The organism is Azoarcus sp. Soil_N_20, from assembly GCF_057656155.1.
In genome coordinates this window covers 1-54,438 of the sequence record NZ_JBDGKX010000009.1, presented here as the reverse complement: position 1 = coordinate 54,438, position 54,438 = coordinate 1, and the positions used below count along the sequence as shown (strand labels likewise).

The 54,438-nt window shown below is 63.6% G+C and carries 66 protein-coding genes (1 of these 66 only partly in view); 6 read left to right on the top strand and 60 right to left on the bottom strand.

Annotated elements, in window-relative coordinates; genetic code table 11:
- From AC3A35_RS17885 to AC3A35_RS17800, 18 genes are all read right to left on the bottom strand, one after another.
- A protein-coding gene (locus AC3A35_RS17885) for a hypothetical protein (RefSeq protein WP_487437550.1) crosses the window boundary here: on the bottom strand, positions 1-523 show its 5' portion. It extends 509 nt beyond the left edge of the window; the window shows 523 of its 1,032 coding nt (coding positions 1-523); the start codon lies at positions 521-523; the stop codon falls past the left edge of the window.
- Positions 520-1,836 (bottom strand): nucleotide sugar dehydrogenase, encoded by a 1,317-nt coding sequence (locus AC3A35_RS17880; protein WP_487437549.1) that lies wholly within the window; start codon positions 1,834-1,836, stop codon positions 520-522. Before AC3A35_RS17880 ends, AC3A35_RS17885 begins: the two co-directional genes overlap by 4 nt.
- The gene (locus tag AC3A35_RS17875; RefSeq protein WP_487437548.1) at positions 1,833-3,044 is read right to left on the bottom strand and encodes a TIGR03087 family PEP-CTERM/XrtA system glycosyltransferase; all 1,212 of its coding nucleotides are present in this window, start codon (positions 3,042-3,044) and stop codon (positions 1,833-1,835) included. The genes AC3A35_RS17880 and AC3A35_RS17875 overlap by 4 nt, the downstream gene beginning before the upstream one ends.
- Complete coding sequence (gene asnB / locus AC3A35_RS17870) at positions 3,041-4,969, bottom strand: asparagine synthase (glutamine-hydrolyzing) (RefSeq protein WP_487437547.1); 1,929 nt, start codon at positions 4,967-4,969, stop codon at positions 3,041-3,043. The genes AC3A35_RS17875 and asnB overlap by 4 nt, the downstream gene beginning before the upstream one ends.
- A gap of 4 nt (positions 4,970-4,973) precedes the next feature.
- Entirely contained in the window at positions 4,974-6,191 is a 1,218-nt protein-coding gene (locus AC3A35_RS17865; protein ID WP_487437546.1) for a TIGR04063 family PEP-CTERM/XrtA system glycosyltransferase, read from the bottom strand.
- A 9-nt stretch (positions 6,192-6,200) separates the two neighbouring features.
- On the bottom strand, positions 6,201-6,521 hold the full coding sequence (locus AC3A35_RS17860) for a type II toxin-antitoxin system PemK/MazF family toxin (RefSeq protein ID WP_487437545.1): 321 nt from the start codon (positions 6,519-6,521) through the stop codon (positions 6,201-6,203).
- On the bottom strand, positions 6,521-6,733 hold the full coding sequence (locus AC3A35_RS17855; RefSeq protein ID WP_487437544.1) for an antitoxin MazE family protein: 213 nt from the start codon (positions 6,731-6,733) through the stop codon (positions 6,521-6,523). The genes AC3A35_RS17860 and AC3A35_RS17855 overlap by 1 nt, the downstream gene beginning before the upstream one ends.
- Positions 6,734-6,801: 68 nt before the next feature.
- On the bottom strand, positions 6,802-8,736 hold the full coding sequence (locus AC3A35_RS17850; RefSeq protein ID WP_487437543.1) for an XrtA/PEP-CTERM system amidotransferase: 1,935 nt from the start codon (positions 8,734-8,736) through the stop codon (positions 6,802-6,804).
- A gap of 15 nt (positions 8,737-8,751) precedes the next feature.
- Positions 8,752-9,897, bottom strand: a complete 1,146-nt coding sequence (locus tag AC3A35_RS17845) for a TIGR03088 family PEP-CTERM/XrtA system glycosyltransferase (RefSeq protein ID WP_487437702.1) — start codon at positions 9,895-9,897, stop codon at positions 8,752-8,754.
- A gap of 20 nt (positions 9,898-9,917) precedes the next feature.
- Positions 9,918-11,444 (bottom strand): exosortase A, encoded by a 1,527-nt coding sequence (gene xrtA, locus AC3A35_RS17840; protein WP_487437542.1) that lies wholly within the window; start codon positions 11,442-11,444, stop codon positions 9,918-9,920.
- A 30-nt stretch (positions 11,445-11,474) separates the two neighbouring features.
- A complete protein-coding gene (locus tag AC3A35_RS17835; RefSeq protein WP_487437541.1) occupies positions 11,475-12,524 on the bottom strand; it encodes a FemAB family XrtA/PEP-CTERM system-associated protein in 1,050 nt (349 codons plus the stop codon).
- A gap of 18 nt (positions 12,525-12,542) precedes the next feature.
- Positions 12,543-13,391, bottom strand: a complete 849-nt coding sequence (locus AC3A35_RS17830) for an XrtA system polysaccharide deacetylase (protein ID WP_487437540.1) — start codon at positions 13,389-13,391, stop codon at positions 12,543-12,545.
- 11 nt (positions 13,392-13,402) lie between these two features.
- The gene (gene wecB / locus AC3A35_RS17825; RefSeq protein WP_487437539.1) at positions 13,403-14,572 is read right to left on the bottom strand and encodes a non-hydrolyzing UDP-N-acetylglucosamine 2-epimerase; all 1,170 of its coding nucleotides are present in this window, start codon (positions 14,570-14,572) and stop codon (positions 13,403-13,405) included.
- Positions 14,569-15,630, bottom strand: coding sequence for an XrtA/PEP-CTERM system-associated ATPase (locus AC3A35_RS17820; protein WP_487437538.1), 1,062 nt, complete (start codon positions 15,628-15,630; stop codon positions 14,569-14,571). Before AC3A35_RS17820 ends, wecB begins: the two co-directional genes overlap by 4 nt.
- A gap of 11 nt (positions 15,631-15,641) precedes the next feature.
- On the bottom strand, positions 15,642-17,189 hold the full coding sequence (locus AC3A35_RS17815; RefSeq protein WP_487437537.1) for a TIGR03016 family PEP-CTERM system-associated outer membrane protein: 1,548 nt from the start codon (positions 17,187-17,189) through the stop codon (positions 15,642-15,644).
- Positions 17,158-18,117 carry an XrtA-associated tyrosine autokinase gene (locus AC3A35_RS17810; RefSeq protein ID WP_487437536.1) on the bottom strand — a complete coding sequence of 320 codons (960 nt, stop codon included), beginning with the start codon at positions 18,115-18,117 and terminating at the stop codon, positions 17,158-17,160. The genes AC3A35_RS17815 and AC3A35_RS17810 overlap by 32 nt, the downstream gene beginning before the upstream one ends.
- Before the next feature lie 12 nt (positions 18,118-18,129).
- A complete protein-coding gene (locus AC3A35_RS17805; RefSeq protein ID WP_487437535.1) occupies positions 18,130-19,674 on the bottom strand; it encodes an XrtA system polysaccharide chain length determinant in 1,545 nt (514 codons plus the stop codon).
- Between the two features lie 77 nt (positions 19,675-19,751).
- Positions 19,752-20,381 (bottom strand): XrtA/PEP-CTERM system exopolysaccharide export protein, encoded by a 630-nt coding sequence (locus AC3A35_RS17800; protein WP_487437534.1) that lies wholly within the window; start codon positions 20,379-20,381, stop codon positions 19,752-19,754.
- Between the two features lie 537 nt (positions 20,382-20,918).
- Between AC3A35_RS17800 and AC3A35_RS17795 the strand changes: the two genes are divergently transcribed.
- Entirely contained in the window at positions 20,919-22,334 is a 1,416-nt protein-coding gene (locus AC3A35_RS17795) for an MBL fold metallo-hydrolase (protein ID WP_487437533.1), read from the top strand.
- 33 nt (positions 22,335-22,367) lie between these two features.
- Here the strand turns inward: AC3A35_RS17795 and AC3A35_RS17790 are convergent, their stop codons facing one another.
- Positions 22,368-23,255, bottom strand: a complete 888-nt coding sequence (locus AC3A35_RS17790) for a pirin family protein (protein ID WP_487437532.1) — start codon at positions 23,253-23,255, stop codon at positions 22,368-22,370.
- 45 nt (positions 23,256-23,300) lie between these two features.
- Entirely contained in the window at positions 23,301-23,900 is a 600-nt protein-coding gene (locus tag AC3A35_RS17785) for an FMN-dependent NADH-azoreductase (RefSeq protein WP_487437531.1), read from the bottom strand.
- Between the two features lie 93 nt (positions 23,901-23,993).
- Between AC3A35_RS17785 and AC3A35_RS17780 the strand changes: the two genes are divergently transcribed.
- Positions 23,994-24,917 (top strand): LysR family transcriptional regulator, encoded by a 924-nt coding sequence (locus tag AC3A35_RS17780; protein ID WP_487437530.1) that lies wholly within the window; start codon positions 23,994-23,996, stop codon positions 24,915-24,917.
- Positions 24,918-25,014: 97 nt separating this feature from the next.
- Positions 25,015-25,512, top strand: coding sequence for a disulfide bond formation protein B (locus tag AC3A35_RS17775; protein WP_487437529.1), 498 nt, complete (start codon positions 25,015-25,017; stop codon positions 25,510-25,512).
- A 20-nt stretch (positions 25,513-25,532) separates the two neighbouring features.
- Here AC3A35_RS17775 and AC3A35_RS17770 read toward each other — a convergent pair whose 3' ends face one another.
- From AC3A35_RS17770 to AC3A35_RS17740, 7 genes are all read right to left on the bottom strand, one after another.
- Positions 25,533-25,841 (bottom strand): PilZ domain-containing protein, encoded by a 309-nt coding sequence (locus tag AC3A35_RS17770; protein ID WP_487437528.1) that lies wholly within the window; start codon positions 25,839-25,841, stop codon positions 25,533-25,535.
- A 93-nt stretch (positions 25,842-25,934) separates the two neighbouring features.
- Positions 25,935-26,150, bottom strand: coding sequence for a YgaP family membrane protein (locus AC3A35_RS17765; RefSeq protein WP_487437527.1), 216 nt, complete (start codon positions 26,148-26,150; stop codon positions 25,935-25,937).
- The gene (locus AC3A35_RS17760; RefSeq protein ID WP_487437526.1) at positions 26,147-29,392 is read right to left on the bottom strand and encodes an efflux RND transporter permease subunit; all 3,246 of its coding nucleotides are present in this window, start codon (positions 29,390-29,392) and stop codon (positions 26,147-26,149) included. Before AC3A35_RS17760 ends, AC3A35_RS17765 begins: the two co-directional genes overlap by 4 nt.
- Before the next feature lie 14 nt (positions 29,393-29,406).
- A complete protein-coding gene (locus AC3A35_RS17755) occupies positions 29,407-30,447 on the bottom strand; it encodes an efflux RND transporter periplasmic adaptor subunit (RefSeq protein ID WP_487437525.1) in 1,041 nt (346 codons plus the stop codon).
- Between the two features lie 212 nt (positions 30,448-30,659).
- Entirely contained in the window at positions 30,660-31,058 is a 399-nt protein-coding gene (locus tag AC3A35_RS17750; RefSeq protein WP_487437524.1) for a sirohydrochlorin chelatase, read from the bottom strand.
- 31 nt (positions 31,059-31,089) lie between these two features.
- Entirely contained in the window at positions 31,090-31,887 is a 798-nt protein-coding gene (locus AC3A35_RS17745) for a tRNA threonylcarbamoyladenosine dehydratase (RefSeq protein ID WP_487437523.1), read from the bottom strand.
- 106 nt (positions 31,888-31,993) lie between these two features.
- On the bottom strand, positions 31,994-32,962 hold the full coding sequence (locus tag AC3A35_RS17740) for an MBL fold metallo-hydrolase (protein WP_487437522.1): 969 nt from the start codon (positions 32,960-32,962) through the stop codon (positions 31,994-31,996).
- Between the two features lie 116 nt (positions 32,963-33,078).
- Between AC3A35_RS17740 and AC3A35_RS17735 the strand changes: the two genes are divergently transcribed.
- Positions 33,079-34,230 (top strand): MalY/PatB family protein, encoded by a 1,152-nt coding sequence (locus tag AC3A35_RS17735; RefSeq protein WP_487437521.1) that lies wholly within the window; start codon positions 33,079-33,081, stop codon positions 34,228-34,230.
- Positions 34,231-34,236: 6 nt separating this feature from the next.
- Here AC3A35_RS17735 and ssb read toward each other — a convergent pair whose 3' ends face one another.
- Entirely contained in the window at positions 34,237-34,725 is a 489-nt protein-coding gene (gene ssb, locus AC3A35_RS17730; protein ID WP_487437520.1) for a single-stranded DNA-binding protein, read from the bottom strand.
- Positions 34,726-34,747: 22 nt separating this feature from the next.
- Positions 34,748-35,956: an MFS transporter gene (locus AC3A35_RS17725; protein WP_487437519.1), complete on the bottom strand. Its 1,209-nt coding sequence runs from the start codon at positions 35,954-35,956 to the stop codon at positions 34,748-34,750.
- Positions 35,957-36,049: 93 nt separating this feature from the next.
- On the opposite strand from AC3A35_RS17725, the gene uvrA reads away from it, so the two are divergent.
- Complete coding sequence (uvrA, locus tag AC3A35_RS17720; RefSeq protein WP_487437518.1) at positions 36,050-38,872, top strand: excinuclease ABC subunit UvrA; 2,823 nt, start codon at positions 36,050-36,052, stop codon at positions 38,870-38,872.
- A gap of 109 nt (positions 38,873-38,981) precedes the next feature.
- Positions 38,982-39,281, top strand: a complete 300-nt coding sequence (locus AC3A35_RS17715) for a hypothetical protein (protein ID WP_487437517.1) — start codon at positions 38,982-38,984, stop codon at positions 39,279-39,281.
- Positions 39,282-39,296: 15 nt separating this feature from the next.
- Here the strand turns inward: AC3A35_RS17715 and galE are convergent, their stop codons facing one another.
- The 31 genes from galE to AC3A35_RS17560 all read right to left on the bottom strand — a co-directional run.
- A complete protein-coding gene (galE, locus tag AC3A35_RS17710; protein ID WP_487437701.1) occupies positions 39,297-40,319 on the bottom strand; it encodes a UDP-glucose 4-epimerase GalE in 1,023 nt (340 codons plus the stop codon).
- Positions 40,320-40,408: 89 nt separating this feature from the next.
- Positions 40,409-40,807 carry a 50S ribosomal protein L17 gene (rplQ, locus tag AC3A35_RS17705; protein WP_487437516.1) on the bottom strand — a complete coding sequence of 133 codons (399 nt, stop codon included), beginning with the start codon at positions 40,805-40,807 and terminating at the stop codon, positions 40,409-40,411.
- Positions 40,808-40,834: 27 nt separating this feature from the next.
- Positions 40,835-41,815 carry a DNA-directed RNA polymerase subunit alpha gene (locus AC3A35_RS17700; protein WP_487437515.1) on the bottom strand — a complete coding sequence of 327 codons (981 nt, stop codon included), beginning with the start codon at positions 41,813-41,815 and terminating at the stop codon, positions 40,835-40,837.
- Between the two features lie 36 nt (positions 41,816-41,851).
- Entirely contained in the window at positions 41,852-42,481 is a 630-nt protein-coding gene (rpsD, locus tag AC3A35_RS17695) for a 30S ribosomal protein S4 (protein WP_487437514.1), read from the bottom strand.
- Positions 42,482-42,495: 14 nt separating this feature from the next.
- Positions 42,496-42,885, bottom strand: a complete 390-nt coding sequence (gene rpsK, locus AC3A35_RS17690; protein WP_110522862.1) for a 30S ribosomal protein S11 — start codon at positions 42,883-42,885, stop codon at positions 42,496-42,498.
- 12 nt (positions 42,886-42,897) lie between these two features.
- On the bottom strand, positions 42,898-43,260 hold the full coding sequence (gene rpsM / locus AC3A35_RS17685; protein ID WP_487437513.1) for a 30S ribosomal protein S13: 363 nt from the start codon (positions 43,258-43,260) through the stop codon (positions 42,898-42,900).
- Positions 43,261-43,313: 53 nt separating this feature from the next.
- Positions 43,314-43,427, bottom strand: coding sequence for a 50S ribosomal protein L36 (gene rpmJ, locus AC3A35_RS17680; RefSeq protein ID WP_159683631.1), 114 nt, complete (start codon positions 43,425-43,427; stop codon positions 43,314-43,316).
- A gap of 25 nt (positions 43,428-43,452) precedes the next feature.
- On the bottom strand, positions 43,453-43,671 hold the full coding sequence (gene infA / locus AC3A35_RS17675) for a translation initiation factor IF-1 (protein ID WP_487437512.1): 219 nt from the start codon (positions 43,669-43,671) through the stop codon (positions 43,453-43,455).
- Positions 43,672-43,674: 3 nt separating this feature from the next.
- Positions 43,675-45,000, bottom strand: a complete 1,326-nt coding sequence (secY, locus tag AC3A35_RS17670) for a preprotein translocase subunit SecY (protein ID WP_487437511.1) — start codon at positions 44,998-45,000, stop codon at positions 43,675-43,677.
- A gap of 14 nt (positions 45,001-45,014) precedes the next feature.
- Positions 45,015-45,455 (bottom strand): 50S ribosomal protein L15, encoded by a 441-nt coding sequence (gene rplO, locus AC3A35_RS17665; RefSeq protein WP_487437510.1) that lies wholly within the window; start codon positions 45,453-45,455, stop codon positions 45,015-45,017.
- A gap of 1 nt (position 45,456) precedes the next feature.
- Entirely contained in the window at positions 45,457-45,639 is a 183-nt protein-coding gene (rpmD, locus tag AC3A35_RS17660) for a 50S ribosomal protein L30 (RefSeq protein ID WP_487437509.1), read from the bottom strand.
- Positions 45,640-45,642: 3 nt separating this feature from the next.
- Entirely contained in the window at positions 45,643-46,167 is a 525-nt protein-coding gene (rpsE, locus tag AC3A35_RS17655; RefSeq protein WP_487437508.1) for a 30S ribosomal protein S5, read from the bottom strand.
- Between the two features lie 12 nt (positions 46,168-46,179).
- A complete protein-coding gene (rplR, locus tag AC3A35_RS17650; RefSeq protein WP_487437507.1) occupies positions 46,180-46,533 on the bottom strand; it encodes a 50S ribosomal protein L18 in 354 nt (117 codons plus the stop codon).
- 11 nt (positions 46,534-46,544) lie between these two features.
- The gene (gene rplF, locus AC3A35_RS17645; protein ID WP_487437506.1) at positions 46,545-47,078 is read right to left on the bottom strand and encodes a 50S ribosomal protein L6; all 534 of its coding nucleotides are present in this window, start codon (positions 47,076-47,078) and stop codon (positions 46,545-46,547) included.
- A gap of 11 nt (positions 47,079-47,089) precedes the next feature.
- Entirely contained in the window at positions 47,090-47,485 is a 396-nt protein-coding gene (gene rpsH, locus AC3A35_RS17640) for a 30S ribosomal protein S8 (protein WP_487437505.1), read from the bottom strand.
- Between the two features lie 13 nt (positions 47,486-47,498).
- Positions 47,499-47,804: a 30S ribosomal protein S14 gene (gene rpsN, locus AC3A35_RS17635; RefSeq protein WP_487437504.1), complete on the bottom strand. Its 306-nt coding sequence runs from the start codon at positions 47,802-47,804 to the stop codon at positions 47,499-47,501.
- Positions 47,805-47,811: 7 nt separating this feature from the next.
- On the bottom strand, positions 47,812-48,351 hold the full coding sequence (gene rplE / locus AC3A35_RS17630) for a 50S ribosomal protein L5 (protein WP_487437503.1): 540 nt from the start codon (positions 48,349-48,351) through the stop codon (positions 47,812-47,814).
- A 9-nt stretch (positions 48,352-48,360) separates the two neighbouring features.
- Positions 48,361-48,678: a 50S ribosomal protein L24 gene (rplX, locus tag AC3A35_RS17625; protein WP_487437502.1), complete on the bottom strand. Its 318-nt coding sequence runs from the start codon at positions 48,676-48,678 to the stop codon at positions 48,361-48,363.
- A gap of 12 nt (positions 48,679-48,690) precedes the next feature.
- Positions 48,691-49,059 carry a 50S ribosomal protein L14 gene (gene rplN, locus AC3A35_RS17620; protein WP_004258229.1) on the bottom strand — a complete coding sequence of 123 codons (369 nt, stop codon included), beginning with the start codon at positions 49,057-49,059 and terminating at the stop codon, positions 48,691-48,693.
- Between the two features lie 150 nt (positions 49,060-49,209).
- The gene (gene rpsQ / locus AC3A35_RS17615; RefSeq protein ID WP_487437501.1) at positions 49,210-49,479 is read right to left on the bottom strand and encodes a 30S ribosomal protein S17; all 270 of its coding nucleotides are present in this window, start codon (positions 49,477-49,479) and stop codon (positions 49,210-49,212) included.
- Positions 49,476-49,670 carry a 50S ribosomal protein L29 gene (gene rpmC, locus AC3A35_RS17610; RefSeq protein WP_487437500.1) on the bottom strand — a complete coding sequence of 65 codons (195 nt, stop codon included), beginning with the start codon at positions 49,668-49,670 and terminating at the stop codon, positions 49,476-49,478. The genes rpsQ and rpmC overlap by 4 nt, the downstream gene beginning before the upstream one ends.
- A gap of 2 nt (positions 49,671-49,672) precedes the next feature.
- Positions 49,673-50,086: a 50S ribosomal protein L16 gene (rplP, locus tag AC3A35_RS17605; protein ID WP_487437499.1), complete on the bottom strand. Its 414-nt coding sequence runs from the start codon at positions 50,084-50,086 to the stop codon at positions 49,673-49,675.
- Positions 50,086-50,844 (bottom strand): 30S ribosomal protein S3, encoded by a 759-nt coding sequence (rpsC, locus tag AC3A35_RS17600; RefSeq protein WP_487437498.1) that lies wholly within the window; start codon positions 50,842-50,844, stop codon positions 50,086-50,088. Before rpsC ends, rplP begins: the two co-directional genes overlap by 1 nt.
- 9 nt (positions 50,845-50,853) lie before the next feature.
- Entirely contained in the window at positions 50,854-51,183 is a 330-nt protein-coding gene (gene rplV, locus AC3A35_RS17595) for a 50S ribosomal protein L22 (RefSeq protein WP_487437497.1), read from the bottom strand.
- A gap of 2 nt (positions 51,184-51,185) precedes the next feature.
- On the bottom strand, positions 51,186-51,461 hold the full coding sequence (gene rpsS, locus AC3A35_RS17590; protein ID WP_300440681.1) for a 30S ribosomal protein S19: 276 nt from the start codon (positions 51,459-51,461) through the stop codon (positions 51,186-51,188).
- Between the two features lie 10 nt (positions 51,462-51,471).
- The gene (gene rplB / locus AC3A35_RS17585; RefSeq protein WP_487437496.1) at positions 51,472-52,299 is read right to left on the bottom strand and encodes a 50S ribosomal protein L2; all 828 of its coding nucleotides are present in this window, start codon (positions 52,297-52,299) and stop codon (positions 51,472-51,474) included.
- Positions 52,300-52,305: 6 nt separating this feature from the next.
- The gene (gene rplW / locus AC3A35_RS17580) at positions 52,306-52,611 is read right to left on the bottom strand and encodes a 50S ribosomal protein L23 (protein ID WP_487437495.1); all 306 of its coding nucleotides are present in this window, start codon (positions 52,609-52,611) and stop codon (positions 52,306-52,308) included.
- Entirely contained in the window at positions 52,608-53,228 is a 621-nt protein-coding gene (gene rplD / locus AC3A35_RS17575) for a 50S ribosomal protein L4 (protein ID WP_487437494.1), read from the bottom strand. The genes rplW and rplD overlap by 4 nt, the downstream gene beginning before the upstream one ends.
- Positions 53,229-53,241: 13 nt before the next feature.
- Entirely contained in the window at positions 53,242-53,880 is a 639-nt protein-coding gene (rplC, locus tag AC3A35_RS17570) for a 50S ribosomal protein L3 (protein WP_487437700.1), read from the bottom strand.
- A gap of 116 nt (positions 53,881-53,996) precedes the next feature.
- Positions 53,997-54,308 carry a 30S ribosomal protein S10 gene (gene rpsJ, locus AC3A35_RS17565; protein ID WP_136385039.1) on the bottom strand — a complete coding sequence of 104 codons (312 nt, stop codon included), beginning with the start codon at positions 54,306-54,308 and terminating at the stop codon, positions 53,997-53,999.
- 53 nt (positions 54,309-54,361) lie between these two features.
- Positions 54,362-54,438: EF-Tu C-terminal domain-related protein (locus AC3A35_RS17560; protein ID WP_201785588.1), on the bottom strand; the 77-nt coding region annotated here is incomplete at its 5' end.

The window sequence follows — 54,438 nt, the reverse complement described above, 5'->3', positions numbered from 1 at the left end:
AGATGTGCCCGCGTCCGCCATAGCCGTCAAAGGAGAAGGCCCACGGGCGCGAGAACACCCCCGCCGCGGTGGCGAGCCCGGTAAAGCTGTCGGCGAAGTCGCCGCAATAGCCTTCGCCGCGTTCGGTGATGCGCCGATAGGTTTGCTCGAGGTCGGACTGGATGGCGCGACCGCTGCGTTGGCCCTCGACCAGCAGGTGCTGACCGATTTTCAGCGCGGTGGCCCAATCGTCCCCCTCCACCCGCAGCCCGTTGCGCGCAACGACATCGGCATAGAGCGGTGTCGGCGCACCGGTTTCCACTGCAAAGCTGGCCGGCGCGCTGGCCGGCGACCAATCGTGCGCGGCCGGTTCGGACTGCAGCAGCAGGGCATTGCGCATGCGCACAAGTTCGGCAGAGTCCTTGAAATGCGGCGCCAGCGAGCCTGCAAGGATCAGGGTCAGCAGCGCGCTGGCCCAGAACAGCCGCAGCCACAGGCGGGCAGCACCCGCCCCGGCCCCGGTCGACGCGGCACCGGATGTCACCAGCAGAGCCCTTCCACCTGCGCCCGCAACGCCCCGGCGTTGGGCAGCCTGACCAGATCGAGGATGCGCTGGTCGGGCCGCGCGTGGGTGGCGAGTGCGTCGAAGATGACCGGGTTGGCGACGCCGACGATCAGCATCTCGGCTCCATCGATCAGGGCATCGAGATCGGCGGTGAGTAGATCCCCAATATGCGGCAACTGTGTTTCGATGAAGCGGCGATTGGCGCCGAGCAGGCGCGACAGCTGCACGTCGGGGTCGTAGATGGCAAGCTGCACGCCCTTGCCGATCAGTTGCTCGGCCAGCACCACCAGCGGGCTCTCGCGCAGGTCGTCGGTACCGGTCTTGAACGACAGGCCGAGCATGCCGACCTTGCGGCAGCCGGACTCGAGCACCTTGGCGATGGCGCGGTCGATGTGCTGGCGGTTGGACTGCAGGATGCCATTGAGCATCGGCAGTTCAACATCGTGCGTTTTGGCCAGATAGCTGGTGGCGCGCAGGTCCTTGGGCAGGCAGGACCCCCCGAAGGCGAAGCCGGGCTTGAGGTAGGCCGGGGAGATGTTGAGCTGGGTGTCCTGGCACACCAGGTTCATGACCTCGAACGCATCCACCCCGAGCGCTTCGCACAGGCGGGCGGTTTCGTTAGCGAAGGTGATCTTGAGGGCGTGAAAGTTGTTGCAGCAGTACTTCATCATCTCGGCGGCGCGCACCGAGGTCTGCAGGAACCTGCACGGCAGGTGGCCGAAGAGTTCGCGCAGGCGTTCGGCCGGGTAGGCGTGAGTGGCCCCGACCACGGTGAACGGCGGCTTGTCGTAGTCGCGGATGGACGAGCCTTCGCGCAGGAACTCGGGCTGGAAGCACAGGTGGAAGCCGTCACCGTCGCGCTTGCCGGACTCGGCCTCGATGATGGGCTTGAGCACGTCTTCCACGGTACCGGGCACCAGGGTTGAGCGGAACACCAGCACATGCGGCACGGCCTTCTCGGCAATGGCCTTGCCGAGGTCTTTGGCCAGGCGCAGTACCGCGCCCTGGTCCTGACTGCCGTTGGTGGCCGATGGCGTGCCGACGCAGATCAGCGAGATGTCGCTGTCGAGCACCGCCTGATGCACGTCGGTGGTGACATGCACGCGCCCGCTGGCGGCCACGCTGGCCATGAGGTCGACCATGCCCTCTTCGACCACCGGGGTGGTCCCCGCCTTGATCAGTGCGAGCTTGGCGGCGTCGATATCGACGCCGATGACCTGATGGCCGTCGCGCGCGAGGCAGGCAAGCGACACTGCACCGACATAGCCCAGGCCGAAAATGCTGATCTTCATTGAATCGTTTCCTTGTTGCCGTGAAATTCGTTCAGACAGCGTTCGATGATGCCGTCGAGGCGCTCCATCGAACGCGGCCATGCGTGGTGCGACAGCATGCGTTCGCGCCCTGCGCGCGACAGGCGCTCGCGTTCGGCGGGGTGTTCGACCAGGCGCAGGATCGCATCAGCGTACTGCGCCGGGGTGTCGGCGACGAGGAAGTGCTCCTCGCCATCGGCATCGACGCCGCCCGCTGCGATCCTGCTGGACACCACCGGCACGCCCATCGCCATCGCCTCGAGGATCTTGTTCTGGGTGCCGCGCGCGATGTTGAGCGGGGCCACCATCGCCGCGGACCGCAGGATGTAGGGTCGCACGTCGGCCACCGAGCCGGTGACGGTGACGCCGGGCAGTTCGCCCAATTTCTGCACTGCCGGGATCGGGTCGGCACCCACGATCAGCAGCTTCATGTTCGGGCGGCGGGCGCGCAGCAGGGGCCAGGTCTGCGCGCAGAAGCGGAACATGGCCTCCTGGTTGGGGTAGTAGTCCATGCGCCCGATGAAGCTGATGGTATCGGCATCGTAGCCGTCGCCATCGGGTTTGAAGAAACTGGCATCGACGCCGTTGGGAAACCAGTCCGTTGCCACGCCGGTGGAATAGGACTCGAGCGTCTGCCATTCGGCGCGGGTGGTGGCGGTGCACAGGTCGAACAGGCGGGCGAGACGCTTCTCCTCGCGTTCCATCTTGCTGCCCTCGAGCCAGTAGCCGGCCTTGAGCGGAAAGGGCTTGTAATTGACGTATTCGAGCCACTTCTGCGAATCCATGTCGCCGAAATCGAGGATCTTGGGGATATCGCGGACCTGGCTGACATACTGCGCGACCGACGAACAATGCACGAAGATGAGGTCGAAGCGCTCGGTGGCGAGCAGCTCGTTGACCTTGGCGGCGAGCTCGGGCGAATAGAAATAGCCCATCGACGACGGCACCGTGGTCGGCAGGCGCGCCACCATGCGCAACATCTGCACCGGGTTCGATACCCGCCCCATCTCGAAACGTTCGCAGTGGGGCGCGATGCCCATGCCCTCCTCCGCCTCGGCCTCCGAGCGGGCCAGCGAGCACACCGTGACCTGATGATTCCGCGACAGGTGCCGAATCATGTTGAAGGGGCGGATCTTGCCGCCGCGTTTGGGCGGAAAGGGAAAGCGGTGGCAGACGTAGAGAATTTTCATGCGATATGGCTTTTCAGTTCTGCCGTGACATCTTCAACCGAATGGCGATCGAGGTAAAGGCGGCTCCAGATCTCGAGGTTCATCAGGGCGAGCAGCGCGTCGGTGCCATCGATGCGGGCGGATTCGTGGTCGGCGACGAGGCGCGACACCACCGCCGGGTCGAACAGGCCGCGGTCGCGCACCACATCCGTTGCCAGCAGGCGGCGCAACACCGGTGCAAGCTCGCGCTTGAGCCAGGCCCCCATCGGAGTGCCGAAGCCGCGCTTCTTGCGGTCGAGAATGTCGGGCGGCAACACGTCGGCGAGCGCCTCCTTCATCAGGTGCTTGAGCCGGCCGTCCTTGACCTTGAGCGCCTCGGGAATGGCGGCGGCAAGCTCGACCAGTTCGCGGTCGAGCAGCGGCACGCGGCATTCGAGCGACACCGCCATGCTCATCTTGTCGGTGAGCAGCAGCAGGTCGTCGGGCAGTTGCGTTTCGGCATCGACCGCAAACATGCGGTTGAGTGCATCGTCGTGGCCGGCGCCCGCGAAAGCGGCAGCCAGCGCATCGCTGCTTCCGCCCTTGCCCCCGGTCAGCTCGGCAACGGTGGCCCGATCGAGCACCTGCAGATAGTGGCGATAGCGGTCGTCGGGCGACAGCTCGGCCGAGGCCAGCAGACCACGCGCGAGACGCAGCGTGTTGAGCACCTTGGAGTGGCGATCGCTCGGCAGCATGGCGACGGTATGCGACATCAACTGGCGCGACCAGCGCGGCAGGCGCTGCAGCTTGCGCACGTAGTGGCCACCGAGGTAACGCCGATAGCCCCCGAACAGTTCGTCGCCACCCACGCCGGACAGGATCACCTTGACGTCCTGACGGGCGAACTCGGACACCAGGAAGGTCGTGATGAAGGCCGAATCGGACACCGGCTCGTCCATGTGCCACAACAGCTTGGGCAGCAGGCCGACCACGTCGGGCTTGACCACGATCTCGCGGTGCTCGGTGCCGAACAGCTTCGCCACCTGACGCGCGTAGGGCAGTTCGTTGTACAGCTGTTCGGCGTCCCCGCCTTCGAAGCCGATGGCGTAGGTGCGGATCGGGTGCGCCGAGTGCCTTGCCATGTAGGCCACCACCGCGCTGGAGTCGACACCGCCCGACAGAAAGGCGCCGATCGGCACATCGCTGACCATCTGGCGGTGGACCGCCGCCTCCATGCCGGTGCGAATCCGCTCGACCCACTCGGCTTCCGAGGTGCTGCGATCGATCCGCGTGGGCAGACGCCAGTAGCGCCATTCGCGCACCTCGCCGTTCTCCACGGCAAGCAGGGTGGCGGGCGGCAGTTTGCGGATGCCGCTGAACATCGAATGCGGTGCCGGCACATAGCCCAGGTGCAGGTAGTCGCCGAGCACGTCGCGGTTGAATTCGGTGCGCATGCCGGGCAGTTGCAGCAAGGCCTTGGCTTCGGTGGCGAAGCCGAGCATCGTCGCAGACTGGTGAACGTAGAGCGGCTTGATCCCCAGATGATCGCGCCCGATCAGCAGCCGATTGCGGCGTGCGTCCCACAACGCGAAGTTGAACATGCCGTCGAGCCGGTGGACGAAGTCATCACCCAGTTCGTCGTACAGATGCAGCAACACCTCGCTGTCCGAGCCGGTCTTGAAGCGATAGCCCCTATCCTGCAGCTCCGCACGCAGTTCGCGGAAGTTGTAGATCTCGCCGTTGCACACCACCCACAGGGTGTCGTCGGCGTTGGAAATCGGCTGATGGCCACCGGCCAGGTCGATGATGGACAGCCGGCGCATGGCAATGCCGCAGCGGCCATTGCGGTCGATGTGCTGGCCTTCGTCGTCGGGCCCGCGATGACGGGTGACGTCGCCCATCGCGGTAAGCTGGGCCGGATCGACGCGCTCGCCATTGAAACGGTAGAGACCGTGAATGCCGCACATGGATTTATCTCGCCCCGACCAGCGCGGCTTCACGGCCGCGGGTTGCCAGCGCCCGGCGATAGACGTCGCGGTAGCGCGCCACGCTGTTCTTCCAGGTGCGCTCGCGCTCGACGAAAGTGCGCGCCCGCTGCCTGACCGCCGGCCACAGCTCGCGGTGATCGAGCAGGTGCGCGATCGAATCGGCCAGCGCCTCGACACTGCCGGCCTCGAACAGGAAACCGGTTTCGCCATGGCTGATCAGCTCGCGATGGCCGCCGACGTCGGATGCGACGAACATCCGGCCCTGCGCCATGGCTTCCAGCGGCTTGAGCGGGGTGACGAGTTCGGTCAGGCGGATGGGCAGGCGCGGATAGGCCAGCACATCGATGAGTTCATAGTATTTCTGCACCCGGCCGTGCGCCACCCGGCCGGTGAAAATGACCCGATCGGCGACCCCTTCGGCCGCCGCCTGGCGACGCAGCGCATCCTCCTGCACGCCGCCGCCCACCAGCAGCAGGCGGATGTCGGGGTAGCGCGCCGCCAGCCGGGCGAGCGCCGACACCAGCAGATCGAGCCCCTCGTAGCCGTAGAACGAACCGGCAAACCCGAGCACCGTCTTGCCGTCGAGGCCGAGCTCGGTACGCAACGCGGCATCGGGTTCGGCACCGAACCGGAACGCCTCGGCGTCGACCGCATTCGGAATCACAGTGATCCTTTCCGCAGGCACGCCCCGGGCGATGATGTCGCCGCGCAGGCCCTCGCAGATGGTCGTGATCTGGTCGGCGCGGTGCAGGGCGAAGCTCTCCAGCGCGCGCGACAGGCGGTAGCGCACGCTGCCTTCGGTCGTGGTGCCGTGATCGACCGCGGCGTCCTCCCACGAAGCACGCATCTCATACACGACCGGCACCCGGCGTCGCCGTCCGACCCACAGGCTGGGCAGCGCATTGAGGACCGGGGAGTGGGCGTGGAGCAGGTCGGGCTGAAGTTCGGTGACGAGCTGGTCGAGGCGCGCTGCAGTCAGACGCATCTGCGCCACCAGGCCGGCATCGTCCGGGGCACGGGTGCGATAAAAACGCAGACCGTCGGCCTCTTCCTCAGGAACGCCAAACTTCCCTTGCTTCGGCGTAGTAAGGTGAAGTGTCTCCCAGCCCAGTACCCGCTGCTCGCGCAGGATTGCTGCCGTGCGAAAGGTATAGCCGCTGTGCAAAGGCAGGGAGTGGTCGAGAATGTGGAGGATGCGCATCGAATGGCCTCAGGCGAGCCCAAGGAACAACATCAGCGATCGATTGACCACAAGCTGCTGGTCTTCCGTGAGTTTGCCGAGTATGGCGCCTACTTTGGCGCGCGGGATGGTATGGATCTTGTCGATCATGATCTGGGAACGCTGATGCAAGCCGTTCTCTGCGGACGGCTCGATTGCCACACGAAAAAGCGGGGCGTCGAGCAGCTTGCTCGTGAGCGGCAGGATGGTGCACGAGGGGTGCTCGTCGAAAAAGTCCGACTGGACGACGACCGCCGGCCGCGATTTGCCGTAGTCGCCCTGAAGCGTGACGGTGACCAGATTGCCGCGCATTACACCCAACCGTCCGTATCTGCGGCATGCTCGATCCAGTCGAGAATTTCCTGCTCCTGCGGATCGCCCTTGAGCAGTCGCGATTGCCTGCGACATTCGTCGGCAAACCCCGCCCTGCGCGTGTCAGGCACCCAGATCTGAACGGGCCTCAGGCCCGCCTGGCGCAGGCTGGTGCGATAACGCTCGACTCTTTCGGAAACACTGGCAGCCATTGAGGAATTCTCCGGTCTCATCGTTACATGCTACGCAGCATAGGCGTCAAACCCGTTACATGCAACACTCACACAGCAACCGGAACAGCCCGTTCACCGGACCGGATCGGCGCCCCGCCCTGGTTACGCAGGAAAGCTTCGAACATCATCAAGGTCCATAAGGGCGAACTGTAATCCCGGGCACCGGACTGATGGGCGTCGACCAGGTGCTGCAGGTAGGCATGGTTGAAGATACCCGTTGCAGCGAGGTTCTCGCCGAGTACGGCGTCACGCATGCGCTGTTTCAGCGGCCCGCGGAACCAGCGCGCGAGCGGCACCGCAAAGCCCTTCTTGGGACGGTACAGCACTTCGTGGGGCAGCAGCGGCTCCATCACCTTCTTGAACAGGTACTTCCCTTCCTGACCCTTGATCTTGAGGTCCGACGGCAAGGTGGCCAACCATTCGACCAGCTCGTGATCCATCAGCGGTTCGCGCACCTCGAGCGAGTGGGCCATGCTGGCACGGTCGACTTTGGTATTGATATCGCCCACGAGGTAGGTCTTGAGATCGACATACTGAATGAGCGCAAGGGGATCGTCGGTCTGGGCATTTTCCGCATGGCGGCGGAAGATCTCGACCGCGTTGTACCCCCCCAATTGTTTCAGGAAGCCCGGCGAAAACAGGCGATGGCGCATTTCGCCGCGCAGGATCGACACCGAGTGGAAGTACGCCTCCACCGAATCGCGGGCCAGGGCCTGGAACGTGGTCTTGGCGCGAAACCGGCGCGGCGCCCAGTCGGCCTTGGGAAAGACCCGGCCGAGCAGGCCGAACACCGGCCGCCTCACGCCATAGGGCATGCGCTCGCGCCAGCGCTCTTCCATCAGATGCGAGCGATAGCGCCGATAGCCGGCGAAACTTTCGTCGCCGCCATCACCCGACAGCGCCACCGTCACCTGCTTGCGTGCGAGCTGGCACACCCGATAGGTGGGAATGGCCGAACTGTCGGCGTAGGGTTCATCGTACAGGGCGGCGAGGGTATCGATCAGATCGAAATCGTCCGACTGCACCGTTTCGACGAAATGCCTGGTCTGGTAGCGATCGGCGACGATGCGCGCGAACTCGGTCTCGTTGAAGGCGGGATCGTCGAAACCGATCGAGCACGTATTGACCGGCTCGTCGGACAGACCGGCCATGGTCGCGACGACCGCGCTCGAATCCACCCCGCCGGACAGAAAGGCGCCGAGCGGCACCTCGGCGATCATGCGCAAGCGCACCGACTCGCGCAGCCGCTCGGTCAGCTCCGCGCAGGCGTCCGCCAACGACAGTCTGTTGTCGAGGGTGAATCGGACATCCCAGTACTGTTTCGGCTGCGGCACCGGCTGACCACGGCGGATGCAGAGCATTTCGCCGGGGCCGAGCTTGCGGGCGCCGAGAAAAATGGTGCGCGGCTCCGCCACGTAGCCAAGCGCGAAGTATTCCTCCACCGCGAGCGGATCGATACGCCGATCGAGTCCGGCGTGCTGCATCAGCACCTTCAGTTCGGAACCGAAGGCAAGCGTGCCATCGTCGAGCAGCGCATAGAACATCGGCTTGACGGCAAGCCGGTCGCGGGCCATGAACAGCGTTTCACGGTTGCGATCGAACAGGGCGAAGGCGAACATGCCGCGAAAACGCCGAACACACTCTTCGCCCCAGGCTTCCCACGCGTGCACGATGACTTCGGTGTCGCTGCGGGTATGAAAGACGTGCCCGAGCGCTTCGAGCTCCGGCACGAGTTCCTGGAAATTGTAGATCTCGCCGTTGAACACCACGGCGACCGAACCGTCCTCGTTGAACAGGGGCTGCTGACCGGTGGCGAGGTCGATGATGGACAAACGACGGTGGGCAAGCGCCACCCCCGGCTCGAAATGATAGCCACCTTCGTCCGGCCCGCGATGGAGCTGGACATCGTTCATTCGGCGCATGAGCGCGCGGTCGAAATCGCGCTTGCCGCGAATATCGAAAAGGCCGGCGATGCCACACATATTGAAGATCCTATGTCAGGCGGTGAGGCGCGAAGGCGCGGTCGCGCCGAGCAGGTCACGGTATACCGAAGCGTAACGGTCAACCATGCCGTCGAGGCTGAAACCGGCTTCCACCCGATGCCGACCTGCCCTGCCATGCGCTTTGCGCATTGCAACATTTTCGGCATAAATGCGCAACGCATCGGCGAGTGCCGCGGGACTCCCGGCCGGTACCAGCGTGCCGGTTTGCCCCGCCACGACCAGTTCCGAATTGCCGCCCACATCGGTCACGAGCGCAGGCAGGCCGCTGGCCATCGCTTCGAGGATGGTGTTGGAGATACCTTCCGCCTTCGACGGCAGCACGAAGATGTCCAGCGCCTGCATCACCTCGGGCACGTCGTGGCGCTCACCGGCGAGCCAGACGAACTCGCCGATGCCGGCCTCGCGGATCTCGGCTTCGAGCGCCCCGCGCAGCGGGCCCTCACCGGCAATCACCAGACGCAGCGCGGCAGTGGCCGGACCGCCCTGCTGCCGCGCCAGCGCAAATGCGCGGACCAGATTGAGCTGGTCCTTCACCGCCTGCAGGCGTCCGACAGTTCCGGCAAGCACGAACCCGCAGGCATTGAAGGGCGATCCGGCCAGCATTGCCCGCCCATCGGCCGCAGCCTGGAAACGCACGGTATCGACACCATTGCAAATCCGTTCGATGCGCGCCGGCGCGATGCCGACCCGGTCGACCAGATAGGACTCGATATGCTCCGAGAGCGCCACGTACTTGCTGACGAAAGGGCTGTAGATGCGGCGCATCAACTGGAACTTGCGCCTGGAGCCAGTCGGGTCCGATACATCCCAGCCATGCTCGCCATGGATGCATACCGGCACGCCCGCGGCGCGGGCAGGCACGACCGCCTCGAGCGCCGCCAGGTTGCGGGTGTGGACGACGGCCGGGCGATGCTCGCGAAACAGGCGATAGAGTTGCGGATAGACCTTGAGGCCATGACCGGGGGTCTTGTACAGCGAAATGAAATCGACGTCGGCACGCGTTACCCGGCGCAGGAAACCCGGCCTGCATTCGGTGAGAGCAACGACCGCGTGGCGGAATCGGTCCGCCGGCATGCGGTTGATCAGATTCACCACGCCGTTTTCCAGCCCGCCGACACTGAAGCTGTAGACGACATGCATCACGAGCGGGCGGCTGGAGCTCACGGTGCGGCCTCGGCGGTCTGCAGCATCGCGCTGATGGCGGCCCCGTAGTCACGGACAAAGCCCTCGGCAACGGCCTCGCCGGACAGCTCCAGCTCGCGCGTCGGCACCACGATGACGATCACTGCCGAATCGTCCGCGCGGCCCATGATCCGGTCCATGGCAAGCAGCCCCTTGGCAATGAAATCGCTGTTCACGACACGGCCGTTGATCCAGTACCAGCTCCACAGCTCCATGCGCTGTTCGCCTCGACGCAGGGCGGCATTGCGCACGGGACCGACCGGCAGGTGGTCCTCCCGGGTGCCGGTGCGCGCCCAGCCCGACCCTTCCCGGCCATCCAGACTGTTGCCGTGCATGACCAGTTCGGCCCCCTTGCGCTGCTCGGCGTAGTACGCAACGTAAAGGCCAACAGTGGCGCCGTCGTCCCGTCGATAGGTCTGGAATACCTCGCCGCGATGGCCCTTGAAGGCCGGGCGGTAGGTGTTCGCCTCGTCGCCTTGAAGCGTCCACCCGGGTTGCGCCGGCGGCGCCTCGAGTGCAACCGTAAAGGGAACGACCGGGCCTTGAAGCTGGGCAAGCATCAGCGGGAAGAACGCAACCGCGACGCCGACGGCGGCCAGCGCCAGCCATCCAGCCGGCTTGGCAGGAGCGGGATGCTCCCCTGCCGTCGTCCTTGCCGGGACCGCCTCATGCCAGCGGCTGCCGATCCAGAACATCAGCAGAATGACGACCCCGAAGAAGACCCAGCCGTAAACGATGTGGATGAAGCCTTCGACGAATTCCGACCCGAAGTGATAGCCGACCCGGACCGTAATGTAGGCACGGATCCAGTTGGCGACGATGGGAACGAGCAGTGCGACCAGCATGAACAACAGCCGGCGCTTGAGACTGACATAGTTCAGATACGCGTAAAGCGAACCGATCATCAGCGACGCCACCAGGTAGCGCAGCCCGCTGCAGGCTTCGACCACCGACCAGCGTCCGTTCGGAATGACGAAGTAGAGCCCTTCCTGATATACCGGGATGCCGGTCGCACGCAACGCGATCACGGTGAAGTCCGCCGTGTAGCTCATCAGCACGGGAAGCAGGAACTCGCCGATCGGAACCCCGAAAAACAGGAAGAGCAGGGGAAATGCGAGCACCCGTGCGGCTTGTCTGCCCAGCACGGCGACGAAGCTGGCAACGAGGATCACGGCCAGCGAGAAATGTGCGGGGCCCGAAGCGCTGATCAGCTCCGAGCCGAGCCACGCCACGCCCGCAAGCACGATCGCAACCAGGACCGCCGGCGCAGCGGCCGGACGACACTGGTCCAGCGCCTCGCGCTTTTGCCACACCAGCCACGCAAAGATCGGAAAGACCACCAGGCCGTGGGCAAAAGTATCGGACTTCCACCAGATGCCGGCGATCTCTACGGCAGTCTCCCAGTACCAGCCGACCACCCAGGCGAAGACCCCGAGCAGGAGTCCGACGATCGTCCAGAAACGAGCGAGGGGGCCACCGGATCCCTTCACTTCAGCGTGCGACATCGGTTCTCCGGGCGTTGGCATGTTCCAGGCTCATCCCAGGTTGCGCACGATGTGCGGCCCGATGGCGTTGGCGACGCTTACCGGCAGACGTTGCCACAGCGCGATGAAGAGCCGGTACTTTGGATTCGTCGGATTGTTCTGCGGAATGCCGTCGCGCTTGTACAGGCGATATTCGTAAGACAGGGGTTGCGGCTCAAAACCCCAGTTTTTCTTGAAGCTCCACGGGCCGGTGCCGATCTTGCTGCGACCGTAATCGAACAGTCTGCAGCCACGTTCGCAGGCGCGGCGCATGAGCTCCCAGTACTTGAAGTCGTTGGCGGCAAAATGACGGGCAGCAACATCGTCGCCGGCGTAGTAGGGCAGGACTTCGTCGCGAAAATAGAAGCTCAGCACACTGGACAACACCTTGCCCGCGCCATCGGTGACGGTGAGGACCTCGCAGTTGTCGCCGAATGTGCTCTTGAGGCGCTGAAAAAAGCGCTTGGGCAGCGCCGGCGTCCCGTGCCGCAACACGTTGTCGGCATAGAGCGCGAAGAACCGGTCGACGTCGGCGTCGATGTGGCTGATCAACCCGTTCTTGATGCCCTTGCGCACCATGGCCCGCTGCTTGCGCGGAATGGCGAGCATGTTGTCCTCGACCTCGGGCAGGATGGCCTTGCGGAAGGTGACGTAGAGTTCCTGCCGCGGCCAGTCGGCGTGGCGGACGTGAAGATTGCGGTATTCGAGGTGCTGCACGCCGAGCCTGCGCGCGAGGGTCTCGGCTTCGGCCTCGAGCGCGGCGACGGCCTCGGCTTCCGCTTCGACGTCTGCAGCGATGCCCCCATAGACACAGAAGGGCAGCGAGGTGAGCGCATGACCGAACAAACGACTCCGCACTTCGGCCAGCGGCAATATCGCGACAATTTCACCGGCGCGCTCGGCATAGAGAAAGAAGCTGCGGTGGCGGAAAATCTGCTCGGTGATGCCCTGCCAGGCTGCGAGGTGAAAGAAGGTGGCCTGCGGGCAGGCATGCACGAACGCATCCCAGCGCGGCACATCCGGCGGGCTCAGGGTTTTGACGATCAAGGGCAGACGGTCCATGGTGTGCGGTCGGCCTGCTCAGACGGACTTGCGGAAAACGTGGTCTGCCCTGCCCCAGCTGAAGTCGGCCAGCAAGCGCTTGAGCCGGTGCTCGGTGCGACCGAGATTCACATAGTGGCGGAAGCGGGTCTTGGCGGAAGCCGCGGCCACCCGCGGCTGTCCGGGATCGATCTCCCACGGATGGAAATAGAAGATCGCGGGGCGCTGGTCGTCGCGATTGACCTTGGCGATCTGCCAGCGCGATACCACATAGGGCAGCAGACGGAAGTAGCCGCCCCCGCCTGCCGGCCAGTTGCGTCCGAGCCAGCGCATGGTGGTGACCGGGATTTCCATCAGCCCGGAGCCGAGCAGATAGGGAAAACGCGGGGCATCGGGGATGCCGTAATGGTCATGTTTGACCGGGTAGACGCTGGAACTGTAAACGTAGCCCGCCTCGGCGATGGTGTCGTGGGCCCACAGGTTACCCAGGCCGATGGAGAAGCTCGGCGCGCGATAACCGGTGACCGCATTCCCGGCGATGTCTTCGAGTACCGCCTTGGCGCGCGAAATGTCGGCAAGAAAGGCCGCCGGCGTCATCGCGCTGGCGCGCTCGTGACTGTAACCGTGGCTGGCCACTTCGTGACCGCCCTCGGCAATCCGGCGCACCAGTTGAGGGTAACGTTCGGCCACCCAGCCGAGGATGAAGAAGGTTGCCTTGGCGCCGCGTTGATCCAGCAGCCCGAGGATGAGCTCGACGTTGCGTTCGACCCGGCACGGCACCGACTCCCAATCCTTGCGCGGAAAATGCTGCGCCAGCGCCGAGACCTGGAAATAGTCTTCGACGTCGATGGTCAGGGCGTTGATGAGGGGTGTGGTCGGGGTCTTCATCTGCAACGGACTCAAGCCGACGCCGTCGACGCGGCCTCGCGGGATTCGAGCCAGCCCGACAAATGGCTGGCGATGCGTTCGGCAGTGTGGCCGTCCCAGTACTCGGGGATGCGACCGGCCTTGCCGCCATCGGCGAGGATGGCGTCGGCCGCGGCGACGAGCGCCCCGGGATCGGTTCCGACCAGGGTGTTGGTACCCTGTTCGATCGTGATCGGGCGCTCGGTGTTGTCGCGGATGGTGAGGCAGGGTACGCCGAGTGCGGTAGTTTCTTCCTGGATGCCGCCCGAGTCGGTGAGCATCATCGAGGCGCCGGACATGAGCCCGAGCATCTCGAGGTAGCCCTGCGGCGGCAGCAGGATGAAGCCCGGCGTGTCGATCCGGTCGAGCATGCCGAAGCGCTCGAGATTGTTGCGGGTACGCGGATGAAGGGCGACGATCAGCGGCAGCTTGCGGCTGATCTGGCGCAGCGCATCGACGATCGGGCCGAGGGTTACGGCCTGGTCGACGTTGGACGGCCGATGCAGGGTGACGACGCCGTAGCCGCCGGCGATCCGCACCGGGTCGACGCCGGCCGCGGCGAGCAGTTCGGCCGGCGGAACCGCCTTGGGAAGACTGGCGCGCAGGCTGTCGATCATGACGTTGCCCACGAACACGACCCGCTCCTCGGCAATGCCCTCGCGCGCCAGATTGGCGTGGGCACTGCGCTCGGTGGTGTAGAGCAGGTCGGAGATCTGGTCGGTGAGGATTCGGTTGATCTCTTCGGGCATGCGCCGGTCGTTGCTGCGCAGGCCGGATTCGACGTGAATCACCGGGATGTTGCGCTTGACCGCGACCAGGGCACAGGCCAGGGTAGAATTGACGTCGCCCACCACCAGCACGGCACGCGCCCCGTACTGGTCGATGACGGGCTCGAAGCGCTTCATCACCTCGGCGGTCTGCACCGCATGCGAGCCGGATCCGACCGCAAGATTGACGTCGGGCTCGGGCAGCTCCAGGTCGATGAACAGGCGGTCCTTCATCGCCGGGTCGTAATGCTGACCGGTGTGTACCAGCAGCGTATGCAGCGCCGGTCGATGCGCGGCAAAGGCGCGGATGATGGGCGCCACTTTCATGTAGTTGGGACGCGCGCCCACCACGCAGATGATGGGGGCGGGAGCGACAGCGGGAGCCGCGGTGCTCATGCCTGGGGATCTCCGTCTGCGGGATCTCGACGCACCGCCTGCAGCAACTGGTTGAGGATGTCGTGGGTGGCCGCGACCGATTGCTCGAGCCCGACCAGCCGGGCTTCGAGACGCTGGATATCGGTACTGGCGGTCAGGCTGGCAGCGCGGGCGACGAGCCCGTCACTGACCCGCAGGCGATCGAGCGCCAGGGTGGACATATCCAGCGCGCGGCCTCCACCCTCCGCGACGTGCTTGCGCGGGGTGGCGAACTCCTCCTTGAGTTCGTCGATCACCTCGCGCACATCCTGCTCGCCGATGGTGTGACGTTCGACCAGGAATGCCCCCAGCAGCAGGCGGTCGCACAAGGTGTTGATGCGACGCGGAATGCCGCCGGTGTAGCCGTAGATGACACCGAAGGCCGCCGGATCGAAGAGGGGGTCGTCCGCCCATCCGACATGATGCAGACGGTGCTCGATGTAGGAGCGGGTTTCTTCCGAATCGAGTGGACCGAGGTGATAGGACGCAATCACGCGCTGACGCAGTTGCTGCATCTCGGCGCTTTGCATGATGTCGCGAAACTCGGGCTGGCCGACGAGGAAGCTCTGCAGCAGGGCGTGATCTTCGAGCTGGAAATTGGACAGCATGCGCAGCTCTTCGACGGCGGCGGGGGTCAGATTCTGCGCTTCGTCGACGATCAGCAGCGCACGCTTGCCCGAGGCTGCGGTTTGCACCAGGAAGGTTTCGAGCGCGAGCAGAAGTCCGGCCTTGTCAATCGCGCGGCTCGGCAGGCCGAAAGACGTCGCCACCATGCGCAGAATGTCGCTGGCGTCGATCTGGGTGCTGACCAGATTGGCGGCCACCACTTTCTCCGGATCGAGATGCTCGAGCAGGCTGCGCACGATGGTGGTCTTGCCCGCCCCGATCTCGCCGGTGATGACGATGAAGCCCTCGCTCTGATGCAAACCGTATTCGAGATAGGCCATCGCCCGGCGGTGACCGCGACTGCCGAAGAAAAAGGCAGGATCGGGATTGAGCTGGAACGGCTTGCTACGGAGCTTGAAATAGGTTTCGTACATCAGCGCGTCGATCAGAAAGTAATGCCGAGATTGGCCATGAGTGCATTCTCGGTAAAATCGGCTGACGCACCGCCGGCATCGGAGCGCTGGTAACGATAGGTCAGGCCGGCCCTGGTTTTGGGACCGAGCGTCTTGCTGAGGCCGACCGTGGCCATGAGTCGCCGGGTGTCGAGATCGGTACCGGCATCCCCCTGGGAACGCGACCGCGTCACTGCGCTGGTGAGCGACGACGTGCCGCTGAGCTTGTGACTGAAGGACACGGTTGCCGACGTGGTCTTGATCGTGTCGGACAACGCGAAGTCATCGTCCGCCGACAGGCCAGTCAGGGAGCTCAGGCGCGAGCGATCCGACTGCTGGGCCGAGAACGACAGCGTGTTGCGCACACCGATCAGCGTGACCCCGGCACGGAAGGTTTTCGACAACAGCTGCGCGTTGGTGACAACGTTCCCCGAGCCACCGGTTGCCGGATAGCCCAGCAAGAGCCGCACGAACGCTTCGCGCTGTGCATTGTCGGGAATCAACGCAACCAGGATGGGATCATTGAAGAAAGTCAGGAACTGGGGATCCTGAAAGATACTGCCGCCGAACGCCTGTGCCGACGACGAGAAGTCCTTCACATAGGACACATCCCAGGTCGAGCGCGCCGCCCGATGCTTGAAACTGAAGTTGTAACCGGTGCCGAACATGCGCTCTTCCGCGGTTCCGGAAATGCTCGTACGCGTCGACGGATACCAGTCGAAGCCGCCGCCGTAGATGCTGCCGCTGTCACCCTGGCTGGAGGCATAGTCGTTCGACTCGTAACCACCGATCGCCCGCAGGCGAAACTGCCGGGTCACATTGATGAACAGGGTTGCGCGCCCGATTTCCTCGGCGACATTGCGGTTGGCCGAATCGTCGTACTCGGTTTCGGTGCGGCTGAGGTCGAGCCCCCAGCCAAACACCCGGGTCGCCACCGGACTGCTCACCTGCGCACCCCATCGCTCCAGGCGCTGATTGCCGACCGACGACCCACCGGAATCGAGCCAGCGCGACAAATAGCTCACCGAGCCCTGGGTAGTCGGGCCGAGGCGGAACTCCAGCCGGGGACCGATCGACCAGCTGCGGGTTTCGTTGTCCGCGTCGGTGTTCAGGTCGTCATTGGCGCTGCGCCCGGTGAAGGCGGAGAGATTGTCGCGGCTGATCCTGGCATCGAAGTCGACAAAAAACAGATTCTCGACCGCTTCGATCTCGCCCGCCCCCTGCAATGCGAGGAAGGAGGTGTTTCGGTCGGTATCGTTGGCATGGCCGATATTTCGCAGCTGTGCATTAAGCTGACCACTTACCCGGCCGCTCTTGCGTGAGACATCGATGCGCGGCGAGAGCTCGGCGATCCAGTCGGACTCCTTCTCGCTGGATGCGCCAACGTTGTCGGTCCAGGTCAACCGGGTCTCCACCGACGGCGTCACGACGACGGTTTGCGCGACGGCGCCGCCTGCTCCGATCGCGCCGACTGCAAGCGCCAGCAGGCGCAGCGCGCCCACCGGCCGTTCAGGCCGCTTCCGGTCGCGCTTCTGAGCCATAGCCGTACCCGTATCCGTATCCGTAATAGGAACCGACGCCGTGGCCCCGCGATTTGTTCAATACCATCAGCTTGACCGGACAACTTTCGATCGTAGCCAGGGCCTGCTTGATCGTGCCGTGCGTGGTGCTCTCGGCCTCGACCACGACCACGACCTGTCCCATATGGGTCGCCAGCACGCGTGCTTCGGTCGTCACCAGCAGTGGTGGAGAGTCGAACACGACGATCCGGTCGGCATAGCGGTTGGCGATCTGCTCGAGCAGCCGGTTCATCGATTCCGATGCGAGCATTTCGGTCGCGCGCGAATGTGGCATGCCGGCCGGCAGGATCGAGAGCTTTTCGATATTGGTCCGCAGCAGCACGTCGCCCAGATCGGAAACCTCGCCCGACAGGACATCCATCAGCCCACGCTCGGGAGGCAATCCCAGGCGATTGAGCACCGAGGGACGGGACACGTCGGCATCGACCAGCAGCACGGTGTAGTCGAGCTCCATCGCCATGCTGACCGCAAGGTTGATGGCGGTGAACGACTTGCCTTCGCCCGGCATCGCGCTGGTGACCATGATCAGGCTGCCGTTCGCGATTGCCGCCGGTCCGCTCGCGGTCGCGTTTTGCAGCAGCGGACGCTTGACCAGGCGGAACTCTTCGGCGATGGCCGAGCGCGGCAAATCGGGCGTCACCATGCCGAGCTGAGCCAGGCGCGGCAGATCGATATGAATACTGCGCGACACTTGCGGATTGGGCACCGGAACCGGACCGGACTCGGGAATCGAGGACGAGGTCCGCCCCAGCCCCAGCCCCGACATCGACTCGACAACGGCTTCCGGTACGGGCGACTTCACGGGCGTTGAAGCGTTGACCGCCTGCTGGTCTCCTGCGGCGTGTTTGAGCGCATCAAGACGTTGTACTGCTTTTTCGATCAGACTCATCGGGCTCTCTGCCTATCCCTGAATGAAGTTCAGAACCACGGTTGCCACTGCCATCACGCCGACGAATGCCGCCAACCCGCCGCCGAAGGCGAACAGGCCGCGCAACCGTGCCCGGCGCCGCTCCGGGGTCGCCAGCATGGAAACGACCCCCAGCACCGGCAGACCGGTCACCTCGCGCAAGGTGCGACCATCGGAGAACGACGGCTTGAGCTGGCTGATCAGGAAAGTCAGCGCGAGGCCTGCCGCCAGCCCCGCCAGCCCGGCGATCGGCATCAGCAGCAGGCGGTTGGGCGCCGACGGCTTGACCGGCAGGCTGGGCGGGTCGATCAGACGGAACTCGGCCATGCCTCCCTGGGTGTCCATCTCGACCGCGATATTGGCCGATTCGCGGCGTGCCACCAGGCTGTCGTAGTTGGTCTTGTGCACTGCGTAGTCGCGATTGAGCTGGGTCATCTCGGTCTCCAGCTGGGGCAGCATCTTGGCTGCGGCCTGGAGCTGTTCCGAACGTGACTCGTATTCGCCAACCCGCGCACGGAGCGAAGCCACGCGGGCCTCGGACTCGGCGAGCGACAGTTTCATCTGCTGGAACACGGGGTTGGAGTTGAGTTCACCGAACTGACCGGGACCCGCCTTGCGTCGAACCTCGATCTCGGCGAGCTTTTGCTTCTCGAGCTGCTCGATGACGCGACGCGCGCCGATCACGTCGGGATGCTGATCGGTATAGCGCTGCATCATGTCGTCGAGATTGCGCTTGAGGGCGTCGATGCGGCCGTCGATCTCGGGGATGGAGACGGAGGAGGCATTGGGCGTGTGCGGCAGCAGGACCGGCTCTTCACCCACCAGTTGGCGCTGCATGACATCGCGGGAGTCCTCCGCCTCGCGCAGCTCCAGCCGCGCCTGCGCGAGTTGCTGGTTGATCTGCGCAATCTGGGTGACATAGTCGCGAGCGCCGTCGCCGAGCAGGGCCATGTTCTTGAGACGGAACTCCTTGAGCCGGTTTTCGGCCTCGACCAGTTTCTGCTCGTAATTCTTGATCTGCTCTTCGATGAAGCGCCGCGCCGAGCTTGAATCCTGACTCTTGCCGCCAAGACCGGACTCGACGAACAAGGACACCAGCGACTGGACGATGCGCTGCGCGCGCTCCGGGCGTTCGTCCGAATAGGCCAGGGTAAACAGATTGTCGCGGCCGGTACCACGAATCCGAAGCCCTGTGCTCAGGGTCGCGATCAAGGCTTCGCGCTGCACCGGGTTCTTCACGCCCAGATCGAGATCGGCCATGGTGATCAGCTTCTCGACGTTCGGACGGCTGATCAGGGTGCGGCTGAGGATGGCGATCTGCTGGTTGACGTTGGGCTGAACGGCCAGACCCGACATCAGCGGGCGCAGGATCGACTGCGTATCGACATACACGCGCGCCGTTGATTCATACTTGTCGGGTATCTGGTAGATCACCACGCCGCCAAGAATGCCGACTATCCAGGCGAGGGCCAGTCCCCACCAGCGGAAGCGCCACATGCCGCGCAGGTAGCCGATGATCTGTCTTACGAGTTCTTCCATGGGTCAGTCTTGGTCACGTTCGCACCCTGCCGGCCCGACGGGGCGGCAGGCGAGGCTGGGTAAATGGAAAGGAGCGATCAGAACCAGCTCTCCGGAATGATCAGGACGTCGCCCGGACGCATTTCCACGTTGGCGGAGACGTCGCCCTCCTTGATCAGATCCTTGATGCGCACGCTGTACTGCTTGTTGCCTTCGCCGGTACGCAGGATGGTGGCGCTGTTGCCATCGGCAAACTCGGTGATGCCGCCCACTGCGATCATGACGTCAAGCAGGGTCATCTTCTGTTTGTAGGCAAGGACCTGCGGTGTTCCCGCCTCGCCGACGACCCGGATCTGCTCGCTGTAGGGGCCGACGAAGCCGGTCACGATGACGGTGACGACCGGCTCGCGAATGAACTTGGCCAGTTCCTTTTCGATATCGCGCGCCAGGGTGGTGGCATCCTTGCCCATCGCGGGGAGATCTTCCACCAGCGGGGTAGTGATCTTGCCGTCCGGACGGACAGGTACCGACATCGACAGTTCTGGGTTGCGCCAAACCACGATATTGACCGTGTCGCCAGCACCGATCACGTAACTGTACTCGGCATCGGCCGCCGCCATCGGCGCGGGCGGAAACGAAGAAGCACACCCCCCGAGCAGCCCCGCAACCAGCACCAGCGCCAGAACACGACGGATCGCTGCCGGAACGATCGAAAATTGTTTACTCATGGTCAACACACCCCTGTTTCTGAACGACGCCAATGATACGCCCCGAGAATTGCCTGCATGCTACGAAGATACGATAGACAAGCCAAAGGAACAAATACACATACGCCTGCAGCCACCGGCCACTGGGCCCGGCAGCGTTTTCTTGATTTGTACAAATGCTTTTCACGCGACCCGCATGCCCGAATCCGGACCACGGTGTCGAACTCCGCCAGAATGAGCGTCGAAAAATGACGTTGGAGATATTCTGTTCCCCGATACCTTTCCCCCTCCACGCGCGCCCTGTCATCGAGAGTAATGCGTCGGGACATCACGAGCGCGCCATCCCCCGGTCAGGCAGGACGTCAGTTTGCCATGTTCGGCAGTGGATATCACATACGCCCTAGCAAAGAGTTTCAATCCGTTGCAGTGGCAGACCGTAAACCGGACGGATTGCCTGTCGTCGCCCACGGGAGCAGATCCGGCGGGGCGGGCCATGGATTACCTCCGCCTGCCGCCACACTCTTTACGGTTGATGACATTGGCAATTAAACTGCCACCATGAACCCAAACATCATTCATCACGGCGCCTTCAATGGCGTTACCGGCTCCTGTCACCAACTGTTCATCGACGACCGGCACAGCCTGCTGATCGATTGCGGATTGTTTCAGGGCGCGGAAACGGCACCCGACGGCCAGGCGGGCGCCAATCGACTGGATATCGGGTTTGCGGTAGATAAGGTGCAGGCGCTGGTGGCCACCCATGTCCACATCGATCACGTCGGGCGCATTCCATGGTTGCTGGCGGCCGGGTTCAAGGGCCCGATACTGTGCAGCGAACCGTCGGCAAAGCTGCTGCCGGTGGTGCTGGCCGATGCCTTCGCGCTGGGCGTGAGCCGCGACCGGCAGCTGGTCGAACGCTACCTGAAGCTGCTCGAGTCACGCATCCGCCCGCTGCCGTGGCGCACCTGGCACACCGTGTTCGACGGCCCTGGCGGAAGCTGCCGCGTCCGCCTGCAGCGGGCCGGCCACATCCTCGGTTCGGCCTACGTCGAATGCGAGCTCACGACGCCCGACGGCAAACATCGTCGGGTGCTGTTTTCGGGAGATCTCGGTGCGCCGCACGCGCCGCTGCTTCCGGCGCCGCGCCCGCCATGGCAGGCCGACCTCGTGGTGCTGGAGAGCACCTACGGCGACCGCATCCACGAGAACCGCAGCACGCGGCGCAAGCGCCTGCAGGCGGTCATCGAACATGCGCTGGGAAACGGCGGCACCGTCATCATTCCCGCGTTCAGCATCGGCCGTACGCAGGAGCTGCTCTACGAGTTCGAGGACATCCTGCACCGGCAACGGCTAAAACCGGGCCCGCACGCCGCGCGCTGGGCAAAGCTGCCGATCATCCTCGATTCCCCGCTGGCCGGACGCTTCACCCAACTTTACCGCGAGCTGCAACCCTTCTGGGACGCCGAGGCGCTGGCCCGCGTGCGTGCAGGGCGCAAGCCCCTCTCCTTCGATCAGCTGCTGGCAATCGACGAACACGAGGCACATGTCGCCAATGTGCGTCGCTTGTCACGCAGTGGCGAACCGGCCGTGGTGATCGCCGCGAGCGGCATGTGCACCGGCGGACGGGTGGTGAACTATCTCAAGGCGATGCTTCACGACCCGCGCCACGACGTGCTGTTCGTTGGCTATCAGGCCCGTGGCACGCCGGGTCACGCCATTCAGACCTACGGCCCGCGCGGAGGATATGTCGACCTGGACGGCGAACGCATCGGGATCGGCGCCGCCATCCACACGCTGCCGGGCTATTCCGCCCATGCCGACCAGAACGATCTGGTGCGTTTCGTTACCCGCATGCGCCACCTCCCGGCCGAGGTACGGCTGATCCACGGCGACGATGAGGCCAGACGCGCGCTTGGCGCGCGTCTGGCCCGGGAAACGGACGGCGCGGTGCAAATACTCAACGCCGGCGACTGAATTCCGGCCATGGTGCATGTGCGCCGTCGATGCTCATGCTTCGAGCCGGCCCTCGCGGAAATCGCTCAAGGCCTGATAGATCTCCTGCTCCGAGTTCATGACGAACGGCCCGTATTGCGCGATCGGTTCGTTCAACGGACGGCCCGCAATCAGCAGCACGCGTGACGCTTCTGCCGCCTCGACCACGACCCCGTCGCTGCCCGACGCATTGCCCAGGATCGCCATGCGCTGAACCGGAACCGACTGCTCGCCGATCCTGACTTCGCCGCGATACACATAAACGAAGGCGTTGTGCCCTTCCGGCAGCGCCTGCGCAAAGCGTGCGCCGGCCGGCAGATGCAGGTCGAGATAGAGCGGCGCGGTGGCGTCACGGCTGACCGCTCCAGCCACGCCATGACTGGCACCGGCGATCACGGTGACGTCCACGCCTTCCGCGGTGGTGAAGCGCGGCAAGTCATCGGCGGCGAAGTCGCGGTACCAGGGCGCGCTCAGCTTGTCGCGGGCAGGCAGGTTCAGCCATAGCTGGAAGCCTTCCATCACCCCGTTCTCCTGCTGCGGAATCTCGGAATGAACCACGCCGCGGCCGGCCGTCATCCACTGCACGCCGCCGTTTTCGAGCAAACCCTCGTGGCCGGCGCTGTCACGGTGCAGCATGCGGCCGGCGATCATGTAGGTAATGGTTTCGAAGCCGCGGTGCGGATGATCGGGGAAGCCGGCGATGTAGTCGTCGGGATTGTCGCTGCCGAAGGCGTCGAGCATCAGAAACGGATCGAGCCTGCGCTGCAGCGGCTGGGTGAGGACCCGGGTGAGCTTCACCCCGGCACCGTCCGAAGTCGGACGGCCGGCAACCAGACGCTCCACGGTCCTCGGCTGGATGACGATCTCGGGTTGCAGTTGGCGCTCAAGTGTCGAGGTGTTCATGCCTGATCTCCTGTCGAAGGGGTGGCCCGAGGCCACCCGTAAAATTCAGCCCAATGCGACTGCGATGTCGTTGGCGGCCTCGGCCAGTGCCTGCTCGGCCGCTTCCGCACCCATCGCAAAACCCTCGGCATAGATGAAATGCACATCGGTCATGCCGAGGAAGCCGAGAACGGCTTTCAGATGGGGAACCTGCGAGTCGAGCTCGGTACCCCGATAACGACCGCCGCGGGCCAGCGCCACATAGACCTTCTTGCCCTTCACCAGCCCCTCGGGGCCGTTCGCGGTATAGCGGAAGGTTACTCCGGCACGCGCCACTGCATCGATCCACGCCTTGAGTTGCACCGGGATGCCGAAGTTGTACATCGGCACGCCGAGCACCACCACATCGGCACTCTGCAGCTCGGCGATCAGTGCGTCGTCGAGGGCGACTCGCGCGGCCTGTTCCGGGTTGCGCTGGTCTGCGGGGGTGAACAGCGCGCCGAGTGCGGCCTCGTCGAGGACCGGATGCGGGGTTTTCGCCAGATCGCGCACAATCAGGGCGGCATCCGGATTGGTGGCTTGCAGGCGGGCGACGATGGTGTTGGCGATACGGGTGGAATTGGCACCTTCGCTGCGGGCGCTGGCATTGATCTGAAGGATGTTCATGATGTGCTCCTGTGGGGTCGGTTTCGATGACCACACTCTATATCTGCACAATCATGTTGATAAGACGCTATATCGAGTAACATTATTCCAACCATGGAACAATATGACGCCAACGATCTGCTGATCTTCGCCCGGGTGGCCGAACTGGGCAGTTTCAGCCGTGCCGCGGAACGGATCGGACTGCCGAAATCCACCGTTTCGCGTCGTATCGGCGTGCTCGAGGAAGGCCTCGGCGAGCGCCTGATGATCCGCACCACACGCAGGCTGCAGCTCACCGAATTCGGCGAGGTGCTGCTCGAGCATGCGCGCCAGGTGGTGGCCGAGGTCGAGGCGGTCTCGGCGCTTGCCGAATACCGTCAGGAACGCCCGAGCGGCCGCCTGCGGGTGTCGATGCCGAGCGATTTCGCCAACCTGCTGCTGGTCGATACCCTGGCCGCCTTCGTCGCCATGCACCCGGCGATCTCGCTCGAGCTGGACCTGTCGCCGCGGCGGGTGGACCTGCTCGGCGAGAAATTCGACATCGCGATCCGAATGGGCGATCTGCCCGACGATGCGCTATTGGCGGCAAGGAAGCTCGCAGTCTTCTCCACCGGTCTCTATGCGGCCCCGGCCTATCTTGCCGAGCGCGGTTCCCCGGCGTCGCCGGACGAACTCTACCGCCACGAGGCCTTGAGATTGCTCGGACGCAACGGCGAGCCGATGAAATGGACTCTGTTGCGCGGCGAGCAGCGCCTGGAACTCGACCCGCCCGGGCGCACCGTGGCGAACTCGCCCGAACTGCTGATCCGGCTGGCGCGGGCGGGCAGCGGCATCACCGCCGTACCCGAATACTTTGCCGCGCCGTGGGTGCGCGATGGCGAGCTCAGGCGAGTGCTGCCCGACTGGTGCCTGCCGTCGAGCGCAGCGTGGGCGGTGTTTCCCGGACGCCGCCTGATGCCGGCCAAGACGCGCGCCTTTCTCGACATGCTGGCCTCGGCCGTGCCACGGCCTTCGATGGCGGACTCTCATCCGCCATGAGCGCGCGGGAACTTTGCCCCTTGCGCGCTTACGAAGCGCCGGGCGGCCTCGATCGCCTACAATCCGGCGCACACGCGCACAACACAGAATCCCGACGATGATCTCCAGACTTCCCGCCCGTCCGCTGCTGTTCGCCCTGTTCGCCATGTGTGCGGGCCTGCTCGGCTTCGGCCTCTACCTTCAACATGTGGGCGGGCTGGAACCGTGTCCGATGTGCATCATGCAGCGCTACGCGCTGGCCGCAGTCGGTATCGTGGCGCTGATTGGTGGACTGCATGCACCCACCGGTTACGGGGTCCGTGTCTACGCTGCCGTGATCGGCTTGCTCGCCCTCACGGGCGGGGGCGTTGCGGTGCGTCAGAGCTGGCTGCAACTCAATCCGCCGGACATTGCCGAGTGCGGCCCCGGGCTGGAATACCTGATGGAAAGCTTTCCGCTGACCCAGTTGCTGCCCATGCTGTTTCGCGGCGCAGGCGACTGCAGCGCGATCGACTGGACCTTCCTGGGGCTGTCGATCGCCAACTGGTCGCTGATCAATTTCACGCTGATTCTTGTATTTGCGGGCTGGCTGCTGCTGCGTCGCGGCGCGCGCTGACCGGCCGCCCGCAGCCTCGGTCATCCGATGACGCGAACGATGCTGCCGCCAATCTCGTAACGTCCATCGCCCAGTGCGTGGCAGCGGACGACCTTGAGCCGGGTCACCAGCGGCGGGCGATCGACCCGGTCGCTCGGCGAGACCACTGCGACCTCGATCACTTCCGACTCACCCGGCACGTAGGCCGCATGCAGGGTCATGCCGCTGACGCTCAGCTCGATGCACTCGGCCGCAATGGCCGTGCCATTTCGCAGCAGGATGGAGGCGGAACAGCCGAGCGGGATGCGTCGATCCAGCCGACGCTCGGGCGGAGAGGCACGATCATTCATGAACAGGTGGCCATTCGGAATGGGAACGCGCCGATTGTAGCCTCTGTCCGGACCGCGATGTGGCGCCGGTCGCCGCCGCCCGTGGCCGGAGACTCAGTACCGGTCCTGGACGCCGAGCTTGCGCAGGATGCTCTCCAGCGGACACAGGCCGGTGAAGCCGCTCTGAAACAGGTTTGCGCCGACGAACACGGTAAACCACAGGAAGTTCGCGTGTACGAACAACGGCGAGGCCTCTACGCCGAGCGCGAGCGAGATCAGGACGAAGGCGCCGGCAAAAATGCGGACGAACTGGTTGGTGGTGAGTTTCATGCGTCGGGCTCCTTGAGTTGGGCGAGACGATTGCGCATCGCCGCGAAATACAGCACCGGGATCACCACCAGGGTGAGCACGGTGGACACGAACACGCCGAAGATCAGGCTCAGCGCGAGGCCGTTGAAGATGGGGTCGTCGAGAATGAAGATCGCGCCGATCATCGCTGCCAGCCCGGTGAGGCCGATCGGCTTGGCGCGCACCGCAGCGGCACGGATCACCGCCTCGGCGAAATCGATCCCTTCGCGCACCTGCTGATTGACGAAATCGACCAGCAGTATGGAGTTGCGCACGATGATGCCGGCGAGCGCGATCATGCCGATCATGGAAGTGGCGGTGAACTGGGCGCCGAACAGCGCATGCCCGGGCATCACCCCGATGATGGTGAGCGGGATCGGCGCCATGATGATCAAGGGCACCAGATAGCTCTTGAACTGCGCCACCACCAGCAGGTAGATCAGGATCAGGCCGACGGCGTAGGCAGCGCCCATGTCGCGGAAGGTTTCGTAGGTGACCTTCCATTCGCCGTCCCATTTGATGCTGTAGCCGGTGTAGGGATCGGCCGGCGCGCGAATGAACCATTCTCCCAGCGTGCCGGCCAGGCCGGGCGCGCCCTCCAGCGTCAAGCCGGCAACCTTGTCGCGGATGTCGAACATGCCGTACAGCGGGGAATCGAGCTTGCCACCCATGTCGCCGGTGACATACACCACCGGCAGCAGGTCCTTGCGATAGATGACCTGCTCGCGCGTGGTCTCTCGCACCTCGACCAGTTCTCCCACCGAGACCAGCTGGCCGCCGCGGGCCCGCACCTTCATCGCCAGCAGGTGCGCCACATCGGACTGCCGGGTGGACGGTAACTGGATGCGCACGGGGATCTCGTACTTGTTGTCGCCGCCATGTACCGGGGTGACGTTCTCGCCGGTCAGTCCGAGGCGCACGACTTCGACGATGTCGGCCTGGGCCACGCCGAGCCGCGCCGCCTTGGCCTGGTCGACGCGCAGCAACAGCTTGGGCGCAGCCTCGTCGATGGTGTCGTCGACGCCGACGATGTCGGCCGTGCTCTCGAATTCGGCGCGCACCCGCCTGGCGACCGCGATCTGGCCGTCGTAGTCCGGGCCGTAGATCTCGGCCACGATCGGCGACAGCACTGGCGGCCCGGGGGGCACTTCCACCACCTTGGCGTTGCCGCCGTTGCGCCGGCCGATCTCCGTCACGGCCTCGCGCACCGAGATCGCGATCTCGTGGCTCTGCCGGCTGCGGTGGGCCTTGTCGACCAGGTTGACCTGGATGTCGCCCAGTTCCGGCGCGCTGCGCAGGTAGTACTGTCGCACCAGGCCATTGAAGTTGATCGGGCTGGCAGTGCCGGCGTAGGCCTGCCAGTCGGTCACCTCCTCCACCGCGGACAGGTGGACGCCAATCTCGCGCAGCACCCGGGCGGTTTCCTCCACCGGGGTGCCGACCGGCATGTCGAGCACCACCTGGAATTCGCTCTTGTTGTCGAACGGCAGCATCTTCATCACCACCAGCTGCACGACCGGCAGCGCCACCGAGACCACGATCAGCACCAGCACCAGCAGCCACAGCTTGAGCCGGGCACGGGCGCCGGTGGTGGCATCGAGCATCGGCGTCATGATCCGGCGGAACAGGCCGTCGAGCTTGCGGGTGAGCTTGTCTTCACCTTCGTGCTGATGCCCATCAGTCGACTTCATCAGCTTTTGCGCCAGCCACGGGGTGACGATGAAGGCCACCGCGAGCGAGATGAACATGCCCATCGAGGCGTTGATCGGAATCGGGCTCATGTAGGGGCCCATCAGTCCGGTGACGAAGGCCATCGGCAGCAGGGCCGCGATCACGGTGAAGGTGGCGAGGATGGTGGGCCCGCCGACTTCGTCCACGGCCTTGGGGATCAGCTGCCACAACGGGGTGTCCGGCTCGAGCGTGTGCCAGCGGTGGATGTTCTCGACCACCACGATGGCGTCGTCGACGAGGATGCCGATCGAGAAGATCAACGCGAACAGGCTGACCCGGTTCAGCGTGAAACCCCAGGCCCAGGAGGCGAACAGGGTGGCCGCTAGAGTCAGGCTGACCGCCACGCCGACGATCACCGCCTCGCGCCGGCCAAGCGCAAAGAACACCAGCGCGACCACCGCCATGGTCGCGAAGGCGAGCTTGCCGATCAGCTTCTGCGCCTTGTCATTGGCAGTTTCGCCGTAGTTGCGGGTGACCGTGACCTCGACCCCGTCGGGCACCAGCGAACCTTGCAGCGCACCGATCCGCGCGATCACCGCCGTCGCCACATCGGCGGCGTTGGCTCCGGGCTTTTTCGAGATCGACAGCGTGACCGCGGGAAACTCGCCGACCTGCGCCGTGCTGGCGGCGGCGCCGGTGCCGAACAGGACGTAGTTCGACGGCTGATCCGGCCCGTCATCGACCCGGGCGACATCGCGCAGGAAGACCGGCTTGCCGTCGATGACGCCGACCACCAGCCGGCGCACATCCTCGGCCGACTCGAGATAGGTGCCGGTCTGCACCAGCACTTCGCGGTTGTCGCTCACCAAGCTGCCGGCGGGCTGCGAGGCATTGGCCAGCTGCAGCGCGGCACGCAGGTCCTGCGCGGTGACGCCGTGGGCGCTCATGCGCTCGGCATCCATCTGCACCTGTACCACGCGTCCCGGGCCACCGATGGTGGCGACGTCGCGCGTACCGGGAATGCGCTTGAGCTCGACCTCGACCGCCCGCGCCACCTGCTGCAATTCGAAGGCCGCACGCTCGGGGTCGGCGGTCCACAAGGTCAGGCTGACGATGGGCACATCGTCGATACCCTTGGGCTTGATCAGCGGCTCGCCGACGCCAAGCTGGGGCGAGAGCCAGTCGCTGTTCGAATGCACCGTGTCGTAGAGGCGCACCAGTGCGGTCTGGTTGGGCACGCCCACTTCGAACTGCACGGTGATCACCGCCATACCCGGACGGGACACCGAATAGACGTGATCCACCCCGCTCATCCGCGACAACACCTGCTCGGCCGGTCGCGCCACCAGCGATTCGACATCGCGTGCCGAGGCGCCGGGAAAGGGCACCAGCACGTTGGCCATGGTGACGTCGATCTGCGGCTCTTCTTCCTTGGGTGTGATCAGGGTGGCGAAGATCCCGGCGAGCAACAGCACGAGCGCAATGAGCGGGGTCAGTGCATTGCGCTGGAAGGCGGCGGCAATCCGGCCGGACAGACCGAGAGGTGCGCTCATGGCGGGCTCCCGGCTCAGCGGCGGCTTGCGCCGCGGGCGACGATGCCGGCCTGAACCGGATCGAGGGCGATTGTCTCGCCGTCATGCAGCCCGGCAAGCACCTCGATCCCGCCTGCGGCATCGGCCGCTTCCCCGAGGCGCACCTGGCGCAGGCTGAAACCACCCGCGTCATCGGCGACATAAACCGCAGTGAGTTCGCCGCGCCGTACCACCGCAGCGCCCGGCACCATCAGACGCGTGCGCTCGGCCGACAGAAAATGCACGCGCGCAAAAGTGCCCGGCACCACCCCTTCGGTACCGGCGGGCAGGTCGACGCGCACTCTTACGGTGTGAGTACGCGCATCGGCGGCGGGTAGCACGGTCACTGCCGCGGCGTCGATCCAGCGTGCAGCATCCGGCAGCTCGACCCTGGCTTTCAGGGCACCGCCGCCCAGCGCGGCGATGCGTTGCTGTGACACATCGGCGACCGCGCGCAGCGCCGCTGGATCATAGATCGTCACCAGCTCCCTGCCGGGCTGGGCCATCTCGCCGGGCTCGACATGGCGTGCAGCCACGACACCCGAGAGCGGTGAAGCAATCCGGGTATAGCCCTGCACCGTGGTGGCCTGCCCACTGCCCGCCTGTGCGGCACGCAGTTGCGCGTCGGCTGCATCCATCGCGGTGCGCGCCTGGTCCAGTGCGGACTGGCTGACGAACTTGCGTTCGAACAGGCTGCGGGTGCGATCGAAGTCGGCCCGCGCCTTGATCCGGTTCGCCTCGGCCTGTGCCACCCCTGCTTGCGCCCCGGCCACGGCCTGAGCCGCTTCGGCCGCGTCGATGCGCAGCACGAGATCGCCCGCGCGCACGCGATCACCCGCATCCACGGTGATGTCGAGCACCCGCCCCGCCACCTGTGCCGCAAGCGTGACCTGCCGGACCGCCTCGATCGTGGCCTCGGCAGGCACGGAAGCGGTGAGCGCACGCGCATCGATGCGCATGGTCGGCACCTCGGCCGCAAGCAGGGACGATGCGCCGAGAAGCAATGCGAGGAGAAAGCTGATCTTGGTTTTCATCATGAATATAAGTATATACTTATACACAAGTGAGTCAAGATGTGCCTGGAAAGCAAGGACCGGCGCAGCGTCCCTGGTTCTGACGCTCGAACACGGCGACCACGACATGGTCGCTTCGCCGGCGATCGAGCGCCGCTATCGGACTCCCGCCTTCGTGCCAGCGCCGAACTGACACGCCGGAGCAGTCGTCACAAACAGTGTCCCGCCGCGTCCGCCTACCCCGGGGCCCGAACTGCGGCGCGCGCGTAGTCCGCGATCGCCGCCACCACTTCCGGCGCTTCACCGGCGGCGGGAACGAGATGGATCTCGCAGCGTGGATGACGCTGCCGTGCGGCCTCGATCAGGGCTGGCATATCGCGTTTCAGGTGCCCGCTCTGGGCGAGAAAAACCGGCACCACACCGATCCGGGTCGCGCCTTGTCCGACCAGGGTATCGACCGCCCCCTCCAGCGTCGGGCTGATGAACTCGAGAAAGGCAAGCTCGACCAGCAGGTCCGGGGCATCGCTGAGCATGCGCGCGCGCGCACGCTGCATCGGCCCCGCCCACTCGGGGTCACGAGCGCCATGGCCGAACAGCACCACCGCTTCGCGGACAGGAGGGTTCATGGGGTTCATCGCAGTTCCTGTCTGGTTCATCATCATTCCGTCATGGAGCATGCAACAGCTGTTCGAGTGCCCGTGCCGCCGCGAACAGACCGACACTGGCCGTCATCGCCATGCTCGAACCATAACCGGCACAGGCCAGTCCCTGGGGCGCCTGTCCGGTGTCGCAGGCCACCGCAGGGTAACGCAGGGGCTCGCAGGAATAGACCGCTTCGATGGCGAACTTTCTCCGCGGGTCGCGCGGAAAACCGTGCTCCTTGCGCAACAGGGAGCGGACTTTCGCCAACAGCGGATCCTGCTCGGTACGCGACAGGTCATCCACCCGGATGCAGGTCGGGTCGGTCTTGCCGCCGGCACCGCCGGCCATCACCAGCGCAATATGCTGCTCCCGACAATGCACTGCGGTGGCGACCTTGGCGCGGACGTTGTCGACCGCATCGATGACCACGTCGAAGCCCTGCAGCAGCGCGAGCGCATTATCCGGCGTGAGAAAATCCTCGATCATGGTGACACGGCACAGCGGGTTGATGCCCCGGATCCGTTCGGCCATGGCCTGGACCTTGGCCTGCCCCAGGGTGGTGTCGAGCGCATGCGCCTGACGGTTGATGTTGGATTCGGCGACATGATCGAGATCGATCAGGGTCAAGCGCCCCACGCCGCTGCGCGCCAGTGCCTCGGCCGCCCATGAACCCACGCCGCCGACGCCGACCACGCAGACATGGGCGGCGGTCAGGCGGGCAAGCGCCTGTTCACCGTAAAGCCGGCCGATCCCGCCGAAACGGCGTTCGTGGTCGACGTCCGGTGGCAGGACGGAGGACTCGGGGACTGCTGCGGACGACATGAGCTGGCTGACCTCGACGCGGAAAACCCGCTGATCTTACCGCAGCCCCGGACCAATCAGCGGCAGACCTGTGATGGGGCGCCCGCTGCCGACCATCCGTGACCGCTCAGGCGGTCTCTACCGCTTCGATACGCAGGCTGTCGAGCCAGACGCCGAGTCCCTGGGCGTTGAGTTCGAGGTCGAGGCGGAGCATGTCGAGCGCCTCTTCCTCGGACAGGGCCCAGCCCTGGCGGGCGGTTTCCTCGCGCACGATCTGCTCGAGCCCGGCAAGGATCTCGACATGGCGGGCAACGCCGTTGCCCCGGGCCGCCCTGGCCACCGCAACCTGCGTGTCGACCAGGCGATGCAGATCTGCCGCAAGGCGATCCACCTCGGTCACCCTGCCGTAGTGGGTGAGGTACATCGCTTGCGGGTGGAACGCAAGCATGCGGTCGATCGAGCGGTGCATGGCCTCGGGATCGAACTGGCTCGGAGTGGTGGTCGGGAAGACAAAGGCGCGACCCTCGACGTCGAACTCGCGATACGAGACGCCGAAGATGTCGCCGGTGAAGAACACCTGCGCGACACTGTCCCAGATTGCGATATGGTGCCGCGCGTGCCCGGGGGTATCGAGAACGCGAAGGTGGCGCCCGCCGAGCGGCAGTTCCATACCGTCCTTCGCCACAGCGATACGCGACTCCGGAATCGGCGCCAGCCGCCCGTAGAGCTGAAAAGTACGTTCGGCACCGTACACCGCCGCTGCCGCCGCCCACAGTTTGGACGGGTCGACCATGTGGCGCACACCACGCGGGTGGACCACCAGGCACGCGTTGGGCAGGGCATACATCAGGCTGCCGGCTCCCCCGGCGTGATCGAGGTGGATGTGGGTCAGTATCACCCAATCGACCGCCTCGGGCGCGATGCTGAGGCTGGCCAGTCCGCCGAGGATGCGGGGAATCGCGGCATTGGAGGCGGTGTCGATGATGGCGACACGGCCCTGGTCGATGATGAGGTGGATCGCCGCGACCTGCGGCCGATCGCCGTATCCCGAATCAACCGTGTAAATGCCATCCGGATGCGCAATGATGTTTTGCACAGTGAGTCTCCCATCTGCTCTTGATGATTTTGCGCAATTGTATCTATAGCCGCCCGCGGGTGAACCGTGTCAAATCGCACGTTACACTCCCGACTTCCCAATGCAGGGCAACAAGCATGGACTTCAATTTTGACCGACCGCCGGATCGCAGGGATGTTCCCGGCGAGAAGTGGGGACGCTACGCCGACCGCGACATCCTGCCGTTGTGGGTGGCCGACATGGATTTCGCGGCGCCGCCAGCGGTGCTTGAAGCCTTGCATCGAAGGATCGACCATGGCGTGTTCGGCTACACCGACGCCTGGCCCGCGCTGACCGAGGCCGTGACCGCCGGCATCGAACGCGACCATGGCTGGCGCGTCGAGCCCGACTGGCTGGTCTGGTTGCCGGGGGTGGTGACGGGCTTCAACCTGGCCTGTCGTGCAGTGGGTGAACCGGGCGATGGCGTGTTCACAGCCACGCCGATCTATCCCCCGTTCCTGTTCGCGCCGGAAAACAGCGAGCGCCGCCTGGTCAGCTGTGCGCTCGAAGAGCACGCCGGCCGTTGGCAGTGGAACCGTGCTGCCACCGCTGCAGCAATCGATGAGCGTACCCGGCTGTTCATGCTGTGCAATCCGCACAATCCGGTGGGACGCGCCTTCGATCGCGACGAACTGGAGTGGATCGCCGCACTTGCGCACGAGCGCGACCTGGTGATCTGCAGCGACGAGATCCACTGCGGCCTGATCCTCGACGCGGATCGCCCGCACATTCCGATCGCGACCCTCGACGAGCGCACTGCACGGCGCACGATCACGCTGATGGCGCCGTCAAAAACCTGGAACGTGCCGTCCTTGTACTGTGCATTCGCGGTCATTCCGGACGCGGCGTTGCGCAGCCGCTTCCGCCGCGTGATGCGGGGCATCGTGCCGCATGTGAACGTACTCGGCATGGTCGCCACCGAAGCGGCCTATCGCGACGGAGCGCCGTGGCGCGCGGCACTGCTCGACTACCTGCGCGGCAACCGGGCGCGGGTGCTCGAAGCCGTCGAGGCGATGCAGGGCTTGCGCACCACCTCGCCTGAGGCCACCTATCTGGCATGGATCGACTGCCGCGAAGCCGGACTCGATGATCCGGCCGGCTTCTTCGAAGCCGGCGGCGTTGGGCTCTCCGATGGCCGGGGCTTCGGTCTGCCGGGCTTCGTGCGGCTGAATTTCGGTTGCCCGCGGGACACCCTGGACCAGGCGCTCAAGCGCATGGCCTCTGCCCTCAGGCAAGCGCGCCCGCGCTAGTCCCCCTCAGAACGGAATATCGTCGTCAAAATCGCCGAAACCGCCCGGTGCCGGCTTCGCCGCCGGCGCGGGTGCCGGTGCGGGCTGGCGTGACGGGGCGGACGGGGGCGCATCATAACCGGCGCTGTCACCACCGCGCGCAGGACCCTCGCCAGCGCCCTCGCGACGGCCGAGCATCTTCATCTCGTCCCCGCGGATTTCGGTGGTATAGCGGTCCTGTCCGTCCTTGTCCTGCCACTTGCGCGTCTGCAACCGGCCTTCGACATAGACCTGCGAGCCCTTGCGGAGGTACTGCGCCGCGATCTCCGCGACCTTTCCGAAGAAAACGACCCGGTGCCATTCGGTCGCTTCGCGACGCTCGCCGGTGCCCTTGTCCTTCCAGGTTTCGGTGGTCGCCAGGGTCAGGTTGGTGATCGCGTCGCCGCTCGGGGCATAGCGGGTTTCGGGATCCTTGCCGAGGTTGCCGATCAGAATGACTTTGTTCAGGGATGCCATCCCGTTCTCCTATCAGTGGGTATCAGTTCCGGGCCGGCGCGGGAACCACGCGGACCGGCGGGGGGTTCATGCTTGTTGCCAGCATCAGCCAGAGCAGCGCAAGGATGCCGCAGGCCAGGCTTACGGCGCCACCGCCATAGCGCTGCCCGAGCCAGCCGCCAAGCAGGCCACCGAGGAACAGCCCTAGCGACTGCAAGGTGTTGTAGACCCCGAGCGCAGTGCCCTTGGCCGCCGGCGGGGCAATGCGCGAGATCCACGACGGCTGGGTGGCCTCGAGAATATTGAAGGCGACAAAGAACAGCGTCAGCCACAATGCGATCGGAACGAGTCCGTCCGCCCAGGCATAGAGCCCGAACTGGACCACCACGAGCAGCGCGACCGCGCCGTTGAAGATCTGCTTGAGGCGACCGTGGCGCTCGGCAATGATCACCGCCGGCACCATCGCGACAAAGGACAGCAGCACCGCGGGCAGATACACCTTCCAGTGCTCGATCAGCGGCAGGCCGCCTTTGGCCACCAGTGCGGCGGGCACCATCACCCACATCGTGGTCTGGATCAGATGCAGCGCGAACACGCCGAAGTTGAGCCGCATCAGCTGCCCGTCGACCAGGATATCGACAAATCTTCCGCCATTGGCACGCGGCACCGGTGGCGCCGCCGGCACGATCCAGATCACCACGCCCATGGCACCAAAGGCGAGCAAGGCGGTGAGCCAGAAGATCCCGCTCATGCCGATCGCAGCGTAGAGCAGCGGCGCAGCAACCATCGACAACGCAAAGACCAGACCGATGCTCGAGCCGATCATCGCCATCACCTTGGTCCGGTGCTGGTCGCGGGTAAGGTCCGCCGCCAGCGCCGTCACTGCCGCCGAGATCGCGCCGGCGCCCTGCAGCACCCGCCCGGCGATGATCATGTAGATGTCGTCCGCTATGGCGGCCACGCCGCTGCCGACCACGAACAGCGCCAGTCCGAAGAGGATCACCGGCTTGCGCCCAAGGCGGTCGGATGCGGCACCGAAGGCAATCTGCAGGCAGGCCTGGGTGAGGCCGTAGGCGCCGATCGCCAGGCCGACCAGGGTCAGGTTGTCGCCCCCCGGAATCGTGTGCGCATGCACCGCGAACACGGGCAGGATCAGGAACAACCCGAGCATGCGCAACGCGAAGATGGATGCCAGGCTGACGCCCGCGCGTCGTTCGGCAGGCGTCATCGAATCGCGTACGGGTAAGGACATGCGGGGTGCGCGGAAAAAAGAAAGTGATTCTAACATTGGCCCGGAGCCGCTTCTCTCTTATAGTTTTGCGTTACCTCCCGTGCAGCCAAGTCCATGGACGAAATCCGCATTCGCGGTGCCCGCACCCACAACCTCAAGAATGTCAGCCTCGATCTGCCGCGCAACCGGCTGACGGTCATCACCGGACTGTCGGGCTCGGGGAAGTCGTCACTCGCGTTCGACACGCTGTACGCGGAAGGCCAGCGTCGTTACGTGGAATCATTGTCGGCCTACGCGCGACAGTTTCTGCAGCTGATGGAGAAGCCCGACGTCGACCTGATCGAGGGCCTCTCACCCGCGATTTCGATCGAGCAGAAGGCGACCAGCCACAACCCGCGATCGACAGTGGGGACCGTCACCGAAATCCACGACTATCTGCGCCTGCTTTACGCCCGCGCCGGCACTCCGCATTGCCCCGAGCATCCGACCCATGTCCTCGAAGCACAAAGCGTGTCGCAGATGGTCGATCACGTGCTGGCGCTGCCCGCCGAAACGCGGTTGATGATCCTCGCCCCGGTCGTGAGCGGGCGCAAGGGCGAGCAGCACGACCTGTTCGCCGAACTCCGTGCGCAGGGCTTCGTCCGCGTGCGGGTGGATGGCAGGGTCCACGAGCTCGACAACGTGCCGCCGCTGGAGAAGGGGCGCAAGCACACGGTGGAGGTCGTCATCGACCGCATCAAGGTCCGTGGCGACCTGCGCGGACGCATCGCGGAATCCTTCGAAACTGCGCTGATGCATGCCGATGGCCGTGCGATTGCGGTCGAGATGGACAGCGAACGCGAACATCTTTTCTCCGCCCGCTTCGCCTGCCCGATCTGCAGCTATGCGCTGGGCGAACTGGAACCGCGGCTGTTCTCGTTCAACAATCCGGCCGGCGCCTGCCCCAAGTGCGACGGGCTGGGCCAGATCGACTTTTTCGACCCGGCGCGGGTGGTCGCCCATCCGGATCTGTCCCTCGCTTCCGGCGCGATCCGTGGCTGGGACCGGCGCAACCAGTTCTATTTCCAGATGCTCACCAGTCTCGCATCGCACTACCGATTCGACATCGAGACCCCGTTCGAGGTCCTGCCTGCACCGATCCGCGACACGGTGCTGCACGGCTCGGGGCGCGAGAAAATCGCTTTCCGCTACCTCGCAGACAGCGGGCGCATGGTCGCCAAGGAGCACCCGTTCGAGGGCATCATTCCCAACCTCGAACGCCGTTTTCGTGAAACCGACTCGGCTGCAGTGCGCGAGGAGCTCCTGAAGTACCGCACCAATCGTCCCTGCCCAGCCTGCGAAGGCACCCGTTTGCGTGCCGACGCCCGCCACGTCCTGATCGGCGGCATGGCACTGCCAGGCGTGAGCCGGCTCCCGCTCGGCGAGTGCATGGCCTTCTTTGCCCAGTTGAAACTCGAGGGCCACCGGGCGCAGATTGCCGAGAAGATCGTCAAGGAAATTGCCGATCGCCTCAGCTTCCTCACCAATGTCGGGCTCGACTACCTGTCGCTCGATCGTGCTGCAGACACGCTTTCGGGCGGCGAGGCCCAGCGCATCCGCCTCGCAAGCCAGATCGGGTCGGGCCTGACCGGGGTGATGTATGTGCTCGACGAACCCTCGATCGGCCTGCATCAGCGCGACAACGCGCGCCTGCTGGAAACCCTGCGCCACCTGCGCGACCTGGGCAATACCGTGATCGTGGTGGAGCACGACGAAGATGCCATTCGCAGTGCCGACTATCTCGTCGACATGGGCCCAGGCGCCGGTGAACACGGGGGCGAGATCGTCGCCTGCGGCCGTCCCGAGACAGTCATCGCCAACGAAGCGTCGGTCACCGGCGCCTACCTGTCCGGACGGCGGCGCATCGCCGCGCCCGCTCGGCGCATCGCGCCGGACCCGACGCGGATGGTCATGTTGCACGGTGCCCGTGGCAATAACCTGAAAGATGTCAGGCTTGAATTGCCCGTGGGGCTATTCACCTGCGTCACCGGCGTCTCGGGATCGGGCAAGTCCACCCTGATCAACGACACCCTCGCCGCGCTCGCGGCCCACCGGCTCTACGGCAGCAACCTGGACGCCGCGCCGCATGACGGGATCGAAGGACTGGAGGTCTTCGACAAGGTCATCAACGTCGATCAATCACCGATCGGCCGCACCCCGCGCTCCAACCCGGCCACCTACACCGGCCTGATGACGCCGATCCGCGAGCTCTTCGCCGGGGTGCCGGAGGCCCGCGCACGCGGCTACGGACCGGGGCGCTTTTCGTTCAACGTCAAGGGCGGGCGTTGCGAGGCCTGCCAGGGCGACGGCATGATCAAGGTCGAGATGCACTTCCTTCCGGACATGTATGTGCCATGCGATAGCTGTCACGGAAAACGCTACAACCGGGAAACACTGGAGATCCGCTACAAAGGAAAGACCATCTTCGAGGTCCTCGAAATGACCGTCGAGCACGCTCTCGATTTTTTCCGCCCGGTGCCGAGCGTCGCCCGCAAGCTCGACACCCTGACCGACGTCGGCCTCGGCTACATTCGCCTCGGCCAGAGCGCCACGACGCTATCCGGCGGTGAAGCGCAGCGGGTGAAACTGGCGCTCGAGCTCTCGAAGCGGGACACCGGGCGCACCCTGTACATCCTCGACGAACCGACCACGGGGTTGCACTTCCAGGACATCGAATTGCTCCTCAAGGTGCTCCATCGCTTGCGCGACCATGGCAACACCATTGTGGTGATCGAACACAACCTGGACGTGATCAAGACCGCGGACTGGGTGATCGATCTCGGTCCCGAAGGCGGCGCCGGCGGCGGGGCCATCATCTGTGCCGGGCCTCCGGAACACGTTGCCGCCTGCGAGGCCAGCCACACCGGCCGCTATCTGCGAAGACTGTTGCCGAATTGACCGCCCGGACCACTTGGATGCATGCTTACGCCCGGTGACGACTATCACTTGCGCAGCATTGCCACCGGCATACCGATATCGTCGTAAACATCTGCACAGGACGTGACGCATGACCGACCCGAACACCACCGCTCAAGCGCAATTCATGCAACGCGTCGAACGACGCCTCCGGTTCATGAAAACCCTGAAGGACGCCGGGCTCGGCCTATACCTTCCGGCCGAGGAACACGCGCGCAAACATGCGTTCGAACAGCTCGCACGCCTGACCGCCCGACAAAGCGAACTTCCGCTGCTCAATGCGGCGACCCTCGCCGAGGCGAGCGAACTCTTTCGCAGCCACCTCGAGTCCATGCAGGGATTGCTGCCGCACGACGTGCAATACCGGAACCGCATCCGCCGCCCCTGGTAGCCTGCGGCATTCTGCTCAGCGCGCGTTGTACCCGTCGGGATTGCGCTGCTGCCAGCGCCATGCGTCGCGGCACATCGTGTTGAGGTCGCGCTCTGCCTGCCAACCTAGTACGCGCCCCGCAAGAGCCGGATTGGCCCAGCACTCGGCAACATCGCCCGCGCGCCGCGGCACGATGCGGTAGGGAACCGGGCGCCCCGACGCCGCCTCGAAAGCGCGAACCACTTCGAGCACACTGTATCCCCGACCCGTACCGAGATTGAGCGTCGTCACCGCCGGAAGCACATCGAAGCGCTCCACCGCACTGACGTGCCCACGGGCGAGGTCGGCGACATGGATATAGTCACGCACGCCGGTCCCGTCAAGCGTCGGATAGTCGTCGCCGAACACCTGCAGTTCGGCGAGCTTGCCGACCGCCACCTGGCTCACGTAGGGCATCAGATTGTTCGGAAGCCCGTTCGGATCCTCGCCGATCTGACCGCTCTCGTCGGCACCGACCGGATTGAAGTAGCGCAACAACACTACCTTCCAGGACGGATCCGCCGCCGTCACATCGCGCAGGATCTCCTCGCTCATGAGCTTGGTCCGCCCATAGGGATTGGTTGCGGAAGTCGGGAAATGCTCCTCGATCGGAACCGAGGCAGGATCCCCGTAGACGGTAGCCGATGAACTGAACACCAGGCGTTTCACCTCGCTCGCCGCCATGACCTCGAGCAGAGCCACCAGTCCGCCCAGATTGTTGTCGTAGTAGTTCAGCGGAATCCGCACCGATTCACCCACCGCCTTCTTCGCGGCAAAATGGATGACCGCCCCCACGGGATGGGCGTGGAACACCGCCTTGAGCGCCGAGCGGTCGCGCACGTCCGCCCGGATGGCTGCCCGCAGCCGCCTTCCCGCCAACATCTGCACTCGTTCGAGGGCAAGCGGCGACGAATTCGAGAAGTCATCGACGACAACCACCTCATGCCCGCCTCGCAACAAGGCTAGACAGGTATGCGAACCGATATAGCCCGCGCCACCAGTGACCAGAATAACGCTCATTGAAGCTTCCTCGAAGGAGATCTCCGGACAAAAAAAAGGCCGGGAATCCCGACCTTTTTTATACCACACGGATCCTGCGAAGATCCGTTTCAGGCGGCAACAGCTTCCTCTTCGACGACCACATCGACGTCGGGACGATCGAGCAGCTCGACGAACGCCATCGGTGCATTGTCGCCATCACGGAAACCGCACTTCAGGATACGCAGATAGCCGCCGTTGCGGGTGCCATAACGCGGGCCCAACTCATCGAACAGCTTGACCACCATTTCGCGGTCGCGCAGGCGATCGAACGCCAGACGACGGTTGGCAAGGCTGGGCTTCTTGCCCAGGGTGATCATCGGCTCAACCACGCGGCGAAGTTCCTTCGCCTTCGGCAGCGTCGTCTTGATGACTTCGTGACGCAGCAGAGAGTTGGCCATGTTGCGGAACATCGCCTGACGATGGCTGCTCGTCCGGTTCAGCTTGCGAAGACCATTACGGTGACGCATGTTATTTCCTCACTTCACTGACACCGATCAACCGAGCTTCTCGAGCCCGGCCGGCGGCCAGTTTTCCAGTTTCATCCCCAGGGTCAGCCCACGCGTGGCCAACACTTCCTTGATCTCGTTCAGCGACTTGCGGCCGAGGTTCGGCGTCTTCAGCAATTCCGTCTCGGTGCGCTGGATGAGATCCCCGATGTAATAGATGTTCTCGGCCTTGAGACAATTGGCCGAACGCACCGTCAGTTCGAGATCATCGACCGGGCGCAGCAGAACCGGGTCGATCGTGACCGGCTTGACCGTCACTGTCTCGGCTGGGGTGCCTTGAAGGTCGGCGAAGACCTCCAGCTGATCTCGCAACACACGGGCTGCATAGCGAATCGCCTCTTCGGGATCCACCGCACCGTTGGTTTCGATATCGATCACCAGGCGGTCGAGGTCGGTACGCTGCTCGACCCGGGCACTCTCGACCAGGTAGCTGACGCGCCGAACCGGACTGAACGACGCGTCGAGTACGACCCGACCGATCGTCTTGCTTTCGCCGCTCACCGGTCGGGTGTTGCCGGGGACGTAGCCACGGCCTTCCTCGACCTTGATCTGCATGTCGAGATTGCCGCCCGGAGCGAGATGCGCAATGACATGCCCCGGATTGATGATCTCGACGTCATGTCCGGTCTCGATATCGGCCGCAGTCACCAGCCCTTCGCCCGATTTCACCAGACGAAGCGTCGTCTCGGAACGGTTGTGGAGCTTGAACACCACACCCTTCAGGTTCAGCAGCAGGTCGACGATATCTTCGCGCATGCCATCCAGCGTCGAATACTCGTGCAGCACGCCTTCGATCGTCACTTCCGTCGCCGCGTGCCCGGGCAGCGACGACAGGAGGATGCGCCGCAGCGCATTCCCCAGGGTATGGCCAAACCCGCGCTCGAACGGCTCCATCGTCACCCGCGCCTGTACCGGCGAGATACTCTGGACGTCGATGATGCGCGGTTTCAGCAGTGCATTGCTTTGCATCAACATTTCCTCGGAACTAGAAGCTCGACTCCCCGATTAGCGGGAGTACAGTTCCACAACCAGACCTTCATTGATTGTGGGCGGCAGTTCGCTGCGCTGCGGATAGGCCTTGAACACACCCTTGCCAGCCTTGGTGTCGACTTCAAGCCACTCCGGGAACCCGCGCGATTCGGCAGCTTCGAGCGCAGCCTTGACCCGCAGGTGACTGCGGACGCGCTCGACGAGCTCAACCACGTCGCCCGGACGAACCAGGTAGGACGGGATATTCACACGCTTGCCGTTGATCAGCACGCCGTTGTGCCGCACCACCTGACGAGCTTCTGCACGCGAACCACCAAAGCCCATGCGATAGGCGACGGAGTCCAGACGACCTTCGAGCAATTGCAGCAGGTTTTCACCTGTCTGCCCGCGACGACGATCGGCTTCAGAATACACCCGGCGGAACTGCTTCTCGAGCACGCCGTAAAGACGGCGGATCTTTTGCTTTTCACGCAGTTGGACACCATAGCCGGAGAGACGCTGACCGGAACGCTGACCGTGCTGACCCGGCGCGTACGCCCGGCGCTCGATCGCGCATTTATCGGTAAAGCACTTTTCGGCCTTCAGGAACAGCTTTTCACCCTCGCGACGGCACTGACGGCACTTCGGGTCGAGATTACGAGCCACGTTTCAACTCCTTGTCAGATACGGCGCTTCTTGGGCGGACGGCAGCCGTTATGCGGGATCGGCGTGATATCGGTGATGCTGGAGATCTTGATCCCCAGCGCATTCAACGCACGTACCGCGGACTCACGCCCGGGGCCAGGCCCCTTGATGCGCACTTCGAGGTTCTTGATGCCGCATTCCTGCGCCACCTTGCCGGCCGCCTCGGCTGCCACCTGGGCAGCAAACGGCGTGCTCTTGCGCGAACCCTTGAAACCGGCACCACCCGACGTCGCCCACGACAGGGCGTTGCCCTGACGATCGGTGATCGTGATGATGGTGTTATTGAAGCTTGCGTGAACGTGGACAATACCTTCCGCCACGTTCTTCTTGATCTTTTTACGGACCTTGGTTGCAGTCTTAGCCATTATTGGTTCCTATCACTTCTTGCCAGCGATCGCCTTGCGCGGACCCTTCCGGGTACGAGCATTGGTGCGCGTCCGCTGACCGCGACACGGAAGACCACGGCGGTGACGGACACCACGGTAGCAACCCAGGTCCATCAGACGCTTGATGTTCATGGTTACTTCGCGACGCAGGTCGCCTTCCACCACAAACCGAGCCACTTCATCGCGCAGCTTCTCCATGTCCGACTCGGTCAGATCTTTCATCTTGACCGAGCGGACAATACCAGCAGCATCGCAAATCTTTTGAGCACGCGAACGGCCGATCCCATAGACAGCGGTCAGCGCGATCTCGGCATGCTTGTGGTTGGGAATGTTTACCCCAGCAATACGGGCCATTCGTTTACCCCAAAACGCTAAACATTAAATATTAATACCTGGGACTGACAAGATCAACCCTGGCGCTGCTTGTGCCGCGGATCGGTGCAGATAACCCGCACTACGCCCTTACGACGGATGACCTTGCAGTTGCGGCAGATCCTCTTTACTGAAGCCTGGACTCTCATGACTTGCTCCTGTTTCTAATTTCTTTCACTTGGTCCGGAACACGATCCGACCCCTGGTCAGGTCATACGGGGTCAGCTGGACGGTAACCTTGTCGCCGGGAAGAATCCGGATGTAATGCATCCGCATCTTCCCGGAAATATGTCCGAGCACTACATGGCCGTTCTCGAGTTTCACCCTGAACGTTGCATTGGGAAGGTTCTCGGTGACCTCCCCCTGCATCTCGATTACGTCTTCCTTCGCCATCTCTCACCTGATTGGGAGACCTGCGCCTTTGAAATTCGCTTTCTTCAACAGGCTCTCGTACTGGTGCGACATCACCGATGCCTGAACCTGGGTCATGAAATCCATCGTCACGACCACGATAATCAACAGCGATGTGCCACCGAAGTAGAACGGAACGTTCCATTTCAGGATCAGGAACTCCGGCAGCAGGCAAACCAGGGTGATGTAAACCGCACCTGCAAGCGTAAGACGCATCAGGATCTTGTCGATGTAGCGCGCGGTCTGGTCGCCCGGCCGGATACCCGGCACGAACGCACCACTCTTCTTCAGGTTGTCCGCCGTTTCACGCGCATTGAAAACCAGCGCGGTGTAGAAAAAGCAGAAAAACACGATTGCCACTGCATACAGCATTACGTAAATCGGCTGGCCCGGTGACAGCGTCGATGCGATGTCGCGCAACCAGGTCATTCCTTCCGAAGCACCGAACCACTGACCCAGCGTGGCCGGGAACAGAATGATGCTCGATGCAAAAATCGGCGGAATCACACCCGACATATTCAGCTTCAGCGGCAGATGGGAGCTTTGCCCGCCAAACACCTTGTTGCCGACCTGCCGTTTTGCGTAATTGACCAGGATCTTTCGCTGCCCGCGTTCGACGAACACCACGAACCCGGTGACCACTACCACCAGCACACAGATCAGCAACGCCGTGAAAGGATGCATCGCGCCAGTGCGAACCAGCTCGAAAAGCCCCCCAATCGCGCTCGGCAAGCCCGCTACGATGCCTGAAAAGATGATCAACGAAATGCCGTTACCGATACCACGCTCGGTAATCTGCTCGCCCATCCACATCAGGAACATCGTGCCGGTGACCAGCGTCGATACGGTCACGAAGCGGAACGTCAACCCCGGATCGAGCACCAGACCGGCCTGCCCCTCGAGCGCGATCGAAATCCCGAGGCCCTGCGCGAACGCCAGCACCAGCGTGCCGTACCGGGTGTACTGCGTAATCTTGCGCCTGCCCGCCTCGCCTTCCTTCTTCAGGGCCTCGAACTGCGGGACCGCCACCGTCATCAACTGCATGATGATCGATGCCGAAATGTAAGGCATGATGCCCAGAGCAAAAATCGTGAACCGCGACAGCGCCCCACCGGAAAACAGGTTGAACACACCCAGAATTCCGCCGGCCTGCGACTGGAAAAGCTCCGCAAGGCGCTCGGGATCGATGCCGGGAACCGGTATATGGGCGCCCAGGCGATAGACGATCAACGCACCGATCAGGAACAACAATCGGCTTTTGAGATCACCAAAACGCCCGGACTTCCCAACCGTGGCAGCTGGATTGGCCACAATCGTACCCTTGCTTAATCAGCCGCCACGGAACCACCAGCAGCCTCGATGGCTGCACGGGCACCACGCGTTGCGCCGACGCCGCGGAGCACGACCTTCTTGCTGCCGAGATCGCCGGACAGCACGACCTTGGCCGAAAGCGTGTCAGCCGGAACGACACCGGCCTGCATCAACACCAGCAAATCCACTTCGTCGACCGGAAGAGCCGCGAGCTCCGACAGGCGGACTTCGGCATTGCGTGCGCGCGTCAGCGAGACGAAGCCGCGCTTCGGCAAACGACGCTGCAGCGGCATCTGACCGCCCTCGAAACCGGTCTTGTGAAAGCCGCCGGCACGGGACTTCTGCCCCTTGTGACCGCGACCGCAGGTCTTGCCCAGGCCACTACCCATCCCACGCCCGACGCGCTTGGCAGCGAACTTCGAGCCGGTGGCCGGCTTAATAGTATTCAGGCGCATTTCAAGCCTCGTACTTAACCAGATAGGACACCTTGTTGATCATGCCCCGAACTTCCGGGGTATCGATCAACTCGACGCTGTGATTCAGGCGACGAAGGCCCAGACCACGTACCGTCGCGCGGTGTGATTGTTTGGTTCCAATCACACTCTTCACGAGCGTGACCTTGATTTTCTTGTCGGACATCGCTTACCCCAGAATCTCTTCGACAGACTTGCCGCGCTTGGCTGCAATCACTGACGGGGTGTTGATCGCCATCAGCCCGTTGATCGTGGCTCGCACCACGTTGTACGGGTTGGTGGAACCGATACACTTGCAGATGATGTCGGTCACACCCATCACCTCGAACACAGCACGCATCGGGCCGCCGGCGATGATCCCGGTACCGACCGGCGCCGGCTGCATCAGCACCGACGCGGCGCCATGCTTGCCGATCACGGTGTGGTGCAGGGTACCGCTCTTGAGCGGCACCTTGGCGAGCTTGCGGCGCGCTTCGTCCATCGCCTTCTGTACCGCAACCGGCACTTCACGCGACTTGCCCTTGCCCATACCAATACCGCCGTCGCCATCACCAACCACGGTCAGCGCAGCGAAGCCGAGAATACGACCACCCTTCACGACCTTGGTCACGCGATTGATCGCGACCATTTTTTCGCGCAGTCCGTCGTCGCGCTCCTCGGAGGCTTGCGGGCGCTTGCTTTGTTGCTTAGCCATTCGAATCCTCGCTTAGAACTTAAGGCCGCCTTCGCGGGCAGCCTCAGCCAACGTCTTGACGCGGCCATGGTAGAGGAAGCCGGAGCGGTCGAATGCGACCGTCTCGATCCCGGCAGCCTTTGCGCGCTCGGCGATCAACTTGCCGACCACTTCTGCTGCCTGCTTGTTGCCGCCGTTTGCAACCTGTGCTCGCACCGCCGGCTCCACCGTCGAAGCCGACGCCAGAACGACCGAGCCGCAGCCCGAGATCACCTGGGCGTACATGTGGCAGTTGGACCGGAACACGGTGAGGCGCACCGCCTTGAGCTCCGCGAGCTTGGCGCGAGTTTTGCGCGCACGGCGAAGACGAGTTTCTTTCTTGTTCATGACGAACCGCCTTACTTCTTCTTGGTTTCCTTGAGCATAACCACTTCGTCCGAATAACGGACGCCCTTGCCCTTGTAGGGCTCGGGAGCGCGGTATGCCCGTACCTCGGCCGCGACCTGACCGACTTGCTGCTTGTCGATACCCTTGATCACGATTTCGGTCTGGGTGGGAGTTTCGGCCTTCACGCCGTCGGGCAACTGGTGCACAACGGGATGGGAGAAACCCAGCGAGAGATTCAGTTTGTCGCCCTGAGCCTGTGCGCGATACCCCACGCCTACCAGGTTCAGCTTGCGCTCGAAGCCCTTGGTGACGCCGATGACCATGTTGTTCACCAACGCACGAATGGTGCCCGACATGGCTACGCCGTTGGCCACACCCTCGCGCGCCTTGCACACGAGCATATCGCCTTCACGCTCGACGGTCACCGCCGGGCTGATCGCCTGGCGAATCGTACCGAGCGGCCCCTTGACTGCAAGTTCGGCGGCCGAAATCGTGACTTCGACACCACCGGGGATCGCGACCGGATTCTTAGCTACACGAGACATGAAATCCCCCTTTACGCGACCAGGCAGATGACTTCGCCACCAACCCGACTGGAGCGGGCGGTACGATCGGTCATCAAACCCTTGGGGGTCGACACAATGGCAACACCCAGACCATTCATCACGCGCGGCAGATCTTCGCTGCCCTTGTAGACGCGCAGCCCAGGGCGGCTGACACGCTCGATGCGCTCGATGACCGGGCGGCCGGCATAGTATTTGAGAGCCACATCGAGTTGCGGCTTGCCGTCGACATCACGGACCACGTAGCCATCGATATAGCCTTCATCCTGAAGAACCTTGGCGATCGCCACCTTCACTTTCGACGAGGGCATGCTCACGTTCGCTTTCTGGGCCTGTTGCCCATTGCGAATCCGCGTCAGCATGTCGGCGATCGGATCGGACATACTCATCTTTCTATTCTCCTTACCAGCTCGCCTTGGTCATGCCAGGCACTTCGCCGCGGAAAGCAATTTCCCGCAGCTTGTTACGGCAGAGACCAAACTTGCGGAACACACCACGCGGGCGCCCCGTCAGACTGCAACGATTGCGAGCACGAACCGGGCTCGCGTTGCGCGGCAGTTGCTGCAACGAAAGACGAGCGGACATGCGCTCCTCTTCGGACAACTTCATATCATTGATCTGCGCATTCAGCGCTGCACGCTTGGCGGCGTACTTCACCACCGTCTTGCGACGCTTCTCTTCGCGATTGATCAGAGCCAGTTTCGCCATATCACCCTCAATTCTTGAACGGAAACTTGAACGCACTCAGCAGCGCACGCGCCTCTTGGTCGCTCTTGGCAGTCGTCGTGATACTGATGTTCATCCCGCGGAGGGCATCAATCTTGTCGTATTCGATCTCGGGAAAGATGATCTGCTCTTTGACGCCGAGGTTGTAATTGCCACGACCATCAAAACCCTTCGACGCAATACCACGGAAGTCACGAACACGCGGCAGCGCAATCGTCACCAGGCGATCGAAGAACTCGTACATCTTCGGCCCGCGCAGCGTAACCATGCAGCCGATCGGATATCCATCACGGATCTTGAAGCCGGCAATTGACTTGCGAGCCTTCGTCGACACCGGCTTCTGACCCGCAATCTTGGTCATGTCGCCCATTGCGTGCTCGAGAACCTTTTTGTCGCCAACTGCTTCACCGACACCCATATTCAGGGTGATCTTGGTGATGCGCGGCACTTCCATGACGGACTTGTAGGCAAACTGCTTGAGCAGTTCCGGCACCACAGCATCCTTGTAAATCTGTTGAAAGCGAGCCATTGTCACTCCTTACGCGTCCACCAGCTCGCCGTTCGACTTGAAGAAGCGGGCCTTGCGACCATCCTCAAGCACCTTGATCCCGACGCGGTCAGCTTTCTGCGACGCGGGATTGAACAGCGCGATGTTCGAAACATGAATGGGCATCTCTTTTTCGACGATACCACCCACTTCACCCTTGAGCGGATTCGGACGGACATGCTTCTTCACCCGATTCACACCCTCCACCACCAAGCGCTCGTCATCGACGCGACGCACCACAGCGCCTCGGCGCCCGCGGTCTTTACCCGTCAGCACCACGACTTCATCACCCTTGCGGATCTTGTTCATCTCATCGACTCCTCAGAGCACTTCCGGCGCAAGCGAGACGATCTTCATGAACCGTTCCGAGCGCAGCTCACGCGTAACCGGCCCGAAGATGCGGGTACCGATCGGCTCGAGCTTGTTGTTCAAGAGCACAGCCGCATTGTTGTCGAACTTGACCAGCGATCCGTCGGGACGACGAACACCCTTGGCAGTACGAACCACAACTGCGTTGTAGACATCACCTTTCTTGACACGGCCGCGAGGCGCAGCATCCTTCACGGTGACCTTGATGATGTCACCGATACCGGCATACCGACGCTTCGATCCGCCGAGTACTTTGATGCACATCACCGAACGTGCGCCGGTGTTGTCGGCCACGTCGAGCCTGGACTGCATTTGAATCATGAATTTATCTCCAACTTATCCCGCAGCGCGGTCAGTATTGGAACCCGTCAGGGTAGGATGCCCCGACGAATCCCGGAGCAAGATTTGAAAGTATAACAGCTTGGCGAATTCACGCCAAGCTGTTCAGACAAATATTGCGAACCAACCCGATCAGATCACACTAGCCTTTTCGAGGACTTGCGTCACCCGCCAGGTCTTGGTGCGCGAAATGGGCCGGCACTCTTCGATCTCGACCAGATCACCCGCGGTAGCGGCACGATCTTCCACGTGCGCGTGATACTTGGCCGAACGGGTAATGATTTTGCCGTAAAGCGGGTGCTTGACGCGGCGCTCGACGAGCACGGTGACCGTCTTGTCCATCTTGTCGCTCACAACACGCCCGACGAGGGCGCGGCGAACCTTTTCTGCTTGCTCGCTCATTTCAGACCCGCCTTTTCGCGAAGGAGCGTACGGACACGCGCGATGTCGCGACGCACCTTGCCCATTTGGCTCGTGTTGCCGAGTTGCTGTGTTGCATGTTGCATGCGCAGGGAAAACTGCGCCTTCAGCAGCTCGAGCAACTCCTGGTTCAATTCGTCAGCGCCCTTGGCGCGGAGTTCACTCGCTTTCATGCTTACCCCATCTGACGGGTGACAAACACGGTTTCGAGCGGAAGCTTGGCGGCTGCAAGCCGGAAAGCCTCACGCGCGAGCGTCTCGTCCACGCCATCCATTTCGTAGAGCACCTTGCCCGGCTGGATCTCCGCGACCCAATACTCGGGATTGCCCTTACCGTTACCCATCCGAACTTCAGCCGGTTTACGCGAAATCGGCTTGTCCGGGAAAATGCGGATCCAGATCCGGCCGCCACGCTTGATGTGACGCGTCATTGCACGACGCGCGGATTCGATCTGGCGCGCCGTCAGGCGACCACGCCCGATAGCCTTCAGACCGAAATCCCCGAAGCTGACCTTGGCCCCACGGGTGGCAACACCCGTGTTACGGCCTTTCTGCTCCTTGCGATACTTTCTTCTCGACGGCTGCAGCATTATTCACTCCTGCTTTCTTCTGGCCGGCGCGCCGGACGACGACCCGGACGAGCGTCATCACCACGCGGTGCACCGCGACGTGCGCGGCGGCTATCGGCCTCGGGCTCGGCGGCAACCGGCTGCTCGTTGCGACCCAGCATTTCGCCCTTGTATACCCAGACCTTGATACCGATGATGCCGTAGGTAGTCTTCGCTTCCGAAACGCCGTAGTCGATGTTCGCGCGCAGGGTGTGCAGCGGCACACGACCTTCGCGATACCATTCGGTACGGGCGATCTCGGCACCGTTAAGACGTCCGGCGCTCATGATCTTGATACCCTGGGCACCGAGCCGCATGGCATTCTGCATCGCCCGCTTCATGGCGCGACGGAACATGATCCGCTTCTCGAGCTGCTGCGCGATCGAGTCGGCAATCAGCTTGGCGTCGATCTCAGGCTTGCGAACCTCTTCGATGTTCACATGGACAGGAACACCGATGATCTTCTGCAGATCACGCTTGAGCGCCTCGATATCCTCGCCCTTCTTGCCGATCACGACGCCCGGACGGGCGCTGTACAACGTGATGCGGGCATTCTTGGCCGGCCGCTCGATGACCACGCGCGCCACCGATGCATGTGCGAGACGCTTCTTCAGGTAGTCACGAACCTTCAGATCCTCTTGCAACATCTTCGGAAAATCTTTGCTCGATGCGTACCAACGGGAACTCCAGTCACGCGTTACGGCGAGGCGGAATCCAGTGGGATGTATTTTCTGACCCATATATGCTCCTTACTCGCCGACGGTCACGTAGATGTGGCAGGTGGGCTTGGAAATGCGATTTCCACGACCCTTTGCACGCGCGGTGAAACGCTTGAGCGTCGTCCCCTCTTCCACGTGAATCGTCTTGACCTTCAGTGCATCGATATCAGCGCCGTCGTTGTGCTCTGCGTTCGCGATCGCGGACTCGACCACCTTGCGGATGATCTTCGCGCCTTTCTTCGGCGAGAAGGCCAGCACGTTGAGCGCCTGACCGACCGGCCGACCACGCACCAGATCGGCAACCAGACGACCTTTCTGAGCAGAGAGACGAACACCACGGAGAATTGCTTTGGTTTCCATGATTACCTCTTCGCCTTCTTGCTAGCCGCGTGCCCTTTGAAGGTCCGCGTCAGCGCAAACTCGCCGAGCTTGTGGCCGACCATGTTCTCCGACACATAAACCGGAATGTGCTGGCGACCATTGTGGACAGCGATCGTCAGCCCGACAAAATCGGGCAGGACGGTGGAACGACGCGACCAGGTCTTGATCGGGCGCTTGTCGTTGCTACCCCGTGCGGCGTCGACCTTCTTCAGAAGGTGCGCGTCGATGAACGGGCCTTTCTTGATAGAACGTGCCATCTGTTACCCCTTAACGCTTGTGACGACGCTGCACGATCATCGTGTCGGTGCGCTTGTTGCTGCGGGTACGATAACCCTTGGCAGGCGTGCCCCACGGGCTGACCGAAACGCGACCTTCGCCAGTACGACCTTCACCACCACCGTGCGGGTGATCCACCGGGTTCATGGCAACGCCACGAACGGTCGGGCGGATACCACGCCAACGGTTTGCGCCGGCCTTGCCGATCTTGCGCAGACTGTGCTCTTCGTTGCCGACTTCACCAATCGTGGCGCGACATTCGACGTGCACCCGGCGAATCTCGCCGGAACGCAGGCGAAGCTGGGCATAGACACCCTCACGCGCCAACAGCTGGACCGAGGTGCCGGCGGCGCGCGCCATCTGCGCGCCCTTGCCCGGCATCATCTCGACGCAGTGAATCGTCGAACCGACCGGGATGTTACGGATCGGAAGCGCATTGCCCGGCTTGATCGGGGCTTCGACGCCACTCACGATCGACTGACCCACCGCCACACCGCGCGGGGCGATGATGTAACGACGCTCGCCGTCCGCATAACACAGCAGGGCGATATTCGCCGAACGGTTGGGGTCGTACTCGAGGCGCTCGACCTTGGCCACGATACCGTCCTTGTTGCGACGGAAATCGATGACGCGGTAATGCATCTTGTGACCACCGCCCTGATGACGCACGGTGATGCGACCGCTGTTGTTACGACCGGCCTTGCTGATCTTCTTCTCGATCAGACCGTCGAACGGACGCCCTTTGTGGAGGTCCGGATTGACCACCTTGACCATCGCACGACGACCGGCCGAGGTAGGCTTGAGTTTTACCAGTGCCATGATTGATTACTCCCCAGCCACAAAGTTGATTTCCTGGCCGGGCTTGAGGCAAACGAAGGCCTTCTTCCAGTCCTTGCGACGACCGGCGGTCTTGCCCGTGCGCTTGGCCTTGCCCTTGACGTTCAGGACCTGGACCGACTTCACCCCGACCTTGAACAGCAGCTCTACAGCGGCCTTCACTTCGGGCTTGGTTGCGTCGGACACGACCCTGAACACCACCTGCTCGTTCTTGTCGGCGACATAAGTCGCCTTCTCGGAAATCTGCGGTGCGAGCAGCACCTGCAGCAGACGTTCCTGGCTAATAGCGCTCATTGCCACGCCTCCTCCATCTTGGCCAGCGCACCCTTGGTGACCAGCACCTTCGGGAAACGCACCAGCGACACCGGGTCGGCTTCGTGGACGTCGAGCACCAGCACCTTGTTCAGGTTGCGCGAGGACAGGAACAGGTTCTCGTCCAGGCCATCGGTGATCACCAGCACGGAGTCCAGCCCCATTCCCTTGAGCTTCTGCACCAGCATGCGGGTCTTCGGCGCCTCGACGCTGAAGTCCTCGACAACGGCCAGGCGGTCTTCGCGAGCCAGTTGCGAGAGGATCGCCGCCACACCGGCGCGATACATCTTGCGGTTAACCTTTTGCGAGAAGTTCTCGTCGGGCGAATTCGGGAAGATCTTGCCGCCACCGCGCCACAGCGGGCTCGACGCCATACCGGCACGTGCATTGCCCGTACCCTTCTGGCGGAACGGCTTGCGGGTCGACTTCGCGATCTCCGAGCGCCCCTTCTGAGCGCGATTGCCCGAGCGCGCATTCGCCTGATAGGCGGTCACGAGCTGGTGGATCAACGCTTCATTGTACTCACGGGCAAACAGCACGTCGGACGCCTGCAGCGTCGACGAGGCTTCACCCTGATCATTCAAGAGTTTCAGTTCCATTGTCTATCGCCCCTCAAGCCTTGACCGCGGGACGAACGACAACGTCGCCACCCTTGGAGCCCGGCACCGCACCCTTGATCAGGAGCAGCTGCCGCTCGACGTCCACCCGGACGACTTCGAGACCCTGGGTCGTCACCTGGACGTTGCCGTACTGACCGGCCATCCGCTTACCAGGAAACACACGACCAGGATCCTGCGCCATACCGATGGAACCCGCCGAATTGTGCGACAGCGAGTTACCGTGCGAAGCACGGTTGGAGGCGAAGTTATGACGCTTCTGAACACCGGAGAAACCCTTGCCGATGGACACGCCGGTCACATCGACCTTCTGACCCGCTGCGAACACGTCGGCACCGACCACATCACCGGCCTTGAAGGCGGCAACCTGTTCGGCATCGATACGGAATTCGCGCAGAATGCGGCAGGGCTCGACTCCCGCCTTGGCAAGATGCCCGGCGAGCGACTTGACGACGCGACTGGCGCGACGCTTACCAACTGCGACCTGAACCGCGGCATAACCGTCGGATTCAGGCGTCTTGATCTGGGACACACGATTGTCGGACACGTCAAGCACCGTCACCGGGATGGTTCTACCATCTTCGGCAAAGATGCGAGTCATGCCGACCTTGCGCCCTACAAGGCCTAGACTCATTTTTTTCTCCTGATTCCCGGTTTCGATTGACCGGGGGTCGAACCAAAAATAAATTGCGCCAAAAGGCACAAGGGCCGGATTATACCGGCCCTATCGAAATGAATGCAAGCGCAGCCTTACTGCAACTTGATCTCGACGTCGACGCCCGCCGGAAGGTCCAGTTTCATCAGCGCATCGACCGTCTTGTCAGTCGGATCGATGATGTCCATCAGACGCTGATGGGTACGGATTTCCATCTGGTCACGCGACGCCTTGTTCACGTGCGGCGAACGCAACAGGTCGAAACGCTCGATGCGCGTCGGCAGCGGCACCGGGCCACGAACGACGGCGCCGGTACGCTTGGCGGTCTCGACAATTTCCAGCGCCGACTGGTCGATGAGACGGTAGTCGAAGGCTTTCAGACGGATGCGGATTTTCTGGCTTTGCATGATGTTGTTCCCAAAGAGCGAATGCGGAGCCAGTCGGCTCCGCGCAAGAAGTGTTACTCGATGATCTTGGCGACGACGCCGGCGCCAACGGTACGGCCGCCTTCGCGAATCGCGAAGCGCAGACCTTCTT

Bases quoted from the DNA above. Each gene is read 5' to 3' on its own strand.
- AC3A35_RS17780 (WP_487437530.1), top strand. From the start codon at position 23,994: ATGGAACAATATGACGCCAACGATCTGCTGATCTTCGCCCGGGTGGCC.
- AC3A35_RS17805 (WP_487437535.1), bottom strand. From the start codon at position 19,674: ATGGAAGAACTCGTAAGACAGATCATCGGCTACCTGCGCGGCATGTGG.
- AC3A35_RS17765 (WP_487437527.1), bottom strand. From the start codon at position 26,150: ATGAAACTCACCACCAACCAGTTCGTCCGCATTTTTGCCGGCGCCTTC.
- infA (WP_487437512.1), bottom strand. From the start codon at position 43,671: ATGGCGAAGGAAGACGTAATCGAGATGCAGGGGGAGGTCACCGAGAAC.
- rplW (WP_487437495.1), bottom strand. From the start codon at position 52,611: ATGAGCGCTATTAGCCAGGAACGTCTGCTGCAGGTGCTGCTCGCACCG.
- rpsS (WP_300440681.1), bottom strand. From the start codon at position 51,461: ATGGCACGTTCTATCAAGAAAGGCCCGTTCATCGACGCGCACCTTCTG.
- AC3A35_RS17745 (WP_487437523.1), bottom strand. From the start codon at position 31,887: ATGTCGTCCGCAGCAGTCCCCGAGTCCTCCGTCCTGCCACCGGACGTC.
- rpsC (WP_487437498.1), bottom strand. From the start codon at position 50,844: ATGGGTCAGAAAATACATCCCACTGGATTCCGCCTCGCCGTAACGCGT.
- rplR (WP_487437507.1), bottom strand. From the start codon at position 46,533: ATGAACAAGAAAGAAACTCGTCTTCGCCGTGCGCGCAAAACTCGCGCC.
- wecB (WP_487437539.1), bottom strand. From the start codon at position 14,572: ATGAGCACCGCGGCTCCCGCTGTCGCTCCCGCCCCCATCATCTGCGTG.
- rplE (WP_487437503.1), bottom strand. From the start codon at position 48,351: ATGGCTCGCTTTCAACAGATTTACAAGGATGCTGTGGTGCCGGAACTG.
- AC3A35_RS17810 (WP_487437536.1), bottom strand. From the start codon at position 18,117: ATGAGTCTGATCGAAAAAGCAGTACAACGTCTTGATGCGCTCAAACAC.
- AC3A35_RS17875 (WP_487437548.1), bottom strand. From the start codon at position 3,044: ATGAAAATTCTCTACGTCTGCCACCGCTTTCCCTTTCCGCCCAAACGC.
- AC3A35_RS17750 (WP_487437524.1), bottom strand. From the start codon at position 31,058: ATGAACCCCATGAACCCTCCTGTCCGCGAAGCGGTGGTGCTGTTCGGC.
- AC3A35_RS17785 (WP_487437531.1), bottom strand. From the start codon at position 23,900: ATGAACATCCTTCAGATCAATGCCAGCGCCCGCAGCGAAGGTGCCAAT.
- AC3A35_RS17845 (WP_487437702.1), bottom strand. From the start codon at position 9,897: ATGCATGTCGTCTACAGCTTCAGTGTCGGCGGGCTGGAAAACGGCGTG.
- AC3A35_RS17835 (WP_487437541.1), bottom strand. From the start codon at position 12,524: ATGGACCGTCTGCCCTTGATCGTCAAAACCCTGAGCCCGCCGGATGTG.
- rplF (WP_487437506.1), bottom strand. From the start codon at position 47,078: ATGTCTCGTGTAGCTAAGAATCCGGTCGCGATCCCCGGTGGTGTCGAA.
- AC3A35_RS17880 (WP_487437549.1), bottom strand. From the start codon at position 1,836: ATGAAGATCAGCATTTTCGGCCTGGGCTATGTCGGTGCAGTGTCGCTT.
- AC3A35_RS17850 (WP_487437543.1), bottom strand. From the start codon at position 8,736: ATGTGTGGCATCGCCGGCCTTTTCGATATTCGCGGCAAGCGCGATTTC.
- rpsQ (WP_487437501.1), bottom strand. From the start codon at position 49,479: ATGAGCGAGCAAGCAGAAAAGGTTCGCCGCGCCCTCGTCGGGCGTGTT.
- rpsM (WP_487437513.1), bottom strand. From the start codon at position 43,260: ATGGCCCGTATTGCTGGGGTAAACATTCCCAACCACAAGCATGCCGAG.
- rplX (WP_487437502.1), bottom strand. From the start codon at position 48,678: ATGAACAAGATCCGCAAGGGTGATGAAGTCGTGGTGCTGACGGGTAAA.
- rpsK (WP_110522862.1), bottom strand. From the start codon at position 42,885: ATGGCTAAGACTGCAACCAAGGTCCGTAAAAAGATCAAGAAGAACGTG.
- galE (WP_487437701.1), bottom strand. From the start codon at position 40,319: ATGAGCGTTATTCTGGTCACTGGTGGCGCGGGCTATATCGGTTCGCAT.
- rplD (WP_487437494.1), bottom strand. From the start codon at position 53,228: ATGGAACTGAAACTCTTGAATGATCAGGGTGAAGCCTCGTCGACGCTG.
- asnB (WP_487437547.1), bottom strand. From the start codon at position 4,969: ATGTGCGGCATTCACGGTCTCTACCGTTTCAATGGCGAGCGCGTCGAT.
- AC3A35_RS17775 (WP_487437529.1), top strand. From the start codon at position 25,015: ATGATCTCCAGACTTCCCGCCCGTCCGCTGCTGTTCGCCCTGTTCGCC.
- uvrA (WP_487437518.1), top strand. From the start codon at position 36,050: ATGGACGAAATCCGCATTCGCGGTGCCCGCACCCACAACCTCAAGAAT.
- rpmC (WP_487437500.1), bottom strand. From the start codon at position 49,670: ATGAAAGCGAGTGAACTCCGCGCCAAGGGCGCTGACGAATTGAACCAG.
- rplN (WP_004258229.1), bottom strand. From the start codon at position 49,059: ATGATTCAAATGCAGTCCAGGCTCGACGTGGCCGACAACACCGGCGCA.
- AC3A35_RS17790 (WP_487437532.1), bottom strand. From the start codon at position 23,255: ATGAACACCTCGACACTTGAGCGCCAACTGCAACCCGAGATCGTCATC.
- rpsN (WP_487437504.1), bottom strand. From the start codon at position 47,804: ATGGCGAAACTGGCTCTGATCAATCGCGAAGAGAAGCGTCGCAAGACG.
- ssb (WP_487437520.1), bottom strand. From the start codon at position 34,725: ATGGCATCCCTGAACAAAGTCATTCTGATCGGCAACCTCGGCAAGGAT.
- AC3A35_RS17795 (WP_487437533.1), top strand. From the start codon at position 20,919: ATGAACCCAAACATCATTCATCACGGCGCCTTCAATGGCGTTACCGGC.
- rplQ (WP_487437516.1), bottom strand. From the start codon at position 40,807: ATGCGTCACCGTAATGGTCTTCGCAAGCTGAACCGGACGAGCAGCCAT.
- rpsJ (WP_136385039.1), bottom strand. From the start codon at position 54,308: ATGCAAAGCCAGAAAATCCGCATCCGTCTGAAAGCCTTCGACTACCGT.
- rpmD (WP_487437509.1), bottom strand. From the start codon at position 45,639: ATGTCCGACAAGAAAATCAAGGTCACGCTCGTGAAGAGTGTGATTGGA.
- AC3A35_RS17700 (WP_487437515.1), bottom strand. From the start codon at position 41,815: ATGCAAAGCAATGCACTGCTGAAACCGCGCATCATCGACGTCCAGAGT.
- AC3A35_RS17815 (WP_487437537.1), bottom strand. From the start codon at position 17,189: ATGGCTCAGAAGCGCGACCGGAAGCGGCCTGAACGGCCGGTGGGCGCG.
- xrtA (WP_487437542.1), bottom strand. From the start codon at position 11,444: ATGTCGCACGCTGAAGTGAAGGGATCCGGTGGCCCCCTCGCTCGTTTC.
- rpsH (WP_487437505.1), bottom strand. From the start codon at position 47,485: ATGAGTATGTCCGATCCGATCGCCGACATGCTGACGCGGATTCGCAAT.
- AC3A35_RS17865 (WP_487437546.1), bottom strand. From the start codon at position 6,191: ATGCGCATCCTCCACATTCTCGACCACTCCCTGCCTTTGCACAGCGGC.
- AC3A35_RS17855 (WP_487437544.1), bottom strand. From the start codon at position 6,733: ATGGCTGCCAGTGTTTCCGAAAGAGTCGAGCGTTATCGCACCAGCCTG.
- AC3A35_RS17800 (WP_487437534.1), bottom strand. From the start codon at position 20,381: ATGAGTAAACAATTTTCGATCGTTCCGGCAGCGATCCGTCGTGTTCTG.
- AC3A35_RS17755 (WP_487437525.1), bottom strand. From the start codon at position 30,447: ATGATGAAAACCAAGATCAGCTTTCTCCTCGCATTGCTTCTCGGCGCA.
- AC3A35_RS17770 (WP_487437528.1), bottom strand. From the start codon at position 25,841: ATGAATGATCGTGCCTCTCCGCCCGAGCGTCGGCTGGATCGACGCATC.
- AC3A35_RS17760 (WP_487437526.1), bottom strand. From the start codon at position 29,392: ATGAGCGCACCTCTCGGTCTGTCCGGCCGGATTGCCGCCGCCTTCCAG.
- rplC (WP_487437700.1), bottom strand. From the start codon at position 53,880: ATGAGTCTAGGCCTTGTAGGGCGCAAGGTCGGCATGACTCGCATCTTT.
- rpsE (WP_487437508.1), bottom strand. From the start codon at position 46,167: ATGGCTAAGCAACAAAGCAAGCGCCCGCAAGCCTCCGAGGAGCGCGAC.
- rplV (WP_487437497.1), bottom strand. From the start codon at position 51,183: ATGGAAACCAAAGCAATTCTCCGTGGTGTTCGTCTCTCTGCTCAGAAA.
- AC3A35_RS17860 (WP_487437545.1), bottom strand. From the start codon at position 6,521: ATGCGCGGCAATCTGGTCACCGTCACGCTTCAGGGCGACTACGGCAAA.
- rplO (WP_487437510.1), bottom strand. From the start codon at position 45,455: ATGCGCCTGAATACTATTAAGCCGGCCACCGGCTCGAAGTTCGCTGCC.
- AC3A35_RS17715 (WP_487437517.1), top strand. From the start codon at position 38,982: ATGACCGACCCGAACACCACCGCTCAAGCGCAATTCATGCAACGCGTC.
- AC3A35_RS17830 (WP_487437540.1), bottom strand. From the start codon at position 13,391: ATGAAGACCCCGACCACACCCCTCATCAACGCCCTGACCATCGACGTC.
- AC3A35_RS17725 (WP_487437519.1), bottom strand. From the start codon at position 35,956: ATGTCCTTACCCGTACGCGATTCGATGACGCCTGCCGAACGACGCGCG.
- AC3A35_RS17735 (WP_487437521.1), top strand. From the start codon at position 33,079: ATGGACTTCAATTTTGACCGACCGCCGGATCGCAGGGATGTTCCCGGC.
- rplB (WP_487437496.1), bottom strand. From the start codon at position 52,299: ATGGCACTGGTAAAACTCAAGCCTACCTCGGCCGGTCGTCGTGCGATG.
- rplP (WP_487437499.1), bottom strand. From the start codon at position 50,086: ATGCTGCAGCCGTCGAGAAGAAAGTATCGCAAGGAGCAGAAAGGCCGT.
- rpmJ (WP_159683631.1), bottom strand. From the start codon at position 43,427: ATGAGAGTCCAGGCTTCAGTAAAGAGGATCTGCCGCAACTGCAAGGTC.
- AC3A35_RS17820 (WP_487437538.1), bottom strand. From the start codon at position 15,630: ATGTACGAAACCTATTTCAAGCTCCGTAGCAAGCCGTTCCAGCTCAAT.